Origin of the sequence: Hyalangium gracile, assembly GCF_020103725.1 — a bacterium.
GTDB lineage: Bacteria > Myxococcota > Myxococcia > Myxococcales > Myxococcaceae > Hyalangium > Hyalangium gracile.
This window is the reverse complement of record NZ_JAHXBG010000020.1, coordinates 114741-170632: the sequence shown is the minus strand read 5'-3', so window position 1 is coordinate 170632 and position 55892 is coordinate 114741. Positions and strand designations below refer to the sequence as shown.

Annotated in this window: 53 protein-coding genes (2 of these 53 cut by a window edge); 16 read left to right on the top strand and 37 right to left on the bottom strand. The window is 70.3% G+C overall.

Annotated elements, in window-relative coordinates; all coding sequences use genetic code 11:
• The 3 genes from KY572_RS33360 to KY572_RS33350 all read left to right on the top strand — a co-directional run.
• Positions 1-39: the 3' portion of a lysophospholipid acyltransferase family protein gene (locus KY572_RS33360; RefSeq protein ID WP_224247706.1), read on the top strand. 930 nt of this gene lie to the left of the window's left edge; the window shows 39 of its 969 coding nt (coding positions 931-969); its start codon lies off the left edge, out of view; its stop codon occupies positions 37-39.
• 31 nt (positions 40-70) lie between these two features.
• A complete protein-coding gene (locus KY572_RS33355; protein ID WP_224247705.1) occupies positions 71-565 on the top strand; it encodes a DUF3060 domain-containing protein in 495 nt (164 codons plus the stop codon).
• A gap of 98 nt (positions 566-663) precedes the next feature.
• On the top strand, positions 664-1443 hold the full coding sequence (locus KY572_RS33350; RefSeq protein WP_224247704.1) for a DUF4328 domain-containing protein: 780 nt from the start codon (positions 664-666) through the stop codon (positions 1441-1443).
• A gap of 16 nt (positions 1444-1459) precedes the next feature.
• Here the strand turns inward: KY572_RS33350 and alr are convergent, their stop codons facing one another.
• Entirely contained in the window at positions 1460-2656 is a 1197-nt protein-coding gene (gene alr, locus KY572_RS33345; protein ID WP_224247703.1) for an alanine racemase, read from the bottom strand.
• 245 nt (positions 2657-2901) lie between these two features.
• Between alr and KY572_RS33340 the strand changes: the two genes are divergently transcribed.
• The gene (locus KY572_RS33340; protein ID WP_224247702.1) at positions 2902-3567 is read left to right on the top strand and encodes a metallophosphoesterase; all 666 of its coding nucleotides are present in this window, start codon (positions 2902-2904) and stop codon (positions 3565-3567) included.
• A gap of 23 nt (positions 3568-3590) precedes the next feature.
• On the opposite strand, the gene KY572_RS33335 is transcribed toward KY572_RS33340, so the two are convergent.
• The gene (locus KY572_RS33335) at positions 3591-3965 is read right to left on the bottom strand and encodes a response regulator (protein ID WP_224247701.1); all 375 of its coding nucleotides are present in this window, start codon (positions 3963-3965) and stop codon (positions 3591-3593) included.
• Entirely contained in the window at positions 3962-5476 is a 1515-nt protein-coding gene (locus KY572_RS33330; RefSeq protein ID WP_224247700.1) for an ATPase domain-containing protein, read from the bottom strand. Before KY572_RS33330 ends, KY572_RS33335 begins: the two co-directional genes overlap by 4 nt.
• Positions 5477-5879: 403 nt before the next feature.
• On the opposite strand from KY572_RS33330, the gene KY572_RS33325 reads away from it, so the two are divergent.
• Positions 5880-6620 (top strand): hypothetical protein, encoded by a 741-nt coding sequence (locus KY572_RS33325; RefSeq protein ID WP_224247699.1) that lies wholly within the window; start codon positions 5880-5882, stop codon positions 6618-6620.
• A 3-nt stretch (positions 6621-6623) separates the two neighbouring features.
• Here KY572_RS33325 and KY572_RS33320 read toward each other — a convergent pair whose 3' ends face one another.
• The 7 genes from KY572_RS33320 to KY572_RS33290 all read right to left on the bottom strand — a co-directional run bounded on the left by KY572_RS33320 (position 6624) and on the right by KY572_RS33290 (position 14933).
• Positions 6624-7655: an endonuclease/exonuclease/phosphatase family protein gene (locus KY572_RS33320; protein WP_224247698.1), complete on the bottom strand. Its 1032-nt coding sequence runs from the start codon at positions 7653-7655 to the stop codon at positions 6624-6626.
• Positions 7656-7685: 30 nt separating this feature from the next.
• Positions 7686-8213, bottom strand: coding sequence for a hypothetical protein (locus tag KY572_RS33315; protein ID WP_224247697.1), 528 nt, complete (start codon positions 8211-8213; stop codon positions 7686-7688).
• A gap of 21 nt (positions 8214-8234) precedes the next feature.
• Positions 8235-9404 carry an MlaD family protein gene (locus KY572_RS33310; RefSeq protein ID WP_224247696.1) on the bottom strand — a complete coding sequence of 390 codons (1170 nt, stop codon included), beginning with the start codon at positions 9402-9404 and terminating at the stop codon, positions 8235-8237.
• Positions 9401-10219: an ABC transporter ATP-binding protein gene (locus tag KY572_RS33305; RefSeq protein ID WP_224247695.1), complete on the bottom strand. Its 819-nt coding sequence runs from the start codon at positions 10217-10219 to the stop codon at positions 9401-9403. The genes KY572_RS33310 and KY572_RS33305 overlap by 4 nt, the downstream gene beginning before the upstream one ends.
• 2 nt (positions 10220-10221) lie before the next feature.
• Positions 10222-11001, bottom strand: a complete 780-nt coding sequence (locus KY572_RS33300) for an MlaE family ABC transporter permease (RefSeq protein ID WP_224247737.1) — start codon at positions 10999-11001, stop codon at positions 10222-10224.
• A gap of 41 nt (positions 11002-11042) precedes the next feature.
• Positions 11043-11549, bottom strand: a complete 507-nt coding sequence (locus KY572_RS33295) for a hypothetical protein (RefSeq protein WP_224247694.1) — start codon at positions 11547-11549, stop codon at positions 11043-11045.
• Positions 11550-11726: 177 nt separating this feature from the next.
• The gene (locus tag KY572_RS33290) at positions 11727-14933 is read right to left on the bottom strand and encodes a sensor histidine kinase (protein WP_224247693.1); all 3207 of its coding nucleotides are present in this window, start codon (positions 14931-14933) and stop codon (positions 11727-11729) included.
• Between the two features lie 121 nt (positions 14934-15054).
• Here KY572_RS33290 and KY572_RS33285 point away from each other — a divergent pair, with 121 nt between their 5' ends.
• From KY572_RS33285 to KY572_RS33275, 3 genes are all read left to right on the top strand, one after another.
• Positions 15055-15915, top strand: a complete 861-nt coding sequence (locus tag KY572_RS33285; protein WP_224247692.1) for a DMT family transporter — start codon at positions 15055-15057, stop codon at positions 15913-15915.
• An 81-nt stretch (positions 15916-15996) separates the two neighbouring features.
• The gene (locus tag KY572_RS33280; protein ID WP_224247691.1) at positions 15997-17472 is read left to right on the top strand and encodes a hypothetical protein; all 1476 of its coding nucleotides are present in this window, start codon (positions 15997-15999) and stop codon (positions 17470-17472) included.
• A 28-nt stretch (positions 17473-17500) separates the two neighbouring features.
• Positions 17501-18193 (top strand): hypothetical protein, encoded by a 693-nt coding sequence (locus KY572_RS33275; RefSeq protein WP_224247690.1) that lies wholly within the window; start codon positions 17501-17503, stop codon positions 18191-18193.
• 15 nt (positions 18194-18208) lie between these two features.
• Here KY572_RS33275 and KY572_RS33270 read toward each other — a convergent pair whose 3' ends face one another.
• The 4 genes from KY572_RS33270 to KY572_RS33255 all read right to left on the bottom strand — a co-directional run bounded on the left by KY572_RS33270 (position 18209) and on the right by KY572_RS33255 (position 21321).
• Positions 18209-18862, bottom strand: a complete 654-nt coding sequence (locus KY572_RS33270; RefSeq protein ID WP_224247689.1) for a hypothetical protein — start codon at positions 18860-18862, stop codon at positions 18209-18211.
• Positions 18863-18899: 37 nt separating this feature from the next.
• Positions 18900-19532 (bottom strand): hypothetical protein, encoded by a 633-nt coding sequence (locus tag KY572_RS33265; RefSeq protein ID WP_224247688.1) that lies wholly within the window; start codon positions 19530-19532, stop codon positions 18900-18902.
• A 98-nt stretch (positions 19533-19630) separates the two neighbouring features.
• Complete coding sequence (locus KY572_RS33260) at positions 19631-20398, bottom strand: ABC transporter permease (protein ID WP_224247687.1); 768 nt, start codon at positions 20396-20398, stop codon at positions 19631-19633.
• Entirely contained in the window at positions 20395-21321 is a 927-nt protein-coding gene (locus KY572_RS33255) for an ABC transporter ATP-binding protein (RefSeq protein WP_224247686.1), read from the bottom strand. The genes KY572_RS33260 and KY572_RS33255 overlap by 4 nt, the downstream gene beginning before the upstream one ends.
• A gap of 272 nt (positions 21322-21593) precedes the next feature.
• On the opposite strand from KY572_RS33255, the gene KY572_RS33250 reads away from it, so the two are divergent.
• Entirely contained in the window at positions 21594-22607 is a 1014-nt protein-coding gene (locus tag KY572_RS33250) for an RICIN domain-containing protein (protein ID WP_224247685.1), read from the top strand.
• A gap of 533 nt (positions 22608-23140) precedes the next feature.
• Here KY572_RS33250 and KY572_RS33245 read toward each other — a convergent pair.
• Both KY572_RS33245 and KY572_RS33240 read right to left on the bottom strand, forming a co-directional pair.
• The gene (locus tag KY572_RS33245; protein ID WP_224247684.1) at positions 23141-24643 is read right to left on the bottom strand and encodes a phosphatidylinositol-specific phospholipase C; all 1503 of its coding nucleotides are present in this window, start codon (positions 24641-24643) and stop codon (positions 23141-23143) included.
• Positions 24644-24698: 55 nt separating this feature from the next.
• Positions 24699-24893: a hypothetical protein gene (locus KY572_RS33240; protein WP_224247683.1), complete on the bottom strand. Its 195-nt coding sequence runs from the start codon at positions 24891-24893 to the stop codon at positions 24699-24701.
• 100 nt (positions 24894-24993) lie between these two features.
• On the opposite strand from KY572_RS33240, the gene KY572_RS33235 reads away from it, so the two are divergent.
• A complete protein-coding gene (locus tag KY572_RS33235) occupies positions 24994-25377 on the top strand; it encodes a hypothetical protein (protein ID WP_224247682.1) in 384 nt (127 codons plus the stop codon).
• 33 nt (positions 25378-25410) lie between these two features.
• Here the strand turns inward: KY572_RS33235 and KY572_RS33230 are convergent, their stop codons facing one another.
• From KY572_RS33230 to KY572_RS33210, 5 genes are all read right to left on the bottom strand, one after another.
• Positions 25411-26145, bottom strand: a complete 735-nt coding sequence (locus KY572_RS33230; RefSeq protein ID WP_224247681.1) for a tetratricopeptide repeat protein — start codon at positions 26143-26145, stop codon at positions 25411-25413.
• A 42-nt stretch (positions 26146-26187) separates the two neighbouring features.
• On the bottom strand, positions 26188-27321 hold the full coding sequence (gene recF, locus KY572_RS33225) for a DNA replication/repair protein RecF (RefSeq protein ID WP_224247680.1): 1134 nt from the start codon (positions 27319-27321) through the stop codon (positions 26188-26190).
• A 75-nt stretch (positions 27322-27396) separates the two neighbouring features.
• Positions 27397-29925: a hypothetical protein gene (locus KY572_RS33220; protein ID WP_224247679.1), complete on the bottom strand. Its 2529-nt coding sequence runs from the start codon at positions 29923-29925 to the stop codon at positions 27397-27399.
• A complete protein-coding gene (locus tag KY572_RS33215) occupies positions 29922-30863 on the bottom strand; it encodes a CsgG/HfaB family protein (RefSeq protein ID WP_224247678.1) in 942 nt (313 codons plus the stop codon). The genes KY572_RS33220 and KY572_RS33215 overlap by 4 nt, the downstream gene beginning before the upstream one ends.
• Before the next feature lie 72 nt (positions 30864-30935).
• On the bottom strand, positions 30936-32126 hold the full coding sequence (locus KY572_RS33210) for a hypothetical protein (RefSeq protein WP_224247677.1): 1191 nt from the start codon (positions 32124-32126) through the stop codon (positions 30936-30938).
• A gap of 136 nt (positions 32127-32262) precedes the next feature.
• On the opposite strand from KY572_RS33210, the gene KY572_RS33205 reads away from it, so the two are divergent.
• A complete protein-coding gene (locus tag KY572_RS33205; RefSeq protein WP_224247676.1) occupies positions 32263-32964 on the top strand; it encodes a toxin-antitoxin system YwqK family antitoxin in 702 nt (233 codons plus the stop codon).
• A gap of 14 nt (positions 32965-32978) precedes the next feature.
• Here KY572_RS33205 and dnaN read toward each other — a convergent pair whose 3' ends face one another.
• The 3 genes from dnaN to KY572_RS33190 all read right to left on the bottom strand — a co-directional run bounded on the left by dnaN (position 32979) and on the right by KY572_RS33190 (position 35180).
• Positions 32979-34085 carry a DNA polymerase III subunit beta gene (gene dnaN, locus KY572_RS33200; RefSeq protein ID WP_224247675.1) on the bottom strand — a complete coding sequence of 369 codons (1107 nt, stop codon included), beginning with the start codon at positions 34083-34085 and terminating at the stop codon, positions 32979-32981.
• 265 nt (positions 34086-34350) lie between these two features.
• Positions 34351-34926 carry a hypothetical protein gene (locus KY572_RS33195; protein ID WP_224247674.1) on the bottom strand — a complete coding sequence of 192 codons (576 nt, stop codon included), beginning with the start codon at positions 34924-34926 and terminating at the stop codon, positions 34351-34353.
• The gene (locus tag KY572_RS33190; RefSeq protein WP_224247673.1) at positions 34923-35180 is read right to left on the bottom strand and encodes a hypothetical protein; all 258 of its coding nucleotides are present in this window, start codon (positions 35178-35180) and stop codon (positions 34923-34925) included. The genes KY572_RS33195 and KY572_RS33190 overlap by 4 nt, the downstream gene beginning before the upstream one ends.
• A gap of 249 nt (positions 35181-35429) precedes the next feature.
• Between KY572_RS33190 and KY572_RS33185 the strand changes: the two genes are divergently transcribed.
• Positions 35430-35876 carry a DUF6748 domain-containing protein gene (locus tag KY572_RS33185; protein ID WP_224247672.1) on the top strand — a complete coding sequence of 149 codons (447 nt, stop codon included), beginning with the start codon at positions 35430-35432 and terminating at the stop codon, positions 35874-35876.
• Positions 35877-35972: 96 nt separating this feature from the next.
• Here the strand turns inward: KY572_RS33185 and KY572_RS33180 are convergent, their stop codons facing one another.
• The 5 genes from KY572_RS33180 to KY572_RS33160 form a co-directional block, all read right to left on the bottom strand.
• Complete coding sequence (locus tag KY572_RS33180; RefSeq protein ID WP_224247671.1) at positions 35973-38255, bottom strand: caspase family protein; 2283 nt, start codon at positions 38253-38255, stop codon at positions 35973-35975.
• Positions 38252-39064 carry a DUF4384 domain-containing protein gene (locus KY572_RS33175; RefSeq protein WP_224247670.1) on the bottom strand — a complete coding sequence of 271 codons (813 nt, stop codon included), beginning with the start codon at positions 39062-39064 and terminating at the stop codon, positions 38252-38254. The genes KY572_RS33180 and KY572_RS33175 overlap by 4 nt, the downstream gene beginning before the upstream one ends.
• Positions 39061-39540 carry an RNA polymerase sigma factor gene (locus KY572_RS33170; RefSeq protein ID WP_224247669.1) on the bottom strand — a complete coding sequence of 160 codons (480 nt, stop codon included), beginning with the start codon at positions 39538-39540 and terminating at the stop codon, positions 39061-39063. The genes KY572_RS33175 and KY572_RS33170 overlap by 4 nt, the downstream gene beginning before the upstream one ends.
• A gap of 407 nt (positions 39541-39947) precedes the next feature.
• Positions 39948-41240: a universal stress protein gene (locus tag KY572_RS33165; protein ID WP_224247668.1), complete on the bottom strand. Its 1293-nt coding sequence runs from the start codon at positions 41238-41240 to the stop codon at positions 39948-39950.
• Between the two features lie 104 nt (positions 41241-41344).
• Positions 41345-42367 carry a 2-hydroxyacid dehydrogenase gene (locus KY572_RS33160; RefSeq protein ID WP_224247667.1) on the bottom strand — a complete coding sequence of 341 codons (1023 nt, stop codon included), beginning with the start codon at positions 42365-42367 and terminating at the stop codon, positions 41345-41347.
• Between the two features lie 388 nt (positions 42368-42755).
• Here KY572_RS33160 and trxA point away from each other — a divergent pair, with 388 nt between their 5' ends.
• From trxA to KY572_RS33140, 4 genes are all read left to right on the top strand, one after another.
• Positions 42756-43058, top strand: a complete 303-nt coding sequence (gene trxA / locus KY572_RS33155) for a thioredoxin (RefSeq protein ID WP_317987934.1) — start codon at positions 42756-42758, stop codon at positions 43056-43058.
• A 79-nt stretch (positions 43059-43137) separates the two neighbouring features.
• Positions 43138-44478: a nicotinate phosphoribosyltransferase gene (locus tag KY572_RS33150; protein WP_224247665.1), complete on the top strand. Its 1341-nt coding sequence runs from the start codon at positions 43138-43140 to the stop codon at positions 44476-44478.
• Positions 44479-44766: 288 nt separating this feature from the next.
• Positions 44767-46692: a bifunctional acetyl-CoA hydrolase/transferase family protein/GNAT family N-acetyltransferase gene (locus KY572_RS33145; RefSeq protein WP_224247664.1), complete on the top strand. Its 1926-nt coding sequence runs from the start codon at positions 44767-44769 to the stop codon at positions 46690-46692.
• Between the two features lie 127 nt (positions 46693-46819).
• Entirely contained in the window at positions 46820-47494 is a 675-nt protein-coding gene (locus KY572_RS33140) for a universal stress protein (RefSeq protein ID WP_224247663.1), read from the top strand.
• A gap of 29 nt (positions 47495-47523) precedes the next feature.
• Here KY572_RS33140 and KY572_RS33135 read toward each other — a convergent pair whose 3' ends face one another.
• The 8 genes from KY572_RS33135 to KY572_RS33100 all read right to left on the bottom strand — a co-directional run.
• Entirely contained in the window at positions 47524-49002 is a 1479-nt protein-coding gene (locus KY572_RS33135; RefSeq protein WP_224247662.1) for a HAMP domain-containing sensor histidine kinase, read from the bottom strand.
• 85 nt (positions 49003-49087) lie between these two features.
• Positions 49088-49882 carry a hypothetical protein gene (locus KY572_RS33130; RefSeq protein ID WP_224247661.1) on the bottom strand — a complete coding sequence of 265 codons (795 nt, stop codon included), beginning with the start codon at positions 49880-49882 and terminating at the stop codon, positions 49088-49090.
• Positions 49883-49916: 34 nt separating this feature from the next.
• Complete coding sequence (locus KY572_RS33125) at positions 49917-50981, bottom strand: cysteine hydrolase family protein (protein ID WP_224247660.1); 1065 nt, start codon at positions 50979-50981, stop codon at positions 49917-49919.
• 134 nt (positions 50982-51115) lie between these two features.
• On the bottom strand, positions 51116-52987 hold the full coding sequence (locus KY572_RS33120) for a hypothetical protein (protein WP_224247659.1): 1872 nt from the start codon (positions 52985-52987) through the stop codon (positions 51116-51118).
• A 4-nt stretch (positions 52988-52991) separates the two neighbouring features.
• Positions 52992-53801, bottom strand: coding sequence for a protein phosphatase 2C domain-containing protein (locus KY572_RS33115; protein WP_407660041.1), 810 nt, complete (start codon positions 53799-53801; stop codon positions 52992-52994).
• Positions 53802-53923: 122 nt separating this feature from the next.
• A complete protein-coding gene (locus KY572_RS33110; protein ID WP_224247657.1) occupies positions 53924-54613 on the bottom strand; it encodes an NUDIX hydrolase in 690 nt (229 codons plus the stop codon).
• A gap of 133 nt (positions 54614-54746) precedes the next feature.
• Positions 54747-55751 carry a diacylglycerol/lipid kinase family protein gene (locus KY572_RS33105; RefSeq protein ID WP_224247656.1) on the bottom strand — a complete coding sequence of 335 codons (1005 nt, stop codon included), beginning with the start codon at positions 55749-55751 and terminating at the stop codon, positions 54747-54749.
• Positions 55752-55839: 88 nt separating this feature from the next.
• Positions 55840-55892 carry the final stretch of an SDR family oxidoreductase gene (locus tag KY572_RS33100; RefSeq protein ID WP_224247655.1) on the bottom strand. 955 nt of this gene lie beyond the right edge of the window, so the window shows 53 of its 1008 coding nt (coding positions 956-1008); its start codon lies beyond the right edge, outside the window — the gene reads right to left on this strand; its stop codon occupies positions 55840-55842.

The following is a 55892-nucleotide window of genomic DNA, read 5'->3' as shown; positions in this document are numbered from 1 at the left end:
CGCCGCTGGAAGTTCACGCCGCCCGCGCCCGGAGTATAACCCCGGCTTCACTCCAAGAGGGGGTCACATCATGTCGAAGGCGATTCGTTCCGCGGTCATCGGGCTCACCGTGTGTCTGGCGATGACGGCGAGCGCGCAGAGCTCCGTCCAGGTCGGCAAGGACGGCAGCGTCAAGGTGCAGTCCGGCGGCAACAAGGTGGACGTGAAGGGTGGCAGCGTGAACGTCCAGGCGGACGATGACGACGATGACGACACGGACAGCGCCACCACCAGCACCTCGGAGTCGGAGATCGACATCGCCGACAGCGGCAGGAAGGGCACGCTCTCCTGCACGGGGAACACCGAGGTGTCGATCAGCGGCTCCTCGAACGACTTCACCATCACCGGCGACTGCAAGAGCGTGGAGGTGACGGGGAGCTCGAACAAGGTCGCGGTGGACGGCGTAGGCAAGATCGAGGTCACCGGCACCAGCAACTCCGTCACCTGGAAGCGCGCGGTGGGCGGTGCCAAGAAGCCCAAGGTGGACAACACCGGCACGGCCAACAAGGTCTCCCAGGCGAAGTAGACGCGCTCCATCGTCTCCGGGGGCCGCACGCCCGCATGCGGGCAGTGTGAACCATCTCGCCACCTGCGCCATAATCCCGGCGGAGACGTGACGCGCTGATGACTTCCGCCGCTCCCGCGATGGCGCTCCAGGTCGCCTGCCCCACGCACCCCACCTTCAAGCCGGTGGGGACGTGCTCCCGATGCGGGCGCTTCGTGTGCGCCCGCTGCGAGACGTGGGGCGACTTCTGCGCCGCCTGCGAGTACCGCCAGCTCCGGGAGCTCCCCTCGCTGCGCGGTCGCGGCAGCCTGACGCGGTGGTCGCTGGGCCTGGTGGCGCTGAGCATGACGCTCGGGGCCACGCTCAGCGGCTGGCTCATCTCCAAGCTCGATGGAGGCATGGCGCCGGTGGACGCCTTCATGACCTATGAGCGCCTCTCCCGGATGCTCACGGTGTCGGTGGGCCTGGCCACCGTGCTGTCGGCCTTCTTCTTCCTGCGGTGGCTGCACCTGGCCGTGAGGACCGCGAAGCTACTGGGCCTGGCCCCCGGGACGACGCCCGCGTGGGCCGTGGCCTGGTGGTTCATCCCCCTGGCCCACCTCTATGATCCGTACCTCGTGATGCGCGGCCTGCGCCGAAGCCTCGGAGGCTCGCCGAAGACGGGCGCGGCGGTGACGGCGTGGTGGACGGCGTGGGTGCTCGGCGTCATCACCTGGCTCATCAAGGAGTACCTCTTCCTCTCCCTCGGCGCGGAGCCGCTCCTGCTCGTCTCCGCGCTGCTCGCCAGCTTCACGTCCCAGGTGCTCCTCACCGTCGGCGCGCTGCTCTGCATGGTCGTCATCGGGCAGATCCAATCGCTGACCGACGAGTGCCTGGAGGACGTGGCCGAGGCCGCCTGAGCGAGGGGCGCCAGCGTCAGTCCACCACCACCCGCCGCAGGTGCGCGCCCAGCCGCGTCACCACCTCGTAGTGGATGGTCTGCGCCCAGCCCGCCAGCGCCTCGGCCGACACGGACTCATCCCCGTCGTGCCCCAGCAGCGTGGCCGTCACCGGCCGCTCGTCCGCCGCGGCCCGCGTCACGTCCACGATGAGGTGGTTCATCATCACGCGCCCCAGCACCGGGCACCGCCGCCCGTTCACCAGCACGTGCGCCTTGCCCGACACCAGCCGCGGGTACCCGTCGAAGTACCCCACCGGCAGCACGGCGATGCGCGTGGGCTCCGAGCACCGGTAGGTGCACCCGTAGCCCACGTAGCTGCCCGCCGGCAGCCACTTCACCACCTGGCTCCCGCAGCGCCACGAGAGCACCGGCCGCAGCGCGGGCACCTCGCCCAGCACCAGCCGCGCCGACAGCCGCGTCTCCGGCGAGGGCCACAGTCCATATAAGGAGATGCCCACCCGCAGCGCCTCGTACCGGGCGCGAGGCAGCACCAGGCTCGCGGCGCTGGCGGCGATGTGCCGCTGCGGAGGCCGCGCCGGGGAGAGCTGCGCCACCAGCCGGGCCAGCCCCGCCTCGAAGGCCTCGAGCTGCGCCAGCGCGTACGCCTGCTCCGTCACGTCCTCCGTGTTGGAGAAGTGGCTGAGCACCCCCACCAGCTCGAACACGTCCCGGTACTCGGCCAGGAACCCCGTGTCCCGGGGAATCTGCTCCAGCGTGAAGCCCTCGCGCCCCAGGCCCGTGTCGATGTGCACGTGCACCCGCAGGGGGCGCTCCAGCCGGGCCGCGCGCAGCGCCGCCCCCGCCTCCCGCCACGACAGGTCCGCCACCACCGCGTCCACGCCCTCGCGCGCCAGCGCCACCGCCTCCTCCGGCGCGATGGCGCCGATGACGAGCACCTGCCGGGGCGCCAGCCCGCGCTCCCGCTCGAAGGCCCGCACCGCCAGCCCGTCCTGGGGGGTGATGAGGTAGAGGACGTCCGCCAGCGGGTGCACCAGCGGCAGCATCTCCCGGAAGCCGTGCCCGTACGCGTTGCCCTTGAGCACCGCGCCGAACGTCCGCCGAGGCCCCCCGCCCACGGCGGCCTCCAGCGCCCGGAACACCTCCACGTTGTGCCGCAGGGCCGACGCGCTCAGCTCCAGCCAGGAAGCGCAGGCCGAGAAGCCACCTGCCATGCCGCCGTGCTCCACCACATTCACCTCCAGGGCCTGCCGTGGCCCGCTGCCCGCACCCGGCGGGCCTCCCGCTCTTACCAGCAACGCCAGTGCCAGGGCTCGAAGGCCCCGCGGCTTCCAGCTGCCCGAGTGCGCGGCAGGCAGGTAACATCTCCTCCCGGTGAGTGCACGGAGAGACGTTCCGGCATGTCGAGGGACTCACCCACGGCGAGGGGCCCTCACCTCCGCGTGACAGGAAGTGGCGGATGCGGACGCTGTTCATCGGTGACGTGCACGGCTGCGCCGACGAGCTGGATGCGCTCCTGAAGGAGTGCGGCTGGCAGCCAGGCGAGCGCGTGGTGCTGCTGGGGGACCTGGTGGCCAAGGGCCCGGACTCGGCCGGGGTGGTGGCGCGGGCGCGCGAGCGGGGCCTGCTGGCCGTGCGCGGCAACCACGACGAGCACGTGCTGCGCTGGCACCACGGGCACCAGAAGCCCGGCAAGAGGCTCAAGCCCGAGCACCAGCGCGTGCTCGACACCCTGGGCCCCGAGGACTGGAAGTACCTCGAGTCCCGCCCCCTCTACATGCGCCTGCCGGAGCTCAACGCGCTCGCCGTCCACGCCGGGCTGGTGCCGGGCGTGGCCCTGAGGGAGCAGCGCCAGGAGCACCTGCTCAACCTGCGCAGCATCTCCGCCGACGGAAAGCCCTCCAAGCGCGTGGAGGACGGGGAGCCCTGGGCCAGCAGGTGGCCCGGGCCCGAGCTCGTCCTCTTCGGGCACGATGCGGTGCGCCGGCTCCAGCGCCACCCCCACGCCTACGGGCTGGACTCGGGCTGCGTCTACGGCGGCCGGCTCACCGCCTACGTGCTGCCCGAGGGCCACTTCTACTCGGTGCCGGCGCGGCGCGCCTATATGGACATGGACGTTCCCTGAACCAGGGCCTCGGCGGCCCGGGCTCAGTGCGAGTCGTCCGAACCGGCCAGCTCGCGCAGCCGGTCGATGAGCTTCCACAAGTCGAACGGCTTCTGGAAGAAGTCGTCGCACGTGATGGGCGCGTCGCGGGTGAGGATGGCGCGGGGCACGGCGCTCATCAGCACCACGGGCACGGTGCGCCAGCGCTCATGGGCCTGCAGCTCGCGCAGCAGCTCGCGCCCGTCCATCACCGGCATCATCACGTCCACGAGCGCCACGTCCGGCCTGGCCTCTTCCATCCGGGCGAGCGCCTCGCGGCCATTGCCGGCCGTCACCACCCGGAAACCCTCGTCCTCGAGGATGCCGGACAGCGCATCGAGAATGGCATGCTCGTCGTCGACGAGGAGGACCGTCTTCACTTCCGGCTCCCTCGTTTCTTGCGCGCCGTGGGCCTGCGGGTATTGCTCCGCCGCGTCGAGGAGGACAGCCCCGAGTCGGTGAGCACGGCCCCCGTGCTGTCGAAGCGACCTCCGAGGTGCAGGCCCCGGTCGTCGATGGTGAACTCGCGCAGGGACGGGTCATGCCCGCTCTCGCGCGTCTTGAGGATGGCCAGCACCCGCCGCAGCTCGCCCCGCCACTCCACCTGGCGCAGGAAGATGTGGTTCTCCACCAGCGCGGACAGCCCCTTCACGGGCGTCTCCACCTCCGGGCCGAAGAGCACCCGCGTCTCCTCGGTGAACACCGTCGTCACGTCCAGCGCGCGCAGCTCGTTGGTGAAGGCGGCGAAGAAGCGGTTGATGCGCTCGGTGTGGACGGTGGACTCCTTGAAGCCCACCAGCCCGTCGATGAGCACCCGCGTGACGCCTCGCCGTTTGATGGCCGCGAGGATCTTCACCGCCAGCGCATCCAGCACCAGCTCCACCGGCGGCTGCCAGATCATCTCCAGCGACCCGCTGCGCACCGCGCCGAGCAGATCCAGCCCGATGGCCTGGCCCTTGCCCACCAGCCGCGGCGGCGACTCGTAGAAGCCGAAGTAGAGACAGGGCTCGCCCAGCTTCGCGCCCTGGGCCAGGAACTGCAGCCCCAGCAGCGTCTTGCCGCTGCCGGACGGCCCCATGAGGAGCGTGGCGCTGCTGCGCTGCAGCCCGCCCCGGAGCATCTCGTCCAGCGCCGGCACGCCCACCGGCACGCGCGAGGTGTACTCGCCCGGCACGGCGATGGGGTCGGCCAGCATCGCCTCCGAGCGCGGGTAGACGGTGATGCCCTGCTGGGAGATCTGGAACACGTGCCGGCCGCGCAGGTGCGCGCTGCCGCGGAACTTGCGGACGATGAGCTCGCGCACCGCGCGCACGCCGATGAGCTCGTCCGACAGCTCGATGAGGCCGTCCACCATGGTGTGCTCGGGGTGGACGTCCTCGGGGGTGTGGCTGTTGGTGAGCAGGAAGGTGGTGCAGCCGATGACGCTCACCAGCGTGTTCAGCTCGTGGACGAACTCCTTGAAGGCCAGCTCGTTGGGCGCCGACGCGCTGGCGCTCACCAGCCCGTCCAGCACCAGCATGCTGGCGCGGTGCTCGCGGATGAGCTGGCGCAAGAGCTCCAGCAGCCCCTTGAGCCCCTCCTGCGTCAGCACCCGGTAGGCGCTCACATAGTGGAGCGCGGAGGCCAGCGGCTCCTCGGTGAAGAAGGCCATGCCGCGCAGGTGCGCCAGCATCCGCCCGTGCGTCTCCGCCAGCAGCGTGACGTAGACCACCCGCCCGCCATGGGCCACGTGGTGGAAGCAGATCTGGTTGCCGAGGATGGTCTTCCCCGTACCCGGCATGCCCGCGACGATGTAGGTGCCTCCTTGCAGGAAGCCTCCATCGAGCACGGCGTCCAGACCGAGGACGCCGCTGGGGATGCGCTGAAGCAGGGGAGGGGCCACGGCCGTCATTGCGAGGAGCCTCGGTGCCCCATGGGAGAGAGGCTGAGACCCGCCAGTCCACTGGGGCGGGCCGCCGGGGGCTCGGCGGGGCGGGTCACCCAGGCACGGGAGGGCCAGGGTGCGCGCAAGCTAGCACCCGAGACATGACGCGTGGGCCACTGTAAACAGTGGGCAGGACGGCACGCGGGGGAGAGTGACCACGGAGAGGGACGAGGTGCCATCACGAAGGCTTTCCGCCTGATCAGGCAACAACTCCCCATGCGGTGCACCGGCATTTTTCAGGCGTGGGCTTAAAAATGACATGCCGGACCAGGAAGGCGTCCACCAGCAGACACCGTGCGGGCGGCGCCACCCGACGCCTGCCCTCGAGGACGCGAGCCAGGCGGCGCGAAGCATGCTTTCGTGGTGGCGCATGAGTCGCTCCCTCCTGCTGCTGCTCGCCGTCGTCCTGCCCACGGGCATCGCGCTCGGCCAGGAGGCCGGTCCACCCGGGCCGCCTCCCCCGGCCACCGAGCCCGCTCCTCCGCCCGAGCCCGTGCCGCCGCGGCCTCCCCCGGCGCCGCCCGGCGCCCAGGCGCCCGACGCTCCCCGGCGCCAGGAGCCCACGCCCGAGATGGAGACGCTCATCTCCGGCAAGGGCTCGCAAGGGGGCTATGGCGGCCCGGTGTTCACCTACAGCCGCATCCTGGACCGGGATGCCCTGCTCCTGGGCGGCCGGGGTGGGTGGATCGCCAACCATCACTTCGTCTTCGGCGCGGGCGGCTTCGCCCTGCTCACCCGCCTGCCAGCGCCCGAGGGCGCACCGGACATCGGCGAGGACCTCCGGCTGGACTTCGCGTATGGCGGCCTCTGGCTCGAGTACATCCTCCTGCCCGACAAGCTGGTGCACGCCTCCATCGGCACGCTCGTCGGAGGCGGAGTCGTGGGCTACAGCCGGCCGCGCCGCTCGTGGCGAGAGGACCGCTCCGTGGAGGATGACGTGGTCTTCGTCGCCGAGCCCACCCTCGCCATCGAGATGAACGTCCTGCGCTTCCTCCGGCTGGCGCTGGGCACAGGCTATCGCTACGTCGGCAGCGTCGACCTGTCCGGGATGCGCGAGCAGGACCTGAGCGGCTTCACCGGCTCGGTGATGTTCAAGTTCGGCCGGTTCTGAGCTTCAGCCGCGGGGCAGCTCGAAGTCGGCCTGCACGGCGGCATGGTCCGAGCCCGCCAGCCCGCCGCCGGACGCATCGCGCACCACCCGGAACGTCCCGGGGACCTCCTGACCGGAGGCCCCGGCGGCGCGGTAGAGGTGATCGATCGCCAGCGACGCGCCCTGGAACCACACCGTCCCGAGCTCCTCCAGCGGCAGGGAGCGGGAGACTCGCAGCAGCGCTCCGCCCGACTCCAGCGCCTCGAGCGGCGGCGAGCCCGGGACATCATTGAGATCGCCCCCGAGCACCACGAGCGCTCCCGGGCGCTCGGCGGCCACCGCGGAGAGGATGTCGCGGGCGGCCTGCGCCTCGGCGTAGCGGCGGCCCGGATCGTCATCCACCTTGGAGCGGAAGTGGGCGGAGAAGACGATGACCTCGGCCCCCTCCACGTCCAGGCGCACCTCGAGGAACTCGCGGGAGAACAGGGTGGTCGTCCCATCCGGGCGCGTCAGGAGGCGCTGGGCCCGGTGGCGGCGCACCTCGCGCAGGGGGTAGCGGGACAGGACGGCGACATCCACGGAGGCCGCCGTGCCCAGCTCCCCGAGCACCGCCGTGGAGAACCCCTGCGCCCGAGCCTGGAGCGCATCCAGGCTGGCCTGGGTCTCCACCTCCGAGAGCAGCACGATGCCGGCCTTCAGCGAGGTGAGGGCCTGGGCGATCCGCTCCGCGCGAGCCGCGAAGGCCTGGGACGAGGGCAGCGCCTCGTAGGCCGAGCCGCCGCAGCTCCCGGAGTCACAGACCGTGTCGAAGAGGCGATGCACGTTGAACGCCGCGATGCGGACCGTGCCCGCGGCCGGCTCGGGCGGGGTGCTCGCGTCCGGCGTCGAGCCGCCATCCTCGGAAGGCGGAGCGGGCGAGCCCGGAGGCTCATTCGCGAAGCTCCGGCCCTCGAGGCACGCGGGCAGACCTCCGAGCCCGAGCAGCAGGCTGGCGAGGAGCCACCTGCCACGAAGGAGGAGTCGCGCTGGGACACGGGGAGCACCGGGAGGCCGCACACGCGCAGCCTAGCCCGGGCTCCCGGGCGTTCAAATGTCGCCCAGGGTGACTTCCTCCGTCAGCTCGGCGCGCTGGAGCTGCTGCTGCTCGCCGAACTCCAGACGCACCTTGAGCAGGTAGGCGTCATCCATGCCCGGGTGCGAGCAGGAGACGAAGCCCCGGCGGTCCGGGAACACCAGCGCGAACTCCAGCGCGTCGTGGTCGGCCAGGTAGGGTCCGAGGTTGCGGAACCGGACGGAGAGCTGGCGGTCCTCCGTCAGCGAGACGTCGGACACCAGGTTCTGGACCTCCGTCGGCGTCTCCCCAGAGACCTTCACGGCGGCGAAGTAGTCCGAGGGAAGCTCGGAGCCGGCGTCCGTCCCCGGGTCCCAGGTGATGCGCAGCAGCGCTCCGCCCGCGATGGGCTCGAGCCCATTCACCAGGCGCGGGTCCGTCATGTTCCTTCCGGCGGTGCAGCTGTCCGAGCCCTTCTCCCGCTCCTCACCATCCCCACAACCCGGCTGGGTGAGCGCGACGAGCGCCACGGCCAGCCAGGACACGAATCTCGAACCACGCATCGATGGATCTCCCCGCCGGGCTCACTTCTTCGTGCCCGAGCCTCCAGTACCTGTCTCCTGCTGCTCCTGCTTCACCTTGCCGACCTGATCCAGCTCCTCGCGGTTGTTGACCGAGAAGCGCACCAGCGCGCGCAACAGCCGGTTGCGCTTCACGTTGCCGAGCACCTGCCGCAGGTCCTCGTACACCGTGGGGTCCGAAATCAGCCCGCCGATGGTGCCCTCCCCGTTGGCCACGGTGGAGGTGATCTTCTTCAGGTCCGCCGCCGCGCTGCCCAGGTCCGCGAACATGCCCCGGGCGTCCCCGTAGACGAGCTGGTGCACCGCGCCGTTGGGGCTCGTCTTCGCGTCCTCGATGAGCCCGGCGAGCTGCCCGGCCGCCGCGCCCAGCTCCGTCAGCGCCTGGGCGCCCTCCTTGCCGTAGATGAGCGCGTGGGCCGTGCCGTCCCCCTGGCGCACCTCCGCCAGCAGCGCCTCCACGTGCCCCACCGCCCCATCCATCCGCCTGGCCACCTGCGAGGCGTGCGCCAGCAGCCCGCGCACCTGCCGCCCCGACTCCTTGTCGTAGATGAGGGCGTGCAGCACGCCGTCGCCCTGCTCTATTTCCTCCAGGAGCTTGCGGAGGCTGCGCAGGCTGGCGGACACATCCTCGGCGAGCCGGGGGTCCGCGTACGTCTCCACCGCCACCCGCAGCGAGCGGCTGATGGCCTGCGAGTCGCTCAGCACCTGTCCGGCCGCCTGCATCAGCGCGTTGAGGTCCCCGCTGACGTCCGTGCGCAGCTCGCCCCCGTCTGGAATGAGCGGCGCCTTGGGGGTACCCAGCGAGATGTCCACGGCCTTCTCACCCAGCACGCCGAGGCTCGACAGCCGGGCCACGGAGTCCTGGCGCACGCGATCGGAGTACTTCTTGGAGACCTCGATGGTCACCTGGATGCCGCGCTCGGCCGCGTCCTCGGTGAAGGCGATGCCCACCACGTGCCCCACCTCGAGCCCGCCAATCCACACCGGAGACTTGTCGGTCAGGCCCTGCACGTTCGGGAAGAAGGCGCGGTAGGTCATCTGCGACTCGAAGGCCCGCGTCTCCTTGCCGATGAAGAAGACCACCACTCCGGCCAGGACGAGCCCCGCCGCCACGAAGACGCCCGCGCGCCAGGCCATGCGCCGCTCGCGCGGCGTGGAAGTGAAGAGGCTCATGACACCATCCCCCGTCCCTGAAGCTCCGCCCGCCGCGCATCCAGGAAGGCGCGCACCTCGGGCACGGTGGAGCGGCGCACCTCCTCGGGCGTGCCCACCTGGACGATGCGCCGGTTGGCCAGCATGGCGATGCGGTCCGCCACCTCGAAGGCGCTCATCATGTCGTGCGTCACGACGATGGAGGTGCACCCCAGCTTCTGCTTCATCGTGTTGATCATCGTGTTGATGCTCTGGGTGGTGACGGGATCCAACCCCGTGGTGGGCTCGTCCCAGAGGATGACCTCCGGGTTGGTGGCGATGGCGCGCGCCAGCCCCACTCGCTTGCGCATGCCGCCGGACAGGTCCGCGGGCATCATCTTCTCGGTGCCCGGCAGGTTGACCCAGGACAGCTTCTCGGCCACGCGGCGGGACACCTCCTCGGCGGACAGCTCCGGGAAGTGCTCGCGCAGCGGATAGGCCACGTTCTCGCCCACCGTCAGCGAGTCGAAGAGCGCCGCGCCCTGGAACACCATGGCCACGTGGCGGCGCACGGACAGGAAGTCCTCCTCGCGCAGGCGCGTCAGGTCCTGCCCCTGGAAGAGGATGCGCCCGGCGTCCGGCAAGAGCAGCCCGATGAGGCACTTGAGCAGCACGCTCTTGCCGGTGCCCGAGCCGCCGATGACGACCAGCGTCTCCCCCGCTCGCACCGACAGCTCCACGTCGTCATAGACGCGCTTGGGACCGAAGGACTTCTTCAGGTGCTCGAAGTGGATGAGCTCCTCGCCCGGGGTGGGCGGGTGGAACTCGAGGCGGGGACGTGGGGCGGACAGGCGCATGGCTAGAGGTAGAGGCTGATCTTGGTGATGAAGAAGTCGGCCAGGCACACGGAGACGGAGGTGATGGCCACCGTCTGGGTGGTGGCGCGGCCCACGCCCTCGGTGCCGCCCTCCACGGTGAGGCCCTTGAAGCAGCCCACCAGCCCGATGGTGACGCCGAAGACGGCGCCCTTGATGACGCCCGACACGAAGTCGCTCATGAACACCGTGTCCAGCGCGCCCTGGAAGAACATGTCGAAGGAGATGCCGTACTGCAGGTTGACGACGAGCGCGCCGGCCACCAGGCCGATGACGTCCGCCAGCACGGTGAGGGTGGGCAGCACCAGCAGGCACGCGAGCACCCGCGGCACCACCAGCTTGCGCAGCGGATCCGCCCCGAGCGCCCGGATGGCGTCCACCTGCTCCGTCACCGTCATCGCCCCCAGCTCGGCGGCGATGCCCGAGCCGATGCGCGCGCCCACCGTGAGCGCGGTGAGCACCGGGGCCAGCTCGCGGAACAGCGTGAGGACGACGACGCGGCCCACCGTGTACTGCACGCCGAAGCGCGCCAGGAAGAAGCCGAACTGCAGCGAGATGACGAGCCCCGCGAACGTCGAGGTGAGCAGGGCGATGGGCATGGAGCGCACGCCCAGCGACTCGGTATGGAAGACGAGCGCGCCCCAGTCATAGGGCGGGCGCACGGCGCGAGAGAAGACCTTGCCGGACATCACCACCATCGCCCCGAGCGCCTCCAGCCGCTGGCGGACGCGCGCGCCGATGGAGAGCGTGGGCTCCGCGGGCATGAGCTCCGCGCCCCCGCCCGTGCCGACCTCGACCGAGGTGCTCATGAGTCTCGCTCCGCGTGGAAGCCCTGGAGCAGGGCATCGAAGTCCGCCAGGCGCGCCTCGGCCTGCCCGGGCGGCGCGACGTAGGTGAAGTCGAAGACGCAGCCGTCCTTCTTGAGGACCACCAGCTCCAGCTCCACCGGCACGCCGTCCAGCTTCGCCGTGTGGCGCGAGCGCAGGGCCTCGCGGCCGTCCAGCTCGATGAGCTGCTGGGACACCTCCTGCCGGTCGGTGAAGCCCATCAACAGGTGGCGGGTGAGCACCGGCAGGGGCGGATCATCGTGCCCCTCGCAGGTGGAGTTGATGGAGAGCGCCCGCCCGGTGTCCGTCTCCGAGAAGGCCAGATCATTGCCCTCGACGAAGACGCGGCTCCAGTGCCGGGGCAGCTCGCCGATGCGGTAGCTCACCTGCTTCTTGGAGAACACCGAGTCCTCGAAGCGCACGCGGCGACAACCGGTGGTGGCGGCCAGGCACAGCAATGTGAGCAAGAGAGGGCTCCGAGTCATCACTCCGTCTCCGAGGAAACGGAAACTAGGCACGGACTCCCGGATGCCTAGGCCCCCCGGCCACAAGGGTTGACTCGGCGTCACGGGAAACCCGCGATGTGGCCCGCCGGGCTCGGGGAACCCCGCCTCGCGGGCTGGGAATCCGCCCACCAGCCGACAATGCCGCGGCGCAGCGACCTAGGGGGCGGCTGCTGGAGCAACCTGTAGCGGTGGGAGGAGGATCCGGAAGATGGAGCCCTGTCCCGGCTCGCTCTGCACCTCGATCTCCCCGCCCATCGACTGGATGGTGGCGTGGCAGATGGACAGGCCGAGCCCCGTGCCCTCCCCCGCCTCCTTCGTGGTGAAGAAGGGCTCGAAGATGCGGGGGAGTATCTCCGGGGAAATGCCCTTGCCGGTGTCCTGCACCTCGATGATGGCGCGGCCCGCCGGGTCGCGGCGCGTCGTGACGCGGATCTCGTTGCTCTCCGGCTGGCCCTCGGGGATGGCCTGGGCGGCGTTGAGCAGCAGGTGGAGGAAGACCTGGCCCAGGCGCCCCTCGTCGCCCATCACCGGCTGGGACAGCCCGTAGTCCTTCACCAGGCGGGCCCGGCGGCGCAACTCCTGGTCCAGCGCCTCCACGGTCCGGTCCAGCACGGCGTGGAGGTCCACGCGGCTCGGAGGCTCGGCCTGCGCGCGGGCGAGCGTCTTCAGCGCCTGGACGATCTTCCGCACCCGCTCGGCGCCGTGGAGCGCGTCGGCCAGCGCCTCCTCCACCTCCTGCCAGCGCTCCTTCTCGTCCTCGCGCCGGGGCAGGTCCCTCAGCTCCGTGGAGAGGTAGCGGAGGTTGGAGAGGATGTAGGCCAGCGGGTTGTTGATCTCGTGGCCGACGCCGGCGGCCAGCGTTCCCACCGCCACCAGCTTCTCGGCGTGGGCGAGCCGCTCCCGGGTGGCCTCGAGCTGCTGGATGCGCATGGCCAGCTCCGCGGTGCGCTCGTCCACGCGAACCTGCAGCTTGCGCTCGCGCTCGCGCGACTGACGCAGGCGGAGCCACACCGCGCCCGCCACGGCGAGCACGGCGGCCAGGCCACACGCCACGCGGAAGAGGATCGTCTCGAAGAAGCGCGGCTGCAGGTGGAACTCCAGCTGCGCTCCGCGGGGAGGCACGCCGCTGGCCGGGATGAACGCCTCGACGAGGAACCGATGGTGTCCCGGCGGAATGCGCGTGTAGTAGGCGACGCGCCGGGAGCCGGCCTCCACCCAGTCCGGGTCGATGCCCTCCAGCTTGTAGCGGAAGTGCAGCTGCTCCGAGGCGGCCAGGGCCGCCGCGGTGTACTGGATGTCGACGCGGCCCGCGCTGGGAGGGATGCGCGACCACTCGGCGCCAGGCACGGAGCGCCCGTCCACCCTGAGCTCCTCGAGGAGCACCGGAGGCAGCAAGGAGGGCGCCCTCTCATGTCGCGCGTCGTAGGCCACGGCGCCGCGGACGGTGGGGAACCAGAGCCGGCCATCGCGCGCGCGGACCCCCGAAGGCCCTCCCAGGGCGTTGCACTCCGCGACGCGCATCCCATCCTCCTTGCCGTAGGCGCGGGAGGTGACACGGGCGAGTCGCCCATCCGCGACGGCCTCCAGCTCCTGCTGGGAGACGCGGAAGATGCCCTTGTTGCAGGTCATCCACAGGTTGCCCTTCCCGTCCGGGAGGATCTCGAAGACGACGTCGTCGAAGAGCCCCTGCTCGCGGGACAGGCGGACGAAGTCGCCGTTCTTCCAGCGGAAGAGCCCTTGGGTGGTGCCGACCCAGAGCGTCTCGCCGTCCTCGAAGAGGCCTCGGACGTCACCGCTGATGGGACTGCCCCGGGAGGACAGAGTAATGATCTCCCCCTGGGAGTACGCGGCCAGGCCGCCGCCCTGGGTTCCGACCCAGAGGCCGCCCGCGGCCCGCCGCTTGAGCACCCGGATGAGGCCGCCGAGCACCTGGTCCTTCGGGGCGACGAGCGCGAACTGCCTCCCATCCCAGCGGGCGAGCCCATCCTGGGTGCTGGTCCAGAGCGTGCCCTGCTCGTCCTCGACGACGGCATACCCGATGGGATTCCTGGGCGGCTGGCCTTCCTCGGGGAGGGTGGAGAACGTGCCATCCCGCCAGCGGATGAGGCCCTTGCGCGTGGCGAACCAGAGGGTGCCATCGCGCCCCTCGGCGCTGCCGAAGACCATGTTGTCGAGGAGCCCCTCGCGCGTCGTCCACGTCGTCACGCGCCCGTCCTTCAAGCGGGAGATGCCGCCGCCCAGGAGGCTGAACCAGAGGCTGCCGTCGCGCGCCTCGAGCAGGGAGCTCACCGTCTCGTGCCCCAGCCCCTCGGGGGTACCGTAGGGCGTGAAGGGGGCGTCCTTGAGACGGTACAGGCCGTGGCTGCCCATGCCCAGCCAGAGGTTGCCCTCGGCATCCTCCAGCAGGGACATGATGGAGTCGATCCCCAGCCCGCTCTCGGGGCCGAGCACGGAGCGCCGCCCATTCACCAGGCGCAGCAGCCCCTGGCCCCGGCTCGCCGCCCACAGCGCGCCGTGACGATCCATGAGCAGCACGGAGATGGGACTGCCGAGCAGGCTCGCTTCCGGGTGGGGGAGCATCATCGCGCCCTGCTGCCGGTACACGATGCCCGCCTGATCTCCCGCCCAGAGGACGCCTTGCGGGTCCAGCATCAGCGCCGTCACCAGGGTGGGAGGCCCCTGGAACTCGGGGCCAGGGAGGAAGGCCGTGCCGTCCCAGCGCTGCACTCCTTCGGGCGTGGCCACCCAGAGGCTGCCGTCCTCCCCTTCGGCCATCGCCAGCACCCGCTCACTGGCGAGCCCATGCTCGGACGTCAAGACGTCGAAGGTGCCCTTGAAGAGCCGGATCAACCCGTTGCGCGCGGTGGCGAGCCACAGGCCTCCGTCCCGAGCCGGCAGCAGCTGGTGCACGCCGCGGGGGATGATGCCCTCGGGGAGGGGCATGGAGAAGAACTTCCCCGCTCGCATGCCCGCCAGCCCGCTGTTCGTGTTGATCCACAGCGTCCCGTCCCGGTCGACGGCCAGGGAGGTGATGGAGCGATCTGGCAGGGCGGGGGTGTTGCCGGGATCGAAGACGGTGAAGCGCACGCCGTCGAAGCGCACCAGGCCCTCATAGGTGCCGGCCCACAGGTAGCCGTCCGAAGTCTGCGCGAGGGCCACCGTGGTGCTCTGGGGCAGCCCGTCCTCCGTCTGCCAGACGCGGTGGGGGAACTGGTTGAGGGCCTTGGTCGGCTCCAGGGCCCAGGCGTTTCCCGTCGCGAGCAGTCCCGCAAGCAGGCACGCCGCCAGCAGGCGGGCATGAACCTGGGTGGAGGCAGAGGGGGGCCTGCGCTCCCTGGGGGGACTTCGGGAGATACGGCACATAAGGTGATGGGGTGTCAGTCTACGCCGAGTCGGGGCCGCCACGCGCGCCTGCCTCCGCGTGGTGCCGCGCGGCAGTGGCGTTCCACCGCCAGCCGGCATATGCCCCCGGTCCAGCCACGCCATGCTCCGCCCCCGTCTCTACATCCTGATCGCCGCCGTGCTCTGGTCCACGGCGGGAGCGGCCGTCAAGCTGTCTACTTTGAGCGCCTACCAGATCGCCTCCGGGCGCTCGCTGGTCGCGGCGCTGGTGCTGTGGCTGGCCTTCCCGGCCGGGCGCAAGCGGCCCTCGCTGAAGGCGCTCGGGGTGGCGGTGGCCTACGCGGCCACGGTGGTGCTGTTCATCATCGCCAACAAGCTCACCACCGCCGCCAACGCCATCTTCCTGCAGGACACCGCGCCGCTGTACGTGCTGCTGCTGTCTCCCCTGCTGCTGCGCGAGAAGCCCTCGCGCGGCGAGCTGATGGCGGCCCCCATCTTCCTGGTGGGCCTGAGCCTCTTCTTCCTGGATCAGCTCCAGCCGGGGCAGCTGATGGGCAACGCAATCGCATTGGCCTCGGGCGTGGCGTTCTCGCTCACCATCATGGGGCTGCGGGCGGTGACGGAGGGGCAGGTGGTGCTGGTGTGGGGCAACCTGCTCGCGGGCCTGAGCGTGCTGGTGCCGGCGCTCGGTGGCCCGGCGCCCACGCCGCTGGATGGAGGCATCCTGCTCTTCCTGGGTGTCTTCCAGCTGGGCCTGGCGTACACGCTCTTCAACCTGGGCATCCGGCAGACGCCCGCGGTGGAGGCCTCGCTGCTCATCCTGCTGGAGCCGGTGCTCAACCCGGTGTGGACCTTCATCTTCGCTGGAGAGCGGCCCGGCCCCTGGGCCCTGCTGGGCGGCGGCATCATCCTGCTGGCCACGGCGTGGCGCACGGTGCTGGGGGCGCGGGGCGCGGGAGCCACCCCACCGAAGTCCATCGCCCAGGCGAGCGAATCGCCCTGAGCGGCCCGCGCTGATCATTCGCTGATCACCGCTCGGGGAAGCCCTGTTGCCGACACTGGCACTTTGACCGACACTGCGCGCATGTCTCCATTCCCGGTCCGAGGCATCTCCTGCCTCCTTCTCTCCGCCAGCCTGACGCTGGTCGGCTGCGCACGCTCCCGCCCCCGCCCCGTGGTGCCCCCTCGCGCGGAGACGGCCCCCGCCCCGGCTCCCTCCACTCCTGGGACACCCGCTCCCGCCCAGCCGGCCGCCACCGCGCAGGCTCCCGCTCCGCCTGAGCCGAAGCCGGCCGAGCCGCCAGCCGAGGAGCTCCCGCCGGGGGTGCGCTTCACGCCTCCTGGAGGCATGTACAGCGTCGAGTTCCCCGCCACTCCCCAGTGCAGCCAGCAGCGGGATCAAACGGTCTGCAGCTACACGGATGCGGCCCGAGGCTGGACCTTCAGCTCGAGGCACTGGAAGGACAACGTCGTCCTGACGGATGAGCTCGAGAAGAACCCCTCCGCGCACCTCCAGGGCCGCCTCAACGCCATCGCGAGCAACGAGGGCCTGGAGGTCCTCCAGAACGACGCGATCGTCGTCGACGGCTTCCCCGCGGCCGAGTATCGCCTGAGCCCCAGGAGTGACACGTCACCACCGGTGCACTCGGCGGGGCAGTACATCAACCTGGGGGAGAAGATCGTCCAGGTCGTCCACCTCCACATCGAGGGAAAGGAAGCCCCTCCCGAGAACGTGCTCCAGCACTTCGTGAAGTCCTTCCGCACCGAAGGCGGGGGCCAGGGCCTGGCGCCCCTCCCGCCCTCCAGCGCCGCCCTCATCCAGGCGCCGCTCCTGAAGCCGGGGGTGTTCCAGTATCGGACCGTCGTGCAGACGGCTGCGTGGGGGAAGGGCGCGGACCGCGAGCCTCTCTCCTACGCCCTCCAGACGATGCGGCGCAGCATCCAGCGAAAGCGCGACAAGAAGCGGGAGGCGATCCTCGTCACCGACACCGGCCGCACCCAGGACGGGAAGTTCGACTACCGCTACTGGCTCGATGCGAAGACGCTGGTCCCCTACAAGATGGTGACCACGCAGACGAAGCTCGTCGGCATGACGAACAAGAACGAGACCAACACGTTCCGGATGGAGAACATCGACGGCGTGATGAAGATGGAGCTCGGGGGCTCGTTCAAGGGGAAGCTCGACCACCCCGTGGGGAACGTGCCGCTCTTCATGCCGAATGCGTCCCTCGAGCTGGCCGTCGCCGCGCTCCCCCTGGAGGAGGGGTTCCTCGGAAGCCTTCGCGTGTTCGAGCTGACTGGCATCTTCGACAAGAACTTCCACTCGGACTGGCGCGTCCTGGTGCAGCACGTGACGGATCTCCAGTCCATCGGCGATCTCCAGGCAGGCAAGACCGGGCCAATCAAGGTCTTCAAGGTCGAGCTGTTCGAGCACAAGGCCAAGGACCCGCGGAAGTACACGATGTGGATCGAGAACGCGCCCACGCGCCGCATCCTGCAGGTGGAGGCGTTCTCGAAGCCCCGCACCACCACGGTGCAGATGATCCAGACCCGGCGTTGAGCCATCACCGCGGGCCCCGGAGAGCTCCATGAAGAAGCGGCTGAGCACACTGGCGATTTTCGGTTCGATGGTCCTGTTCACCGGCTGCATGCTCGGCAAGCGGGCGGACGTTGCGGGGGCTTCCGGGGAGGAGCCGGGGAGCGCGCACCGGACCGGGTGGGTGAGGGCCCTGGCCACCGGGGACTCGTGCGTTCCGGACAAGCCCTCCAACTTCAAGGGGGTGTGCCTGGCGGCCGCGGCCTGGCCGGAGGCGCGGCTCACCGCTCCGCTCTCCGCTCCGACGCGCTTCTGGGGGATGACCTTCCGGGAGCGCTACCAGGGAGCGCAGCGGCGGGGGCAGGAGTTCCACCCGGCGGCGCTCGAGCTGTCCCCGGCAGCGGAAGGGGGCGTGTCCATGGCGCTCTTCGAGCTGTTGCCGGAGAGCGAGGCGGACCTCGACTACCTGGGCAGCGCGTGCGAGCGGTTCGACGACCACTTCTTCCGGGGAGCGGAGTCGCTGCCGGAGGAGAACCTGATGCTGCGGCTGCGTCATGAGCTGGACGAGGGAAGGCGGCTTCGCCAGGAGCAGCTCCAGCCCACGCCTCAGGGGTACCGCGTCGGCGCGCGGGGGATGGAGCTGCGCCCCTTCAAGCAGGGATGGATGCTCGTCACCGAGAAGACGGATCCCAGCGATGACGAGGAGACGCGGGTGCTCGGCGTGTTCGTCCCCTTGTCGCCCTGAAGCGAGCCTCGGGGCTCAGAAGCGACCCATGAGCCCCGCGATGACGCCTCCCGAGGGATGCACGCTCACGGACGGGAGCACCGCCACGCTCGGGCCGGCTGCCATGCGCTCGAGCTCCTCCGTGTGAGACAGCTCGTAGCCGATGACGGCGCCGATGAGGGGGCCGATGATCAGGGGCACGGCCCAGCCTCCCTCCGTCTCGATCAGCGGAATCATGGTCAGGAGGCCTCCGCCGAACCCCAGCGCGGAGCCCAGGAGCGTCTTCAGAAAGCGCCCCTCGCCCCAGAACAGGCTCCCGATGAGCTTGACCCCGAGCGCGGTGCCCGCCGTGAAGCCCACGAGGCTGACCAGGCCGCCGCCGATGATCTCCGAGTCGTTCGCGCAGGTGCTGCAGGAGAACGAGTCCCCCATGAGAACGAGTCCAGGCGTGGCCGCCAGGAGGCCCAGCACGAGCCCCGTCAGCGGTCCGAGGATGACACGCCCGGCCCTGCCCCTTCCGCTGTCGGGCGTCACGCTGGAGCGGGGGATGAGCTCGCCCTCGGGTTGCACCGCCTCCGCCGGAGGAGCCGCGGGCGCGGGGACCATGGGCGGCGGCGACGGAGCCTGGGCGGCCCCCGAGAGCGGGAGCACGACACAGAGCAGCAGGAGCAGAACGTGAACGCGGGACATGGTCCTCATGGTACGCGACCCTGTCGGCACCTCGTGTCTAGTTGATCTTCCGGCTGCTGCTCCTTGCCTCCATCTTGGTGAAGTCCCGAGGGGCGGTGAAGCGGGCGGGAGAGACGGCCTGGGCGTAGGCATCCGTGTAGTTGACGAGCGTCAGGGTGAGCAGCGTCGCCATCTCGCCGAGCGGGCGCGCCTGGAGACTCTCGGGGAAGTCGATGAAGAACCCCTCCTCGAGCGAGCCCTCGCAGTCGCGCTTGCCCGAGAAGCCTCCCTCCACGCGGCTCATGTAGTAGGCGCACGCGCCGGCTCGAGCCACGAGGACGTCCTGCTTGACGAGGAGCGCCACGGTGACGCCGCCAAAGCTGCCGGAGGCGCGCAGGTCATCCCCCTCGGACAGCTCCAGCTGCGCGGGCCGGGTGCCAAACTGCCCCCTCACCTGCTGGTAGTCCCACTCCAGCTCCAGGGGCTGGTTGCGGAAGCGGCCACGCATCCCGTTCTGCCTCAGGCTGAGTGACGAGGAGGGACCGGTGATGTGTGCGCCCTTCACCAGCAGGGGCTCCGCGGAGCGCTGCCCCATGCGGCCTCCCTCGCTCTCGGCGCGCACCTGACTCCCGCTACCCGCGCACCCCACCCCCAGGAAGAGAAGAACCGACAGCACCAGCGAGCCCTTCATGGCGTCCTCCGTTCATTCCATTCGATGACGTGTGGAAGAACGTGGAGCCCGGCAGGACATATCGCCCCACCTTTGCCGGGTCCGAGTCCCCGCGTGGCTCAGGTCTTCAGCCGGTAGCCGGTCTTGAACATCCACGCGACGACGGACAGGCAGGCGAGGAAGAAGGCCATCGTCGCGCCCAGGCTGATGCCGACGTCCACATCCGCCGTGCCGTAGAAGCTCCAGCGGAAGCCGCTGATCAGGTAGACCACCGGGTTGAACAGCGTCACCGTGCGCCAGGCCGGCGGCAGCATGTCGATGGAGTAGAAGGCTCCTCCCAGGAAGGTCAGCGGCGTGATGACCAGCATGGGGATGAACTGGAGCTGCTCGAAGCCGTTGGCCCAGATGCCGATGATGAAGCCGAACAGGCTGAAGCTCACCGCCGTCATCACCAGGAAGGCGATCATCCACAGCGGGTGCTGGATCTGCAGCGGCACGAACACGGCCGCGGTGGCCAGGATGATGAGCCCCAGGAGGATCGACTTGCTGGCCGCGGCCCCGACGTAGGCGATGACGATCTCGACGAAGGAGACCGGCGCCGAGAGGACCTCGTAGATGGTGCCGGTGAACTTCGGGAAGTAGATGCCGAACGAGGCGTTCGCCGTGCTCTGGGTGAAGAGCGACAGCATGATGAGCCCCGGCACGATGAAGGCGCCGTAGGTCACCCCGTCGATCTGCGTCATCCGCGAGCCGATGGCCGAGCCGAAGACCACGAAATAGAGCGACGTCGAGATGACAGGCGAGACGATGCTCTGCCACAGGGTTCTGAAGGCGCGAGCCATCTCGAACTTGTAGATGGCGCTGATGGCGTAGACGTTGAGGCTCATGTCCGCTCCTTGACCAGGCTGACGAAGATCTCCTCCAGCGAGCTCTGGCGCGTCTGGAGGTCCTTGAAGGCGATGCCCTGCTCCGTCACCCGCCGCAGCAGGGTGGGAATGTCCGTGCGCTCGTCGTTGGAGTCGAAGGTGTGGATCAGCTCCGTCCCCGACGGTGACAGCTCCAGCTTGAGGTCGGCGAGCGCGGGCGGCAGGGCGGAGAGCCGCTCCTGGAGGTTCAGGGTGAGCTGCTTCTTGCCCAGCTTGGTCATCAGCTCGGCCTTGTCCTGCACGAGGATGAGCTCGCCCTTGGAGATGACGCCGATGCGGTCGGCCATCTTCTCGGCCTCTTCGATGTAGTGCGTGGTCAGGATGATCGTCACGCCGCTGGAGCGCAGGCTCCGCACCACCTCCCACATGTCGCGCCGCAGCTCCACGTCGACGCCAGCGGTCGGCTCGTCGAGGAAGAGGATCTGCGGCTCGTGGGAGAGGGCCTTGGCGATCATCACCCGCCGCTTCATGCCTCCCGACAGGGTCATGATCTTGGAGTCCTTCTTGTTCCAGAGGGACAGGTCCTTGAGCACCTTCTCGATGTGGGCCGGGTTGGGCGCCTTGCCGAACAGGCCCCGGCTGAAGGACACCGTGGCCCACACCGTCTCGAAGGCGTCGGTGGTCAGCTCCTGGGGCACCAGCCCTATCTTCGTCCGCGCCGCCCGGTAGTCGCGGACGATGTCGTGCCCGTCGGCCAGCACCACGCCGGTGCTCGGGTTCACGATGCCGCAGATGATGCTGATGAGGGTCGTCTTGCCCGCGCCGTTGGGTCCCAGCAGGGCGAAGATTTCTCCGCGGCGAATCTCCAGATTGATGTTCTTGAGCGCCTGCAGTCCCGAGGCGTACGTCTTCGTCAGCCCCCGGACGGAAATAATCGGTTCCATGGGCGGGAGATATAGTCCGGGCCAGCGCAGCGTCGAGGGAAGTTGACCGGGTTCTCATGTCCCGAGAGAACTTCAACCACCGCGCTCGACCGGGACGCGCCTGCGTTCCGTTGGGACGCAGGCGGACGCCGGGGCGAGGTCCAGGCTCGCTGGCTTCAGAGGGAAGTCCGGCCCACCGTGACTTCTCCGCGAGTTGGCGCGCGGCGTGCAGACGCCGGGGCCCGCCGGAGCCACTCGTCATCCCGACGGACGCTCGGCCCAGGAAAGCCCTCATGCGCGCTCTTCATCCTCTGCGTACCGCTGTCTTCATCGGGTTCAGCGTCCTGTCCCTGTTCGGCTGTGGAGTCGAGGCCGAGGCCGAGCTCTCCGAGTCCGAGGAGGGCGCGGCCCCTACGCTGGGCGTGGCGGCGCAGGGGCTCGAGGCAGGCACCGTCGTCACCTGGTCGGCGGGCCACAGCGGGATGTGTCTCGACCTCGCCAACGGGGCGCAGGGCACGACGCTCTACCAGTGGCCCTGCCACGGAGGAATCAACCAGCAGTTCACTCCGGTGGCCATGGGAGATGGGACGTACAGCCTGGTGTCGAAGGTCAGCGGGCTGTGCGTGGACGTGCCCAACGGGAACTGGGGCGTGACGCTCTACCAGTGGCCCTGCCATGGGGGAGACAACCAGCGGTTCTGGCTGCGGGAGCGGGGCACCGGCTCCTATGAAATCGTGGCGAAGCACACCGGGCTGTGTCTGGACGTGTCCGGGGCTGGCTACGGGGCGGGCACGAACATCATCCAGTGGGGGTGCCATGGCCTGCCCAACCAGAGCTTCCGCCTGGGGCTGTCCGGGCGTCCGCAGGGGGAGAAGAACGCGTGCGCCTCGGGGCTGGGGGATGGGAAGAACTGCTCGCCGGACGTGCAGGTGAGCGGCATCGTCCCCTACGCCAACTGCGTGTACGGCTTCCATGTCGGCGCGGGCTGGGGCTCGGGCACGGCGGCCGTCTATGACGAGGTGGACCGGTGCGCCTTCTGGCATGACAGCGGCTGCTGGAACGTGAACCACGCCACGTGGGTGAACGAGGGCAACGGCGGGTGCTCGCAGACGGTCAACTTCATCGCCTGCGTGGAGCGCATCATCCCCAGCACCCAGGAGGAGGCGGCGGCGCGCTCGTGCATCCTGAACAGCCTGCTGGCGGTGGGGGCCAACATCTGCGAGCCCTTCGGCCGCGGCACGTTCTACCCGCTCTACGACGCGGCGACGACGGGTGGGCGCTGCGCCGGCGCCTGGTCCTACCCCTGAGTGATTCCCAGGCCACAGCTAGCCCTCCACACGCCAGGGCCCCACGAGGTTCCCAGGTCTGAGCGAGTCGGGGGTCTGCCCGTCATCGCGTCCTCGGCTCACGGGAGGCGGTTGGCTCCGCCCTCATCCAGCCTGCCTGATGAGTCATTGCCCGTCATGCCGCTCTGTTGGATAGGAGTCCGTGAGCCGGGGGAGAGCGGGACGGCCGGTGCGGGAGGACCCGTCAGCGACGGGGGGACCCGCACCGAGACGAGGGGCCCGCGACCTGTGCTCCCAGGACAGTGGGCCCAGGTGACCAGGCAGGTCCGAAGAAGTCTTTCACGACTCTCGAAGAGGCTTCGCCACTTGCAACGGACACCGGGCCCGAGTCCGCCCCGCGTCCGGTCCGCCCTCCTGCCGGTCGCACTTTGTCCGAACTGGTCTGCTTGTCATACCAGTTCACTGCCGGTCCACGCACAGGGCGCATCCCTGGTTGGGCAGCTCCCCTGGAACAAGTGCCTCTCTCCAGGGTGCAAGAACTCCTTCGGACCTGCCTAGCGCGGATCGTAGCCCCAGACGGCGTACAGGTAGTCCCCCACCTGGATCTTGTAGACGGGGTTGGAGCCGTAGGTGGCATAGGCCCAGTTGTCCAGGCCACCCGGCTCCCGCTTGACGACCACGGTCCAGGACTGGTTCGGGTAGGTCATCACCAGCTGCGTGTACAGCTGAATCGAGCGGATCGGCTCATCTCCCGTCAGCAAGGGGATGCGCGTGAGGACGAAGGCCTGCAGGGCGCTCTGGCTCACCGCCGTGTTCAGCGTCCGGACGGTGTAGGCGGCATGCATGTAGCCGTCGATCTCGCTCGAGTGCGAGGACAGGCCCTCGGTGTGCTTCGCGAGGCTCGCCCGACTCTTGAGCGCCATCCACTGCCACATGCGTCCCGGCAGCACGTTGTAGAGGAACGTCCGCATCTGGTTCCAGCGCTCCTGGGCGTTGCCCACGAACGAGTAGGAGACGTTCTTGAAGATGAAGTCGAAGTCGCTCTGGGGCAGCACGCTCACGGGCACCAGGCGGAAGTTGTGCGCGATGATGGCGTCGATCAGCCCCGCCCCCGGGAAGTCCATCATCACCATGCCCGTGCGCTGCATGTTGCCCGCCATCAGGTACTCGAGCGCCTGATCATTCATGCCCCGGTACACGGACCCCTCGCCGCTGGCCACCGTGTACGGGTGAACCCCGCCCGTCGAGGACGAGCCGCTCAGGAAGTTCACGTACATCACCGACGCCGAGCCGCTCTTCGTCTTCTCGAACTGCGCCAGGATCCGCTCCCACTTGGTGGGGATGTCCCAGAGCCAGGTCACCTCCCACTCATCCTGGACGTCGAAGCTGGCATTCGACCCATCCGAGGGCCACCTCACCCCGTACGAACCCCCGCCAAAGGCCTGCACGATGACGATCTTCCCCCGCACCTGCTCGAGCGTGGGAAGCGTGGTGCCCGTCCAGATGAAGTTCTTGTAGGCCGTCTGAGACTGGTACCACGCGAAGGTCTCCTCGAACGAGCGCGTGTTCCCCTCCGCGTCGTACTCCTCCTTCACCTTCATCAGCACGGTCTCGGAGGGGTGGTCCTTCAGGAACTGGATGGTGGTCCGCAGCACGTCATCGAAGTTGGCGTGCTGGTACACCGAGCCATGGTGGATGGCGAACCGGTCGCCGATGTGGCGGCACCGGATGTCCAGCGCCCGGATGCCCGCGTCGAGCTGCGTGCGCAGCGGCAGCGACTGGGTCTGCACCAGGCTGCCGCCATGGAACGACATCGTGTCGTGAGTGCCCGGAATGGAGAGGGCCGCGAGGTTCGTCGCGTTGGGAATCCAGCTCATCCACTCGGTGTGCTGGGTCTCGATGGTGTCCGAGTCGCTGTAGTAGCGCCCATCCGCCGCGGCCTCCCCAGGGCCCACGAGGAACAGCGCCATCAGCAACCACGCCAGCACATGCGGGCGGGCGATCGCGGAGCCCCATTCCACTGCGAGCCACCGCGGGTTCTTCGAGGTGTCGTGCACGGCTTCCTCCCATGGGCCCTCGGCCCAGCGCATGGATTTCAGCGCTTCCTATTTTTCATGGAATGGGATGGGAAGCTTGAAAATCAGGTTGATTGGCCCTACGAGACAGCGACGGCGCGGGTGGAGACAGCTCTTTCAGCCGGCACCCCGCGGACTCGGCGAGCAGGGAGTCCGGGTGCGCTTGGAGGAAGTCCTTCAGGGCCTGGGCCTCGCGCACCGGATCGCCCAGCGCCCGCCACGCCTCGGCCACGCCGCTCCCCAGGCAGGCGGCGGCATGCGCTCGCCCGCGCCGTGCCCCGGCCTCGGGCAGTGCCGATGTTCCAGGGTGGACGCTTCAGGAGGAAAATCCCATGGACGGAGCATTGGCCCTCTTCGGCTTTGGCCTCTTCTTGCTGTCGATCGCAGGCTTGTATGTCCGTTCGGCGTTCGGACTGGCGTGGTTCCTGCTCGCCCTGGCCCTGGTCTCCATGGGCATGGCCTTCAGCGAGTCGAAGCGTCTGCGCGACGTGTCGCTCATCCTCGGAGCGCTGCTCCTGGTGGCCGCCGTGGGGGGCCTCATCGCCGGGGTGATGTGGTGGATGGTGCTGGGCACCTTCCTCTTCTCGGTCGCCTACGTGGTGCTCTGGGCCGAGTTCCGCTTCGCCTACTTCGGTCACGTCACCCCGGAGCAGCTGCCCCACCACCAGCGCGGCCGGTGGCGCCTGCACTGGCCTCGGCGCGCGCACCGGACGTAGCCCCCGCGCGCGGGCCCGTGGAGGAGCGGGGCTTCACGGTCCCTTGAGCAGCAGGTCCAGGTTGTGCCGGCAGCCGACGTGCTCCGGCTGAAGGGTGAGGCAGGAGCGGAAGTCCTCCTTGGCCTCGTCGAGCCGGCCCGCCTTCGCGTAGGCCACCCCGCGGTTGAAGTGGTAGTCCGGGTGGTCGGGCACCAGGAGCACGGCGGCATCGAAGCGGGTGAGGGCCTCGTCCATGTCCCCCGCCTCCAGCCGCAGGATGCCCAGCAGGTTCTGGGCGTCCGCGATGGCCGGGCTCGTCGCGAGCAGCTGCCGCAGGTGCTTCTCCGCGTCCTCCGCCTTGCCCAGGGCCTGGTAGGTGCGCGCCAGGTTGAAGCGCGCCTCGAGGTAGTCCGGGTTCACCTCCAGCGCGCGGAGGAAGCGCTTGGCCGCGGAGGCGTACTCCTTCTCCTCCATCTCGAGCACGCCGAGGTTGTTGTAGGCCTGGGCGAGGTTGTTCTCCAGGCGCAGCGCGCGGATGAAGTACTCGCGCGCGGCCTTCGTGTCGTGGTCGCACTTCCAGGCGATGAGCCCCTTGTTGGCGATGGCCTCGGGGTAGTCCGGGTTGAACTCGAGCGCGTGGTCGCAGTGGGCCGTGGCCGCCTTGCAGTCCCCGGCATCCAGGGCCAGCGTGCACGCGTCATTGTGCTGGCTGGCCACGGGGGAGATGGTGGAGCGCGGCAGACACGAGCTGCCGAGGAGCACGGCGGAGAGCAGGAGCAGGCGGCGCATGGCGCGCGACTGTAGAACGGTTCCGTGCTTCCTGGCATCCGCTCAGCCGGCGGCCTCCACGGGCCGGGGTGTCACCTGGCCCCCGTGCACGTCCATCCACAGCGTGTCCGCCGCCGCCGCGCCGCGCACCAGCGAGGCATCCGTGGTGGTGAGGAACACCTGCGCGCCACTCTGGGCCAGGTAGCTCATGAGGTACGCGTTGCGCTCCGGATCCAGCTCGCTGGACACGTCATCCAAGAGCAGCAGCGGCAGGAAGCCCATCGCGCCGTGCAGGTTCTCGATCTCGGCGATCTTCCACCCGAGCACCAGCGCGCGCTGCTGGCCCTGGCTCGCGTAGGCGCGGGCGCTGCGCCCGCCCAGCGTCACCGTCACGTCATCCACGTGCGGCCCCACCGAGGTGAAGCCTCGCTCCAGGTCCCTCCGCCGCCGCCCCGCCAGCGCCTCCAGCAGCGCGTCGGCCAGTCGCGGCTCGTCCGCCTCGGCGAAGTCCTGCCCCAGGTGCGAGGGGTGGTAGCCGTACGCGGCCGGATCCGGCGTGCGGCCGATGGAGGCGAAGGTGGCCTGGGCCCGAGGCGCCAGCTCCGCCATCAGCGCCCGGCGCCGCACGTACACCCGGGCCCCGGCGCGCGCGAGCGTCTCGTCGTACGCGTCCAGGTACGCGGGGTCGGCCGCGGGCCCCTCGCGCAGCAGCCGGTTGCGGTTCTTCAGCGCGCGCGAGTAGTCCCGGCTCTCCTTGAGGAAGGCGGGGAAGCGGTTGAACACCGCCCGGTCCAGGAAGGTACGCCGCGCGTCCGGCCCGCCCTTCACCACCTCCAGGTCATCCGGCGTGAAGGCCACCACGGAGACGCCGCCGAAGTACTCCTCCAGGCTGGCGGCCTTCTTTCCGTCCACGAAGGACTGCCGCACGCCGCCGGACACCTCGACGGAGATCTCCCGCTCCGCGCCCTTGAGGAGGAAGCGGCCCGTCACCCGAGCCCCCTGCGTGCCCCAGCGCACCAGCTCCGCGAGCCGTCCGGCGCGCAGCGGCTTGAGCGTGGCGAGGAAGTACAGGGCCTCCAGCAGGTTCGTCTTCCCCTGGCCGTTCTGCCCCACCGCGATGGTGGCGTGGGGGCTCGGCGCCAGGGAGACCTGGGGCAGGTTGCGGAAGTCTTGGACTTGGAGCGCGAGCAGGCGCACGGTGTGAGGCTCAAACTCCCTGGCGAGGATGGAAGAACCTCCACACCCTAACGCCCTCGGGGTGGCGGCGGGGGCTCAACCTGCTCCCCTGCCCAGCTGATAGACGAACCCGGTCCGCGTGAACAGGTAGAGCACCGAGCGGTTGTTCTCCCTCACGACGAAGATGCGGGCCCCCTTCAGCGCCTGGCTGTCGAGCTCCGGGGGCAGCGTCAGGGCCTGCCACCCTGGCAGCCCCGTCTCTCCCGCCGCCAGCGGGACGACCCGGTACACCGCCTGCTCTCCCAGCGCGATGGGCCAGCCGTCCAGGGTGGCGTAGTCCACCACCCGGTCCACCTGGGGCAGGGCCTGAGTGAGCGGGACGCCCTGGGGCAGCCGCAGCACCTGGCCGTCCCGGAGGCCCAGCCGCCCGTAGCCGTTGCCGCCGGCCTCGCGGCTCCAGACCTCCACCGGCTCGCGGCCACTGAGCTCCAGCGCCTTCAGCTTCCACGCGAGCGTGTCCGCCTCCTGCCAGAACTCGAAGGCGCTCCGGCTGGTGACGGCCCACCCGCGTACCCGCTGGGCTCCCGCCTGCGTGGCCTCCAGGCTCACGGTCCGGTCCCGCGCCAGCGAGAGCACCGGGAAGTTCGACTCGGGCGTGAGCCGGGGACTGAGCGTCTCGGCCAGCTCCGGCTCCGCGACGAGGTCCACCTCACCCAGCTCCGTGTAGTAGAGCTGATCGTCCGCGGCGAGCACGAGGGAGACGCCCGCGTCGCTCGGCATGCGCACCCCCGTGCCCCGGAAGGGCCCCTGCGCGCTCTCACCCGAGGGGCTCAGCAGCCGCGGCCCATAGGCGGTGCTCAGCGAGGGCGTCAGCTGGGTGTCATCCTGGCTCACCTGGGCGAGCTGCCCCGCCTCGAGCAGGAACCAGCCCGGCGTTCCCTCCACCACGCCGCCCAGGACTTCCTGCTGCACCAGCTCCCCGGACCCGCCATCCTCCGCTCGCCTCATGGGCATCACCACCGACAGCCCCGTGCTGTCCGCCTGCTGGGGCGGCGTCGGCGGCTGGATCGCGAAGAGGCCCGGCGTGAAGGTGATGAGCGACGTCGGGTGCTGCCGCGTGGCGGGGAGCACCTCCACCGCCAGGGGCGTGCGATCCAGGAACATCGGCCGGAGCTGGCTCAGGGAGGTGCCCCGCCAGACCTGGCCGTGCTTGCCTCCCAGCGTGAGCCGATAGCCGATGGACTGATCGGCCACCACCTCCCGGCTGGCGGGGGTGGTGGACACACCCGGTACGCTGGCCACCTCCGACAGCTCCAGCGGTGCCTCCAGCGCCTGGCGCAGGCACGTGTCGGTGGGCGAGACGACGGACGCGCCCACGATGCGGAACAGGCTCCGCGCGCCGTTGCCGGACTCGCACAGCACCTCGACCCCCAGCGCGCCATCGGCCACGGGCGTGAAGGCCACCAGGGAGTCCCGGGCGCACGGGCTGCAGTCATCCCAGAGGCGCTCCAGGCGCGGCTCCTGCGGGCGCTGCGGCGAGCGCGAGAGCACCCAGGTGCTCAGCACCGCCTGGCCCTGGACGAAGCGCCGCAAGGCCCAGACTCCCAGCTTGTCGCTGTGGCGCAGCACCCAGCGTGCCGCGGCCTCGACGTTGCCGCTCGGATCCGGCTGCGCGATGGGATCGTCCGGGTTGAGGATCTGCCACCGCTCCCCGGGCGGCGCGGCCTCCGGCGGCTGCGAGCGCCAGAGGAAGTACTGCGAGGTGGCCACCACGGGCACCAGCTGCGGCGATGCCGCCGGAGCGCCGCCATCCCTCGGGGGCGAGACCAGGAACATGCTGGGAACCGGACGCGCCTCCAGGTAGGCGCCGCGCACGTCTCCGCACGGCCCGGCGTTGCAGGGGATGAGGCCCCCATCTCCCAGGGAGGAGAACTGCTTGGGGAAGGGCCTGAAGACCGCCGTGCTCGGATCCACCTCCCCCGCATTGTCCGCGCCTTGCAGCAACAGCAGCATGTCCTGGGTGTCGCCAGGCCTGGTGGACAGCTTCACGGAGGCCGCTCTCATCGCTCGGACTCCGGTGAGGTTCTGCCCCTGCTCCATGATGGGCCGAGGAGAGGTGAATGAGGCGGCGTTGGACACGGGATCCCGCTGGATCCGGAACAGCGTCACCGGGCTGGAGGCCGTGACAGGCGCCTCCATCATCGCGACGGAGTTGCCGGCCCACGTGGTGGCGCCGCCCCGAGCCAGCACCGGAAGGGCCTGCGCGAACGCGTTGCTGGCGACGACCACTCCCCCGTCCGTGTACTTCGTCAGGGCAATCGGCCCTTGCTCCTCCGCCGAGACGTAGCGCGCCTCGCCCGAGAGCAGCTTCGGGAAGCGACGCTCGGGCGCGAAGGTGGGCACCGCCACGTCCGAGGTCTGCTCGGGCAGCGTCTCGTGACACAGGCCGTCGATGCCGCACCGCCAGTCCTGGGGGCACTGCGCGTCGCGAAGCTCGTCAGCCACCTGGAACCTGCAGGGGAAGGCATTGCCCTCCTCCAGCTTCAGGCCCCCCGAGCACGCAGCCCAGACGCCCAGCGCCACCACGGCCGAGCCCAGCGCCACCACTCCCCGGCGCGCGCTCATGGCAGCACTCCCACCACGGCCATGCCCTGGCCCGTGGGCACCAGCGCCACCCGGGGGCCGCCCTCGGGCGGGGGCATGCGCCACAGCCCCAGGCCGACGAGCGCCGCCCCCACGCCCATCAGCGCCAGCGACACCGTCTTGTCCCGGCCCAGCTTGTCGTTCTGCTGCTGGTAGTAGGAGAGCTCGCGCAGGTGGGTGGGCGTGCACTGGCCCGCCTCGTCCCGGGCCGGGCACAGCTCGTCGTTGAGCACCTTCTGCCGGGACAGGGCGATCAGCCCGTAGACGCCGCCGCCCACCAACGCCGCGCCGCCTCCGGCCAGCAGCGAGTAGGGCAGCACCCGCGAGGCGGGCGGTGGAAGCGGAGAGCCGCTCGCTTCCGCCGCGGCCCATGGCACCAGCTCGCGCAGCGTCTCCACCTTCTTCGCCAGGCGCGTGCTGCGCCCCACGGGCCGGGCCTTCACCGTGTCCAGCATCTGCAGCGCCAGCTCGTAGGTGGAGCCCAGCCGCGACAGCGAGCCCGTCATCACGTAGCGCACCTGCAGCAGCGTGCCCACGTCCGTCGCGCAGCGGGTCGGATCCTCGTCACAGGCGCCCAGCATCTGCCGCTGTCGCTCGGTGCTCAGCACCGTCTGCACGTCCCTGCGGGAGATGACCTGGAAGAGCCCGCGCTGACTGAGCGTCTGCACGAGCGCGTCGGTGAGCGCCGCGGCCTCCTCCGCGGAGACGCCCTGCGCGGCGAGGTCCGCCACCAGCAGCCGCGGCTTCTCGTCCGGGTGGATGGCAGTGGCTGAGGCGCTCGTCGGAGACGCGGGCGCGGGCGGAGCAGCTTCAGCGGAGGGAGGCTGCGTGGCAGCGACCGGAGGCTCGGATGGGCCTGCCTCGCCCGCAAGGGCGGAGAGGGCCCACAGCCCCACCAGGAGTCCCACAGTCGCGTGCATGCCCCTCCCTCCATGCCTGACGGAGGAGAGAACCCGTGTCGGCACGTCCAGTGGCGGACACTGTAGGCGGAATCACGCGCCCGAGCGAGCCACGGCACGGGCCGCTTGGACGAGCTCCGGCAGCTCCGTCACGTCCGCGCCCACCTCTCGGGAGGGCAGGGCCGCGCGCTCCGGAGAGAACAGCCGCGCGGGGGTGCGCGCCTGGCCTCGGAGGCGGATGAACAGGCGCAGCGCCTCGCGCACGCGCTCCACGTCGGGGCCTGTCTCCTTCCGAGCCCGAAGCGCCGCGTCCCACAGCCGCGCCCAGGCGGCCTCCTCGTTCCACACGCCGACGGGACGTGCTCGGGACAGTCGGGCCAGCTCGGCGGCCAGCTCGAAGAGCGCTGCCCGGCCCGCGCTGAAGGCTCCTTGCGCCGCCAGCCGCGCGTCCGGAGCGCTCTCGCTCGTCGCCAGCCACACCAGCAGCTCCGGCACCTCCGCCTCGAGGGCCACCACGGGAGCCAGCCGCGCCTCCAGCAGCTCCCCGAGCCGCTCGCGCGCCACGTCGTGCCAGAAGGCCGCGTGCAGCAGCAGCTCCGGGCCGCTGCGAGGGGCTCGCACGGGCGCGCGCCGCACCCGGCCCTGGAGGAAGGCCCGCACGCGGCCGCTCGGGTCGAAGTGCTCCAGCCGCTCCCACAGCGCCCGGAGCGCCGCCTCCCCCAGGGGCAGCGCGCGGCAGAGCTCCTCCGCCTCGGTGGCAGTGAAGGGCAGCGCTGCCTCGGGCGCGGGGCGCTTGAAGACGCGCTCGAACACCTCGGCGGCGACACACGCGGCGCGCAGCTCCGGCAGGTTGCGCGGCAGCACCTCGACGGCGCGCGCCCACGTGCGCCGGCCCAGCAGCGGCCCGGTGTTGAGGACCTCCTCCTCCAGCCGCACCAGCGCCGCGCTCAGGTTGTCCGGCGGCGTGCCGGGCGCCAGCCGCCGCTCCACCGCGCGAGCCACCTCCTCGCGCAGGTGTCGCACCTCCTCCAGCAGCTTCATCGGCGCCAGGTGGCGGGGCCAGCCCTCGGCGGCGGCGCGCCGGCTCACGGCGGCCAGCGTGGCATCCACCTCCGCCTGGACCAGGGCCACCTCGCGCAGCAGCTCCAGGTTGGCCCGGACCCTGTCCCTCCAGAAGAAGGCATTCAGGAGCCCCCGCAGGACGCGGTAGCGCAGACGCGTAGCTTCCAGGAGGTCCGCCCGGTCCTCCAACCTTGCCCGTAGGGTGTCCGGGTGAGTCGCCACGATACCTCCACTATAAGGAGGAGCCCGGCTGGTGGCAGGCCTGGCATCCGGGGCATGGGGCTGGTGAACGGTCCGTGGCCCCTTGGCAGGAGCCTGTCGCTCCGGCGATGTTGACTGTCTCGAAACGAGGCCCCCCATGAAGCTTGTGTCGCCCTCCCTCGCCGCACTCGCCGTCGCGCTGCTGGCCGCGCCACCGGCCCTCGCCATGGACCAGCGACAGGCGGATGCGGCCTGCGCCGCGTGGACGCTGGAGTGTCCGAAAGGCGCCACGGTGCCGGGCGGCCTGCCGAAGAAGACGGGTGCGCTGGAGTGCAAGAAGGCGGGCGCGAAGGAAGGCCCGGCGGTGGTGTGCAAGGAGAAGAAGGCGGAGAGCTGGGGGGACTGGAAGGCGGGCAAGAAGCACGGCCTGCAGGTGACGCTGCGCCCCAACGGCTCGTGGACGGAGGAGCTCTTCACGGACGGCAAACCGAACGGGCGCACGGTGGAGTACAGCGCCGACGGTCAGCTCCTGAAGGAGACGCACTTCCAGGCCGGGAAGAAGCACGGCCCCGAGCGCACCTTCAAGACGGACGGGCAGCTGGCCACCGAGGAGTTCTGGGACAAGGGGGCGAAGAGCAAGAAGCCGGTGCCCGCGGCCACCACGGCGCGCACGGCCGAGCCCCCGAGCGAGGCGAAGTCGAAGCCCGCGGCCAAGGCGAAGGCGGACAAGGGTGCCGCGGAGAGCGAGGAGGGCGGCTCCTCCGAGCAAGCCCCGGCCCCCGCGGAGGAGAGCCAGCCCGCGGAGGCGGAGGCGCCCGCCGCGCAGGAAGAGTCACAGGCCGAGACTCCGCAGCCGTAGCGCCGCGGAGCGCGTCAGACGCGCATGGGCATGACGACGGCGGTGAAGCTGCGGTCGCCCGGGGCGTGGATGACGCCGGGGCTGTGCTCGTCGCCCAGCTCGAAGGACACCTCATCGGTCTCCAGCACGGAGAGCACGTCGGTGAGGTAGCGGGCGTTGAAGCCGATGGTGATGTCGCCGCCGCGGTAGGCCACGTCGAGCACGTCGCGGGCCTCGCCCAGGTCCGGGTTGTTGGAGGTGATGAGGAGCTTGTTCTCCTCCAGGCCGATGCGCACCGCGTAGCTCTTGTCCGCCGAGAGCAGCGCGATGCGCTTGAGGCTCTCGAGGAAGCTCGTCTTGGGCACCATCACCACCTTCTCGCCTTCCTTCGGGATGACGCGCTGGTACTCGGGGAACTGGCCGTCGATGAGGCGCATCACCATGGTGAGGCCAGGCTTCTTGAAGAGGGCCGAGTTCTCGGCGAAGCCCAGGTGGCACTCGGCCTCGGGGGCCTCGTCCAGCAGGCGCTTGAGCTCCATGAGGCCCTTGCGGGGGATGATGACGCCGCCCTTGAGCTTGAAGTCGCCGGTGAGCTCGCGCTCGATGAGCGAGAGGCGGTGGCCGTCGGTGGCGACCATGCGCACCTTGCCGCCGGCCTGGGGCTCGAAGAAGACACCGTTGAGGATGTAGCGCGTCTCGTCGGAGGAGATGGCGAACTGGGTCTTCTTGATCATCTCCAGCAGGGTGTTGCCGGCAATCTGGACGAGCGGAGCGTTCTCCTCCTTGGGGAGCTTGGGATACTCCTCGGCGGCCATGCCGACGATCTTGAAGTGGGCCGAGCCGCTGGAGATGTCGACGTAGTTGTTGGCGAGCCGCTTGAGCGTCACCTGGGCGTCCGGGAGGTTCTGGACGATGTCGAAGACATACTTGGCGCTGAGGGTGACGGCGCCGGGCTTGGAGACTTCGGCGGGGTGCTCGGAGACGACGCCGATGTCCAGGTCGAAGGCGGTGACGGTGACGCCGCTCTTGGTGGCGTTGACGAGGACGTTGGCGAGGATGGGCATCGTCGTCTTGCGCTCCACGATGCCCTGGGCGCGGTAGAGGGCCTTCTTCAGCTCATCGGTGGCGATGCGGAATTCCATCGGGGGGCTTCCTCGGTCCTCGAAAGACGGCTCTTTACGGGGGTGTAGCCTGGGGGAAGGGGTGCGTCAACGAACCGGCTCACGGCGGTGTGCGCCATTGGCCGAGGCTGACCGGGCAGCGAGGCGGCACGGCCCACACCTGCTCGGACATTCAGGTAGGACAGCACGGGACGTGAAGGCGGATCCACGGTGCTCTCTTACGGGTTCCAACCCGCCCAGTCACCTGATTTCTGCACCTCCTGGCGGGTAGGGAGCCAGGAAGTGCTCAACCCGCCGCCTCACGGGCCTTGGCGAGGAGCGAGGCGACTTCCAGCCTCGCCGCCCACTCCGCCAGGTAGGCCTGGTCCAGCTGGGCACCGGCGAGCCGAAGAATCTGGACGATGTCTCGCCACTGCGTGGTGGAGCTGCCTCCGCCATCGCGGAACCACAGCAACTTGCGCAGCACCGAGTCCTCGGGACTCTTGATGTAGAGACCGCGCTGCTCTGGGGGTAGCACCACACGACGACGGCGAGCGAACTCGCTCTTGTCGAAGGGCTCCTGGCGCAGGATGAAGAGGTCCACCTTCGTCACGGTGGGGATGTGGAAGATGTTCCACGAGCTACGCCGCGATACAGCCTCACGGAGCGCCTCCTCATCCACGTCGAAGTCCTCCCCCAGGGCGTCGATCAGAGGCCGGACCTGCTCCGGTCGGAGGTCCACGACGAAATCGATGTCGTTGGTGGCTCGAGGCTCACCTTGCAGCGAGCTCGCCAGGCTCCCTCCCAGGAAATAAGGCACCTGGGCTCGCTCCATCGCCTCCGCGCACTGGAAGGCGATACCGAGAATGTCGGGCTCGATCACGTCAGTGCCGGGTGCGGACCAAACAGGCGGAGAGCAACGGACCGGCCATAGAGGCGCTCGGCGAGCCGCACGCGGACCTCGAGCTCATCCGCGTGTGGGAAGTACTCGCGGATGCCCGCCACAGCGAGCTGGCGCACGGCCCGAGTCAGGGCAGCCGCCTTGCGAAGGCGATCCGCGGGAGCCTGCGCCCGGAGTAGCTCGATGTATCGCGCCTGCTGGCGCGGATGGGTGTCCTGCTCCATGGGTTGGAACATAGCGCCTCGCCAGGAGGCTGCCACGAGTCAGATACCACCTGCCCCCCTGTCGCATGACATTCCATCTCCGCAAGAAGGGGACCGAGCGGGCGTTCACGGGGGCGTACTGGGACCCCCACGAGGCGAGGACGTAGCGGTGCGCGGGCCGAGCTTCTGGGCTCCCGTGGAGAGGAGCCACGTGGCCGAGCACTCGGACTGGCCTCCGAACCGGAGAGGACCGAGACTGGGGCCCCCTTTTCGAGGGCCCCTATGACTGTTCGTCCCTTCTTGCTGTCCGTGCTGTGCCTCGGCCTGATGGTCGGGTGCTCCAAGCCTGTGACTCCCGACGCCATGCCCAATGAACCGAAGACGCCCACGCAGCCGGAGAACCCCTCGGGCGGTACGCCCTCCACCGGAACTGGCCAGCAGGCCCAGCCGGCGGCCTATGTCGTGAAGAACAGCGGCATCCGCTGCATCGCGCCGCCCTGCCCCACGCACATCGCGACGCCCGTGGGAGTCGCGAACGCCGAGGGCATCCAGATCCACGAGATCGACTTCCAGGACATCAACCCCTCGCAGGAGAAGCGCGAGGAGCTCATGAACGTGGCGGATACCTCTCCGGACGGGCTGAAGGTGGAGGCCGTGCTGGAGAAGAAGCTCAAGGCCGGCCCGGCGGGAGACGCCACGGTGCTGCGCGTGAAGAAGGTCGTCCAGTAGCTCGCTCGAACCCGAGTGACATCAAGGCCCGGGAGCCTCACGGCCTCCGGGCTTTGTCGTCTGCGAGGATGCGCTCCCCGGAGGCGACCCGTCGTCTCAGAGCCGCACGCCGAGCTGCACGCCGGGCCAGTACTGCACCGACACCTCGTCGTCGATGAAGTCCTCGCCCACCGGCATCGTCGTCAGCTTGTTCCGCTGCCCATCGAAGAGGAAGTAGGTGTTGTACGTGGGCCCGGCGAACACCGCGAAGCGCGGCGCCACCTGGAAGCCAAACATCACCCGGCCCTGCGCCAGCAGGTTGCTGCCGCGGAACGGCTGCTTCACCGCGTGCACGCCGCTGCCGCCCAGGTCCATGTCCAGCCAGAAGCGCGTGCCCAGCGGGATGTGGACGCCCAGGCCCAACCCCAGCGTGAAGCGCTGCAGCCGATCGTCCGGGCCGATGCCCGCCATCAGCGTCGTGTACACGTACTTGCCGCCGAACTTCACCGCCGCGTTCACCAGCTGGATGTCGCTCGACCACACCTCCAGGTGCAGCTGCCCCTTCTCCTCGAAGGTCAGCAGGCCCAGCGGCACGCCGCGCACCTCCTCGGCCACGTTGATGAGCCCCAGCTGCATGCCGTTGACCACCTTGCCCACGTTGATGATGCCCACCTGCGCGCCCGTCACGTCCCCGCTCACGTTGAGCACCGACAGCTGCAGGCCCCGGACGCTCTCCGCGCGGTTGAAGCCCACCGTCGCCTGCACGCCCGACGCCGCCCCGCCCACCCAGTTCACCGCCGTCGAGGCCTGGATGCCTCGGAAGCTCGCGCCCGCCACGTTCACGCCCGCCGACGCCTGCACGCCCCGCATGTCCTCGCCCGCCACGTTCAGCGCCGCGGACAGCTGCGTCCCCGACACCCGCCCTCCCGCGATGTTCAGGCCCACGCCAATCTGCCCCACGCGCACGTTCCCGCCCGCGACGTTCACGCCCGTGGTCAGCTGGAAGCCGTCGAGGTCCTCGTTCGCCACGTTGAGGGCCAGCGACACCTGCGAGCCGCGCACGTTGCCGCCCGCGGTGTTCACCGCCAGGGCCATCGACAGGCCGCGCGCCTCCTCCTCGTACATGTTGGACACCAGCGCCAGCGCCGCGCCTCCCGCCAGCGCCGTGCCGTCATTCATCAGCCCCAGCGCGAACCGGTTCTCCACCGGCCCGCTGGTCGACACCGAGTTCAGGCTCACCCCCGGCAGCAGCCCCATGTTGAAGGGCACCAGCTTGCGCGGCCCGCTGCTCGCCGCCATCTCCGCCGCGGGCGCCATCATCCGCACGTCCTGGCGCACCTCGGCCCCGCCGCGAGACACCGTCGCCTCGCGCAGCACCGAGGTGAAGTCCGTGGGCGCCAGCGGCGTGCGCTTGCCCTCGGCCAGCGCGAACTGGGCCTCGGACACCACGCCGTCCAGCTCGCGCCGCACCTTGTAGTTGCCCGGCGCCAGCCCCAGCTCCGTGGGCCGCCCCGGCAGCTTCATCAGCTCCACCACCAGCACGCCCGCCTCGTCGCGCACGAAGAAGCGGCCCTCGAGCCGCTCGGAGAGCACCAGCCCCGCGGAGGTGGCGCGCAGGTCCGTCATCACCAGGTCCCCCGTGCCCGCCAGCTCGATGTCATAGGCCGGGTGCTGGGGGCCGCTCTGGGTGCGCTCGGTGCGGGCCAGCGTCTCGTGGAAGGCGAACTGGTAGGCCTCGTTGAGCGTCACCCGCCCATCCCGCGTCACGTCCGCCGCCCCGCGCAGCCCGGACACCAGGTGGTGCGTGAAGAAGGAGCCGCCCAGCCTGTCGCTCTCCTGGGAGGACTCGTCCTCGCTGGAGGAGGTGAGGATGGCCTGCCCCTTCACCTGGCTGCCCGTGTCCACCAGGAACGCGGGGCGCGAGGCGCCACCCTTGCGGCGCGCGAACGCCCCCGAGGCGCACGAGTCCAGCACGGCGATGCGCACGTCCGCCGGCAGCCCCATCAGGTTGCGGCGCAGCTCGCCATAGTCCATGCGCTCGCCCTGGAGCAGCAGGCCCTCGTCGTCCGAGTGCCCCGAGTAATAGAGGAGCACCTCCACCCGCTTCATCCCCGAGGCGCGCGCCGACTCGACCAGCGTCTTCACCCGGGCGAAGCCGTCCAGCAGCCCCGAGCGCCCCGTGTCCAGCAGCATCACCCGGTCCGCCGGCGCCACTCCGCCCAGCTCGCTCAGCACCTTGCCGAAGGCCTGCGCATCCGTGACGGCGTAGCGCAGGCGCTCGCGCCCCGGGCCCCCGTCATTCACGCCCACCAGCAGCGCCAGCCGGCGCACCGTCATGGGAGTCTCCGCGGCGGCCACTCCCGCCACCAGCAGCGTCAGCAGCACGAACACTCGAGTCATGGGGAGACCTTCTCCAAGGTAAGGGACACCTGCGTGAAGCCCTCGGGGAGCGGGACCGGCGCGGTGCGCGCGTCGGCCGAAGCCGCCAGCGCCCGAGCCGCGGCCAGCACCTCGTCGAGGGCGAACGGCGTGTCCGAGGTGATGAGGATGAAGCGTTCGAAGGCGGGGGCGTCGTCCAGCTCGTAGGCGCGGGGCAGCGCGTGGGTGCCCGAGGCGGCCAGCGGCACGGCCTGCGCGCCCGTCTCCGGCGCGTGCAGCGTGACGGAGCCTCGCCCGTCCACCGAGAGGATGACGCCGTAGGCGCTGCCCGCGGCGTTATAGGAGACCTGCACCACGTCACCGGCGGCGGCGGGCATGCCATCGCGGAGGCGCTCGGGAGCGGTGACGCCCTGGCGATGGACGACGAGCTGCGGCAGCAGGCCCTTGGTGCGCGTCTTCTCGGGCACCTCGGTGCCGAAGTCTCCTCCAGGAGAGGACTTTCCCGGCTGGGCCACCACGAAGAGGGCCGCGGCGGCCAGTGCCGGCACCAGCACGGCGGCCGGGGCGAAGCGGCTCAAAGGGCGCGCGTCCTCGCGAGCCGCCTCCACGCGGCGGGCCAGGGCGGCGCGACCCTCCACCTCGCGAGCCACGGCGGACGGCGGCAGCTTCTCCAGGGTGGCCTTGTTGTCCGCCTCGAGCGCGGCCAGGCGGGCCTCGCCATCCGGCTCCTGGGCCAGGCGGGCGCGGGCGGCGGCCAGCTCGTCCGGAGGCAGCTCGCCCAGGGCGATGCGCTCCAGCAACCAGTCCGGGGTGCGGTGTGGGGAACTCATGCGGCCTCCAGCTCTTGCAGGGCGGAAGACAGGGCCCGAAGGCGCTTGCGCACTCCGGAGACGGACAGGCCCACCTGGCGGGCCGTCTCCTCCAGCGTCATCCCGTCCACCAGGTGGAGGACGGCGATGTCCCGGCTGGAGGAGGGCACGCGGCCGAACAGCCTGTCGAGCAGTCCTCGCGCCGCGGTGCGCGCCTCGGTGTCTCCGGCGGCGGCGATGCGCAGCACCAGCTCATCCTCCCGGTCCTCGGGGCGACGGCGGGCGCCGCGCAGCCGGTTGAGACAGACCCGCGTGGCGATATGGTGCAGCAGGCTGGAGGGCGCCGAGTCCTTCAGGGCCCCCTGGTAGCGCAACAGCTGCACGAAGACATCGTGCATGGCATCCACGGCCTTCTCCTCATCTCGGAGGAGGAAGCGGCAGCGGCGAAGTACCTGAGGCCCGTAACGGCGATAGTAGGCCTCCACGTCGATTGCCACCGGCTCGCTCCTCCCTCGTTCGCCCGCTTGGAACACCCGCGCCGAAAGGAACTGTCACCCGGCTCGCGCTTTTTTCCGGAGCGTTCCCTATCAGCTTCCAGAGCGGGGCTCGCAGCCCCTCGAGCGCAGTCATCTCGCGGACTTGGGCGAGGCCTCACGAAGGGGCGGCAAGGTTTCCCCCACCTCCACCTACTCGAAGAGAAGTGGATGAAGCTGCTGCCGGGGGCATTGGGGACGAACCTGTCGGACCAGCCTACCAGTTCGCCAGGAGCGAGCCTGGAGTGCCCTGAGTACGTAGGAGGCCGTGGTCCGAGAGAGAGCGGGACGCCGGGGCGGGCGGACCCGTCAGCGACGGGGGGACCCGCCCCGCAGCGAGGGACCCGCGACCTGTGTCCCTGGGCTGTGGCTCAGGCCGTGGGCTTGCGCACCAGCACCACGGGCCGGTCGCAGCGAGCCATGACGGCCTGCGCCACCGAGCCCATCACGGCCCGCACCACCCCGGTCCGGCCATGGGTGCCCATGCAGATGATGTCCACGCAGAGCCGCTCGGCGGCCTGGGTGATGACGCCCGCCACGTCGTGGCCGGTCGCCACCGCCAGCTCCACCTTGCGCCCGCCCTGGGACGCGGCGCGAGGCACCCGCTGCTCGAGCTGCTGCTTCAGCGCCGCCTGCTGCTCCGCGGTCGCCTGGGGCGTGACATGCAGCAGGTGCACGGTTCCGCCGGGAGGCGTCAGCGAGCACGCGTAGGCAATGGCCCGGTCCGCCAGCTCGGAGAAGTCCGTGGTCACCAGCACCGTGCGCACGGGCGGCAGCTCCACGTCCGTCCCCTGCACCGCGGCCTGCACCGGCACGGACACCACCGACATCTTCGCCAGCCGCAGGCAGTGGTGCGACACGCTCCACAGCTTGCCCAGCGCCCGCCGCTGGTGCGTGCCCACCACCAGCAGGTCCACCTTCTCCTCGGCCGCCAGCGAGACCAGATGGTCGGCGATGCGGCCCATGCCCACCTCCACCCGCACGCGCGCCGGCTTGCCGCCCTCCGACAGCGGCTCCATCAGCGCCGCCGCCTCCTTCTCCAGCGCCTGGCGCAGCGCGGGCGTCTCATCTCCGAAGCCCAGCGGGTGCTCCAGGCCCAGCCGCACGGCCTCCTCCTGGGCCCAGAAGACGCGGCCGCCCACCACCTCCACCGGCCCCAGCTTGCGCAGGCCCTTCACCCAGTTGCGCGCCGCCTCGAAGGGCAGCGAGCGGCTCACGCCCAGCATCACCCGCAGCGGCCGCTCTCCCCGCGCCCACGGCTCCAGCGCCGGCACATCCCGGGCAACGAGCAGCGGCACCTCCAGCGACTGCGCCAGCCGATCCATCGTGCCGCCCAGGCCCAGGAAGGGGGTGTCGTGGCTCGGCTCGGCTGTCACCACCAGCGTGGCCTTCTGCTTCTTGGCGAACTCCTGGAGCGCGGCGGCCGGCTCTCCCGTCAGCAGGGTGCGCTGCACCTGGGCGCCCGTCTTCTCCAGTCGCCTGGCCTCGTCCCCCAGCGCCGCCTCGGCCGCCTCCGTCAGCGGCTTGCCAAAGGCCCTCACCGAGTCCGGCAGCAGCACGTGCACGAGCCACAGCGGCTCGCCCGCCTTCCGGGCAAGCAGGGCCGCGGCGTCACAGGCCCTCTGGGCGGCATCGGAGAAGTTGGTGGCGCAGACGATGGGCATGGTGCCTCCGCGAGAAGCGGCCCCGAGGGCCGAAGGAAAGGTCTGGCGCCTCTCGATGGGCGCCCGTGGACTCTTCTACTCCGTTCACGTCCCGTGCCAGAGCACTATCGAACCGCGGGGCGCAGCACCTGTTCGGCCTTCACCTCATGGACGAGCGGCTCGCCCCGCTCGAAGGCCGAGACGCTCGCCAGGGTGGTCTCGGCGATGTTGCCCAGGGCCTCGCGGGTGAGGAAGGCCTGGTGGGAGGTGACGAGCACGTTCGGGAAGGTGAGCAGCCGCGCCAGCACATCGTCCTGCAGCACCTTCCCGCTCAGGTCCTGGAAGAAGACGCCCTCCTCCTCCTCATACACATCCAGCCCCGCCGCGCCGATGTGGCCCTTCTTGAGTGCTTCGATGAGCGCCCGGCTGTCGATGAGCGCGCCGCGGCCGGTGTTGATGATCATCACCCCCCGCTTCATCTTCTCCAGCGCCCCGGCATCCACCAGGTGGTGCGTGCCGGGCGTCAGCGGCACGTGCAGGGTGATGATGTCCGCCTCGCGGTAGAGCGTCTCCAGCGTCACGTAGCGCGCGCCCAGCTCCTGCTCCAGCGAGGCATCCGGCGCCGCGTCGAAGCACACCAGCCGGCACCCGAACCCGTGGAAGATGCGCGCCGCGGCCCGGCCGATGCGGCCCGTGCCCACCACGCCCACGGTCTTCCCGTGCAGGTCGAACCCCACCAGCCCATCCAGTGAGAAGTTCCAGTCCCGCACCCGCGCGTACGCCTGATGGATGCGGCGGTTGAGCGCCAGCACCAGCGCCACGGCATGCTCGGCCACGGCATAGGGCGAGTACTCGGGCACGCGGACCACCTTGATGCCCAGCCGTCCGGCGGCCACGAGATCGACGTGGTTGTACCCGGCCGAGCGCAGCGCCACCAGCCGCGTGCCCCCGGCGTACAACGCCTCGAGCGCCGCCGCGTCCACCTTGTCATTGACGAACGAGCACACTCCCATGAAGCCCTGGGCCAGCTGGGCCGTCTGCGCCGTGAGCCGGGGCTCGAAGAAGACGAGCGTGTGGCCGTACCGGGCGTTGACGCCCTCCAGGGCCTCTCGATCGAATCGGTGGGTATCGAAGACTGCCAGCCGCATGTTCGCTCCCGCCTCCAAGGTGGGGGTGTGCCTGGGGCATGGCCTCCAGTGCAATGCACGGTCCCACGGACGGCAGCCATCCGAGCACGAAAATCCTGCGGGGGCGCGTGCATGCGCGCGGAATTTGCGCGGCCGTGTCCTGAATCCGGCGGCTTGCACCGGGCTGTCGCCGGATCTTTCGACCGGGCAGACGGGCGTCTTCCGCTCGCCGCTTTATCTTCAAGAAAGGCACGGAGGGTCTCCCATGTTTCGCTGTCCATCCTGTGGTGCTTTCAATCGCGTACCCCAGCCTGCTCCAGCGGGAACTCCATCCTGTGGCCGCTGCCACGGGACGCTCGACACCTCGGGCCGACCTCAGGAAGTCGACGGGGAAGGGCTCGCGCGGACGGTGGCGTCATCCCCGCTGCCCGTGCTGGTGGATCTCTGGGCGCCCTGGTGCGGGCCGTGTCGCGCCGCCGCGCCGGTGCTCGAAGCCGTGGGCCGGGCCCAGGCCGGCCGGCTCGTCGTCCTCAAGCTGAACACGGACGAGAACCCGGAGGCGGCCTCTTCCCTGGGCGTACAGGGCATCCCTACCTTCGTCCTCTACGCTCGAGGGCGCGAGGTGGCGCGCCGCAGCGGCGCCATGCCGCGCGCCGAGCTGGAGCGCTGGGTCACGGAGGCCCAGGGAGGCTCGGCGAGCATGCGCATGTAGCGCGGGAAGAGCGCTGGAGTGGCGGAGGTGCGGGCGGGCGCCTCGGTCTGGCGGGAACCTGAGGCGGAAGGAGGGAATCATGCACAATGGGCTCGCGCTGCTCACGGACCTGTACGAGTTCACGATGGTGGACGCCTACCTCGACGAGGATCTGCACGACGAGGCGGTGTTCAGCCTCTTCGTCCGCCGTCTCCCCTCGCGCCGTAACTTCCTGATCGCCTGCGGGCTGGACGACGTCCTGCGCTACCTGGAGACGGTGCGCTTCCAGCCCGAGGAGCTCGACTACCTGGCGTCGCTCAACCTCTTCTCGGACCGGCTGCTGCGCTATCTCGAACGCTTCCGCTTCTCGGGAGAGGTGTGCGCCGTGCCCGAGGGCACGCCCCTGTTCGGCGAGGAGCCGCTGCTGGAGGTGGTGGCCCCGCTGCCCGAGGCGCAGCTGGTGGAGTCCTACCTCCTCAACCAGGTCCACCTGCAGACGATGGCGGCCTCCAAGGCGACGCGGGTGGTGGAGGCGGCGGCGGGCCGGCCGGTGATGGAGTTCGGCCTGCGCCGCATGCATGGGACGGATGCGGGAGTGAAGGTGGCGCGCGCGGCCTTCATCGCCGGCATCGACTCCACCTCGAACGTGCTGGCCGGGAAGCGCTACGGCGTGCCCGTGGCCGGCACCATGGCGCACAGCTTCGTGCAGGCGCATGACGACGAGCTGGAGGCCTTCCGCGCCTTCGCGCGCTGCTTCCCGGAGAGCACGCTGCTGGTGGACACCTACGACACGCTGCGCGGCGTGCAGCACGTCATCCGCCTGGCCCGCGAGCTCGGCGAGAGCTTCCGGGTGCGCGCGGTGCGGCTGGACTCGGGGGACATGCTGGCGCTGTCCAAGGCGGCGAGGCAGATGCTGGACGAGGCGGGCCTGCGGGACGTGAAGATTGTCGCCAGCGGCAACCTGGACGAGGACTCCATGGCGCGGCTGCTCGCCCAGGGGGCGCCCGTGGACGGGTTCGGCGTGGGCACGGCGCTGGGCGTGTCCTCGGACGCGCCATGCCTCGACATGGTCTACAAGCTGGTCGCCTACGCGGGAAAGGACCGCATCAAGCTGTCCGCCTCCAAGGTCCTCCTTCCCGGGCGCAAGCAGGTGTTCCGGGTGGAGGAGGACGGGGTGGCGCGCAGGGACGTGCTCGCCCGCCACGGAGAGCAGCTGCGGGGCCGCCCGCTGCTGCGGCCGGTGATGCGCGATGGGAAGCGGCTGGAAGGCACCTCCCCCTCGCTGCCGGAGATCCGCGAGTACGCACGTGGCGAACTGCAACGGCTGCCCGCGGCACTGCGCCGCCTGGAGCCCTCTACGCCTCCCTACCGCGTGGAGGCGAGCCCCGTGCTGGCCTGGACGCGCGAGCAGCTCATGGAGGCCTGGGAAGCCAGCCCCTGAGGGCGAGGCCCCCGCGCGCGACACACCTCACGGGTCAGGCCTCCGCGCGCAACCCCTTACGCGCGGAGGCCTCCTCCAGACTTCGAGCCAGAGTGGACCGTCGCGGACAACCCCCCGGCGGTCCTGGCGGCCCACTCTCGACCTACGGCCGAGGAGACAGCAACTCGCATGCCGGCCGGCTCTCCCTCGGGCGTGCTGGCCTGGCCGCGCAAGGGCTGCGGCGGGGTGTGCCGTTCAGCGCAAAGCATGCGGGGCACGGGAGCCTTCCCTCTCGGGAAGACCTCTGGAATGAAGCGTGCTTGGGGGAACAATCTCAACGGAGGTTTCTGGCACGTGCGGGATTGGAGCGAGCGGTACGCGGACAAGGTGGTGACGGCGGAGGAGGCCATCCTGAGCATTCCGGCGGGGCGGCGCATCCTCATCGGCTCAGGGGCGGCGGAGCCCGTGTCGCTCGTGAAGGCGATGGTGGAGAAGGGAGCGCACCTGGCGGACAACGAGGTGGTGCACCTGCTGACGCTGGGGCCGGCGCCCTATGTGGAGCCGGAGCATGCCGAGCGCTTCCGTCACATCGCCTTCTTCATCGGCGCCAACGTGCGCAGGGCGGTGCAGGAGGGCCGCGCGGACTTCATGCCGGTGTTCCTGTCGGAGATCCCCGAGCTCATCCGCAACCGGCGCGTCCGCATCGACGTGGCGCTGATCCAGGTGAGCCCTCCGGACGCGCACGGCTACGTGAGCCTGGGAGTGTCGGTGGACATCGTGCGCAGCGCGGTGGACTCGGCCACCCTGGTCATCGCGGAGGTGAACCCGCGCATGCCGCGCACGCACGGGGACTCGTTCTTCCACGTCAGCCGGTTCGACAAGCTGGTGCCGGTGGACGCCCCGCTGCTCGAGCACCGGGCGGAGCCGCTGGACGAGGTGGCCAGGCAGATCGGCCAGCACATCGCGCGCCTGATTCCGGACGGAGCCACGCTGCAGACGGGCATCGGGAAGATCCCGGATGCGGTGATGGCGCAGCTCGGACAGCACAATGACCTGGGCGTGCACACGGAGATGTTCTCCGACGGGGTGATGCGGCTGGTGGAGGCGGGCGTCATCACCGGCCGGAGGAAGACGCTGCTCCAGGGCAAGGTGGTGACCTCCTTCATCATGGGCAGCCAGGAGCTGTACGAGTGGGCGCACGAGCACCCGGCCATCGAGATGCGGCCGAGCAACTTCACCAATGATCCGGGAGTCATCGCGCGCAACGAGCGGATGATCGCCATCAACGGCGCGCTGGCGGTGGACCTCACGGGCCAGGTGGCCTCGGACACGCTGGGCGGCCACTTCTTCTCGGGCATCGGCGGGCAGGTGGACTTCATCCGCGGGGCGCGGCGCAGCCTGGGCGGCAAGCCCATCATCGCCCTGCCCTCCACGGCCAGGGGAGGCACGGTCAGCCGCATCCAGACGTCACTGGAGCCGGGCACGGGCGTGGTCACCAGCCGGGGAGACGTGCACTACGTGGTGACGGAGTACGGGGTGGCGGACCTGTGGGGGAAGAACATCCGCGAGCGGGCGCTGGCGCTGATCAACATCGCCCACCCGGACTTCAGAGCCGACCTGCTGGCGGCGGCGAAGGGGCGGCGCTTCGTGCTGCCGGACCAGGTGGTGCCTCGGGCGCGCTACCCGTGGACGGAGGAGCGGCGCGAGCAGACCCGCGCGGGAGCGGAGCTGCTCATCCGCCCCGCGCGCATCACCGACGAGCGCGCCTTGCAGGAGCTCATGTACGGGCTGAGCGACGACAGCTGCTACCGGCGCTTCATGATGTACAAGAAGACGCACCCCCACGAGGAGATGCAGGACCTGGTGGACCTGGACTACGAGCAGAACATGGCGCTGGTGGCCTGCATGCCGGGGACGGAGGAGATCATCGGCGTGGTGCGCTACGACGTGGAGCCCGCCACGCGACTGGCCGACGTGGCCTTCGTGGTGCGCGATGACTGGCAGGGCAAGGGCGTGGGCACGCTGCTGATGCGGCGGATCCGCGAGGCGGCCGTGGCGCGCGGCATCCCTGGCTTCCAGGCGGACGTGCTGACGACGAACAAGCCCATGCTGGACGTGTTCCACGAGAGCGGGCTGAGCGTGCAGGCGACCCTGGAGGGCAACACGTACCACCTCAAGATGCCCTTCCCCGAGGCGCAGCCGGTGGCGCCCTCGCGTCCCACCAGTCGGGCGTAGCCTCTGAGCCACCCTCTCCTGCCCACCCTGTAGGCCCCCCGCCGCGGACGCACGCGGCGGCGCGGCTCCGCGCACGGATTGCGCGCCTCCCAGGCGCGAGACGCAGCCCGTGCATGCCCTGGAGGCCATGGCCGATGGATCATGGCTGGCACGGATCGTGGAGTGCTGGAGGGTCATGGCGCACCTGCCTCCCAGCGCTTTCGGCTTCCTGCCCTGCGGCCGAGCGGACGACGGCTTCGTCCCTCCGGCGTGCCGAGGGGCGGGGCCGGGCTCCGGCTGCGTGGGGAGGAGCCAGTGTCTGCTGGCCAGCAAGGAGAACGTGATGCGACGCATCCTCGTAGCAGTCGATGGGACGCCCGCCTCGAGAGAGGCGGCGAGAACGGCGCTGGAGTTCGCCGAGCACCTCTGCCAGCGGGTGACGTTCGTCCACGTGCTGCCGGCGCGGATGGCGGAGAAGCCGGGCGAGGCTCCGGAGTTCGCCGCCTTCGAGAACGCCTGCGAGGAGTACGCCGAGGAGCTCCTGAAGGAAGCCTGCGTCAGTGCCGGCAAGCGCGCCTGGAGCGTCAACAGCCAGATCGCGCACGGAGAGCCGGCAGCGGTGATCAGCGCGCTGGCGGCGGACGAGGATGTGGACCTGGTCATCGTCGGTGCGAGGGAGCGCGGCTCCCTGGTGCGCACGCTGCTCGGCAGCGTCTCGGGGGAGCTGGTGAGCCGCTGCCCCAAGCCCGTGATGGTGGTGCCCGAGCGCTCCAGCACCACCAAGGCCCAGCCCGCGCTCGCGGCGGCGGGCGCGGACCAATGACCCTCCGTCCGAGGTGAAGTGACAGGGTGTCAGTGCACCGCGCCACCGGGCGCCCACGGAGGCGGGGCCACCGAGGCGTCCGGGACGGGAGCAACGGCGCGCAGGCGTGGCAGCCGGACACGGAACACGGAGCCCTGGCCGGGCTGGCTGTCCACCTCGATGGTGCCTCCATGAGCCTCGACGATGCGTCGGGCCACGGAGAGCCCCAGGCCAGCGCCGGTGGCGCGCTTGCGGGCCCCATGGGCGCGATGGAAGGGGACGAAGAGGTGAGGCTGCTCCTCGGCGGAGATGCCGATGCCCTGATCCGCGACGGAGAGGAGGACCTCTTCATCCTCCTGGGCCACGGACACGGACACCTGGGTGCCAGCGGGCGAGTACTTCAGCGCATTGCTCACCAGGTTGTTGAGCACCTGCTCGATGCGAGCACCGTCGCACCGCAGGAGCACGGCGGACTCCGGCAGGGAGAGGTTGAGCTCGTGCCCCGCGCCGGTGGACTGGTACAGCTCCACCACGCCGCGAGCCAGCTCCCGCGCGTCGCGCTCCTCGAGCTGCAGCTCCAGCTGGCCGGCCTCGATGCGGGTGGCATCGAGCAGGTCGCCCACCATCCGGTCCAGCCGCGCCACCTGCCGACGCACGAGCGTGAGCATCTTCTGGAGGCGCGCGGGTGAGATGTCCGGGCGCTCCGGATCGACGAGCGCGGTGGACATCTTCAGGGCGGAGAGCGGGTTGCGCAGCTCGTGGGCCACACCGGCCAGGAAGGTGAGCTGATCCTCCTGCTGACGAGCCAGGGAGGTGGCCATCTCGTTGAAGGTCCTCGCCATCTCACGCAGCTCGGTGGGGCCCGTCTCGGGAGCGCGGGTGCGCTTGCTGCCCGAGCCGAAGCGGCGCATGGCGTGGCTCATCTGCATGACCGGCCGGAGGACGGAGCGCCGGAGCCAGAAGAAGACCACGGTCATGCCCACCAGTAGCAGCACGGCCAGCGTGGTGCCCACCAGCTCGGCCACCGTATCCCAGCGGTTGGCCTGGGCCTGGGCGTAATGCGCCTCCTGGACGTTGAACTCGACGAGCTGCTCCAGGGCGTTCATGGCATCCTCCAGCTCGGGGCTCACCCTCGCGCTCACCGGGGCGCGAGAACCTTCGGGGGCCTGCTCGCGCGCGAGGAGATAGGCGTCCACCTTCCGGCGGATGTCGCGCATCAGCTCCTGCTCCTCGGAGGAGGAGGCCAGGGGTTCCATCTGATCGAGCAGCGACCTGAGCCCGGCCTCGTTGATGCCGAGCGAGAGGGAGCGGGCGCTGGCGTCAGCGAGCGGCTGCACCTCCGCCTGATGGGAGTGTCTGAGCAGCTCCACCTCCATCTCCTCGGCGAGACGAACCCCCTCCACCGAGCTGCCCAGACTGTTGGTCACCCGGTGCAGATAGCTCGTGAGCAGCCCGAGTGAGGCGGCAGCCGCCAGCACGAGCACCCCGAGCGCACTCAGGGCGGCGGTCATCATGGCCTTGAGGCTCATGGAATCTCCCTCCCCTCCTGGAGGGAGCAACAGGCGCGCGTCGGGCATTCCATTCGCGCGCCTGCCTGGACGCGAGCCGAGGGGTTCAGCGCCCGAAGCCGCCCAGGGCGGTGCGGCTGAAGCTGGCCGCGCCCTGGCTCACGCGCACCGCGGACTGGCTGAAGACCTGGAAGGCCTGACGGATCTCCTGCGCGCTCTGCCCCGGCGTGAGGATCCACTTGTCGTCGATGCCCATGTCCCGGAACACCTTGCGGAAGTCCGTGGTGCCGTCGCTGATGCCCATGGCGGCGACGATGTGGTTCTCCGCCCGCTGCAGATCCTTCACCAGCGCGGCCACGTCCCTGGCGCGAGCGTTCTGCGAGTGGCAGTCGCCGCCGTCGGTGATGATGAGCGTGACGGTGCGAGCGGACACGCCGTTGCGGGTGAACTCCTGCGACTTGGCCAGGACGGTGCCCAGCAGCACCACGGTCTGGTCATACAGCGGTGTGCCGAGGCTGGGGTTGTAGTTCTTGTCATGCATCCGCACGACGTCCTCGAGCGGCCGGTACGGGTTGAGGACGAAGCCGTTGAGGTAGCGGGTGTGGAACAGGACGGTGTCGCTCTGCTTGCTGCCCAGCAGCGAGTCGAGGACCTGGTTGTGTCCGTCGCAGACGAGCCGGGCGTTGTTGGCGTGCTGGATGCTGCCGGAGTCATCCGGCATGACGGTGACGAGGACGACCTCGCTGGCCTGGACGTCGTCCACGCTGACGCCGAGGCCGGCCTGGATCTGCGCGCCCAGGTCCACGACGGTGAGGGCCTGGAGGCCGGCGGGGCTGAGGACGCCCTCGGCGTGGGCGTTCTGGAAGAGCTGCGACACCTGGGTGCCATTGCTGGTGCTCATGGAAGTTCTCCTGAAGAGGTTTCAGTTCGGGTGATCAGCCGATGCGGAGGTCCGGCCAGCTGGCGAGCGCGTCCGTGGACTTCACCAGGTGCATGCCGGCGTCGGCGAAGCGCTTGAGGGCGGCCTCGGCCTGCGGGGTGAAGTCGGCGGCGAAGCCCCCCTTGCCGTCCGGCACGGTGACGGCCGACATGCAGTCGGTGAGCAGGTACACCTTGCGAGCGAGCGCGGCGTCCTGGGCGACGATCTCGCTGAGCAGGTCATCGATGGAGCTCTTCACGCAGTGGCTGGCGGCCTGGCCGGCGATGACGACGGCGTCGGCGGTGAGCAGCGTCTTGAGGAACTGGGTGTTGCGCTGGGCCAGGGGCTGGCCGTCGTGGCGGCTGAGCACCTCGGGGCGCAGCACCGAGTAGTTCTCCGTGAGCGGGTTGCCGCCCTTCACCTCGCACCACGACTGGGCGCCGCGGGCGAACGCGTGGAAGAGGCGGGCCTCCTGCACCACGCCGGCCAGGGCGTGCCCGTCACCACCGAGCAGGCAGTGCGGGGGCCACAGGTAGAGCGTGTACTTGCCGGCGCGCTCCAGCTCCTCGCAGTAGTACTTCACCTGCTTGAGCAGCCAGGGGTAGTTGCCGCCGCACAGCCACCTGGCCACGGCGGGGTTGGGGCGCACCTGGCCGCGCTCGATCTGCTCGCGCGTCACCTCGCGGTACGGGGTGAGGGGCTGGTCGTTCTGGTCCACCCAGAACGACGGGAAGAAGATCTGGTAGGCGAAGTGCGTGTCGAGCGTCGTGGTGACGTTCGTGAGGGCGCCGAGGTTGCGGTACATGAACTCGGCGATGCGGCGGCTGTCGTCGATGGCGCCCTTGCCGCTGCGGCCAGCCACGTAGAGCGAGCCCTCGGGGAAGCAGAAGTCCTTCTGCACGTCGATGAGCAGCAGGTGCAGGTTGAACTTGTCGGTGGCGGAGGGGGTGAGGTTGTTCGCGGCGCGCCACGTCGCGGCCTCCGTCTGGAGCTTCCCGGCGTTCGGGCCGTAGCCGTAGGAGCCCGCGTTGTCGGGACGGTAGAACGACGGAAGCGGAAGCTCCTTCACCTGGGTCTTCATGGCCTTCTCCTCTCCTGGGTGCGCCTCCTTGGCGCCCCTCCGTGTTTCTTCCACACCAACATAGTGTCCAATCTACACTATGTCAAGGCGACCTGATTTCCGGGGGAGATGGCCCCCGCACCTACCTTGGAGCCTCACGCCATGCGCAGGCCGGAGATGTCCTGGCGGCGGACGACGGTGAGGCCGCTGCGGGTCATGAAGAGCCGGCAGTCGGCATCGACGAAGGGCTCGGCGTCGGGGAACTCGCGGAGCGCCTCGAGCCGTCCCTGTCGGAGCTCCACGCGGGTGAGCCCCGTCTCCGTGGCGGCGAAGAGCACGTCGCCCACGGCGCACTTGCCGCGCAGCGAGCCGAGCCACGAGCCATCCCCGGCCTCCGCATGGGTGCTGGCGCGAACCGTGCCGTCGGCGCCCACCACGACGCAGTGGTGCACGGTGCGCCCCTGGGTCTCCTCCGCGAGGAAGAGCCAGGCGTTCGAGCCCTCGAAGAGACACTCCACGTCCACGAGCCTGCCCGAGGGCCACGGCAGCGCCAGGCCATCCTTGATGCCCGGGCGCGTGGCGTCGAAGACGAAGGCGCCCCGCAGGTTGCCCGCCCGGTGAAAGCCCAGCCCGAACCGGGGGCCGACGAAGAGCCGCGTCTGACCCTCCAGCACGTCACCGATGCGCTCGGGCCCGAAGGCACCATCCCGCCACAGCCCACCCGCCTGGGCCCAGTAGCGGTGCCGGGCGTTGGCGGCGAAGGCGGGACGGCCCTCGGGAGCATCCACCCCGAGCCGCTCGGGCGGGCGGCCCGTCGAGAGCACCGCCAGCTCCCCGCCACGGCCCACCAGCGTGGTGTCACCTTGGATGGCCCAGTGGAGTGACGGATCCAGCGGTCCATGGAGCACGGCGCGTCCATCCTCTCGCCGGTAGGCACCCTCCTCATGGTAGAGCCAGCGCAGCACGCCATCCTCGGCGCACGCGTGGACGAGCACGCCCCTCGTGGAGAACAGCCGCGTCGCGGACACCTGGCCTCGGGCGGAGGAGACGGGCGTGGCGGCGGCAGCGGCGTGAGGGCTGCACGTGGGGCACGCGAGCCGAGCGTGCTCCAAGCCGCACGATGGACAGGAGGTGAAGCGCAGCGCCTCCAGCAGGCGCGGAGGGAAGGCGCCCCGGCTGTCCTCCACGAAGATGCGGTGGAACTGGTGCAGCACCTCGTCCGGGAGCGTGGCCAGCGGAAGCGCGGGCTTCGGGTACTGCACGTCCGGGTGGAAGACGGTGAGGCGCTGGTGGACACGCGCCGCGGGCGTCGCGCGCGGCGTGGGAGGCTGAGGCCGGTGGACGCCGCCGTAGGGCCCCACGCACAGCAGGCTCTGCATCAGCGCCACGGCGAAGGCATACCAGTCGCTGTCCGGAGAGGCCGGGCGGCCCGGACTGAGCGAGGTGGCCGTGGTGCCGGTGAGGCGCAGCGGATCCAGGAAGCGCTCCGTGAAGACGGCGGAGAGGAACGCGCCGAACTGGAAGCTGTCCGCGTCGATGAGGTACGCGTCCGCGCCCGACACGAGGATGTTGAGGTCGTTGAAGTCCCCCACCACGACGCCCGAGCCATGGACGGCCTCGAGCGTGGTGTGCAGGCCTCGCAGCACCTCGACGACACGCGCGGAGGTGGCTCCGGCACGGCGGAAGGCCGGATCGCTGAAGCGGCGCAGCGGCTCGACGCTGTCCAGCTTGCGCATGGCGTAGCCCAGCACGGTGCGGCCGCTCCGGTCCGTGGCGAGCGTCTGCGGCATGACGACGCGAGCCGGCAGCACCGTCGGGAAGGCGCGGAGCTTGCGCTGGTGCTCATCCAGTCGAGCGCGAGCGGCGGTCTGCTCCTCGGGCAGGCCCTGGTAGTCGGGATGCTCGGGGGGCTTGAAGACCTTGAGAGCGCGTCCGTCGCCCAGGTCGAACACGTCCGCCTCGCCGCCCTTGCCGAGCGCGCGCGTGGGATTCAGCCGTACCTTCTTTCCCTCGAGATAGACGTCCATGGTGTCAGGCCCTCCCCATGCGACGGCGCAGGACGATGAGCGTGGTGTCGTCGGCGAGCAGGCTCGGCGTGCGCACCAGGCGGTGAGCGGTGAAGTCGGCGCGCACGGACTCGCGGCCCAGCAGCGCGAGCCGGCGTCGGAGCGCGTCCGGGTTCTGGAAGTAGCGCTCGTCCGTCCAGTACTGCGAGAGCGGTCCCACGGGCTCGTCTCGCTCGGGCACGCGGGCCTCGGCGAGCTTCGCCAGGTCCGCCGCGCCATCCGTGCCGAGCATCAGCGCCATCACCTCGTCCGTGGCAACGAGGGCCTGGCGCTCCAGCGGCACGGCGCCGGGAGACAGCAGGCCATAGGCGAGGTACGGCGGCGCGTTGTTGGGAAAGGGCCCCAGCGGGTGGACCTCGCCGTTGAGGGCCCAGACGCCGTCCCCCGCGGAGAAGACGAGCGTGCGCGAGGGAGTGATGACGGCGCCCACGACAGTGAAGAGCAGGTGCTCGCCCACCAGTGAGCTTCCGAGCTGCTCGGTGAGGCTGGTCAGGAACTTCAGCACCCGGGCGCGCACGGCCTCGAGGAAGCCAGGCGCCTCCAGGGAAATTCCCTCGCCCACCGCCGCGAGCACGGCCTGCGCCACGGCGCGCGCGCCGAGCTGTGCTCCCACCTCGCTGTGGGCTCCGCTGCCGCACCCATCCGCGACCACGGCGGCGAGCACCTCTCCCTGCGCGAGCAGGCTGAGCGCATCCTGGTTGTTGCGGCCCGCGCGCGCGTGCTCTCGGCCGATGACGGAGGCGGCGGCGATGTCGAAGGAGGGAAGCATGGGCACACCTCTCCCGAGCCCGGTGCGCGGGCTGCGGTGGAACGGGTGGAAACAGCGCACGGCGGACACACCGCTCCCGTGGCCCTGGGCAGGGCGTCACGGCGGCGCGGCGGGGACTTCAGGGCGGGCTACAGCTCGAAGTTGAAGCCCGCCTTCTCGAGCTGCTTGTACTTCTTGTGATCGAACCGATAGAGGCGCGCGGCGCGGTGGGAGACGTCCTGCTCCACCTCGTCGAGCTCCTCGAGCAGATCCATGGAGAGGATCTTCTTGCGGAAGTTCCGCTTGTCGAGCTGGCGCTCCAGGATGATCTCGTAGAGCCGCTGGAGCTGGGTGAGGGTGAACTTGGGCGGCAGCAGCTCGAAGCCGATGGGCTGGTAGCGCACCTTGCCCTTGAGCCGCTGGAGCGCGGTGCCGAGGATGTCCGCGTGGTCGAACGCCAGCTTGGGCGCGTCCCACACGGAGAACCAGGCCGCCTCGCGAGCGTCCGTGGAGGCGTGGACCCGGTGATCGCTCAGCTTCACCAGGGCGAAGTAGGCCACGGTGACGACGCGCCCGCGTGGATCTCGTCCCGGCGCTCCGAAGGAGTAGAGCTGCTCCAGGTGGCTGGGGCGGATGCCGGCCTCCTCCTCCAGCTCGCGGCGGGCCGCGTCGTCCAGGGACTCGTCCATCCGGACGAAGCCGCCGGGCAGCGCCCACTTCCCCAGGAAGGGCTCCAGCCCACGCTTGATGAGGAGCACCTTCAGGTCCTCCTCATCCATCCCGAACACCACGCAGTCCACCGTCAAGGCGGGCCGTGGGTACTCGTAGGTGTAGCTCACGCTCGCTCTCCTCCGTGTCCCTTCGACACCAACATAGTGTCGAAATAACACCAAGTCAAGCAACCCCGCATGGCTTCGGTCGCCCTGGCGAAGGGACGGGCGGACCATACTCTGGAGCGAGCGTTCTGTGGACTCAGGCCGTCACGAGGCTCGACAGGCGGTGCCAGTCGACGAGCTGGACGCTCTCCTCGGCCAGCTCGAAGGTGATGGAGCGGCGCATGCCGATGACGTCCCCGGCCATCTGGAACGGCACCTCGCGATCGAAGTCCATGCGCACGCGCTCCACGAGGAAGTCGTGCATCTTGGGCAGGGGGTGCTCGCCGCGCCACAGCTTGAACATGTTGCGCGTGGCCTCGAGCACTCCCGCGCCGTAGACGCGCACCGAGAGCCGGTGCGGCATGGCCTGGGCGAAGGGGAAGGCCTTGAAGCCGAAGCCCCACTCGGGGGTGGTGGCGGCGCCGGCGACGCTGGCGGGGCCGCGGTACAGCAGGGCGCCCGTGTCGCCACCGGGAAGGGGACGGATGGCCCGGTTCGCATCCACGGTGAGGGCCGGTGCTCCGAGGTTGTAGACGGAGACGTTGGCGCTGCCCGAGCCGAACAGGTGGCGCGGGATGGTGCGGGTGAACATGGCGCCGAGGTAGCCGCGGAGCCCGGACTGGGCGCCGAGCAGCGGGCCGGTGGCGGCGAGCTGGTTCTTGAAGTCCTGGACCATCTCCGCGTCCCAGCCGGTGCCGGCGAAGGGGGCCAGGCGGCCTTCGACTCGGACGAGGGAGAAGGGCCGCAAGGGAGGCAGGCGCTCGCCATAGGCGGCGAGCTGCTTGAGGGCCACGGCGGGCCGGGGCGCGCCGGTGACGTGGGCCCAGGCATTGCCGGTGCCCATCGGGAGGACGCCGATGGCTGGGAGCGCCAGGCCCTGGGCACGTATCTCGTTGAGCAGGCCGGTGATGGTGCCGTCGCCTCCTCCCGCGAGCAGGAGCGAGGGTGGGTTGGGCCGCAGCTGCTGATCGATCCAGGTCCGAGCCTCATCCACCGAGCGGGTGAGGGCCACGCGAGCCCGAGGGAGGAAGCGCTGCACGAGGCCTCCCATTCCTTCGGAGCCCCGGCGTGCGCGGAGGTTGACGAGGACGGCGATGTTCATAGGCGGCGGACTCTCTCCACGTCATGTCATGGCACTGTCACGACAGGCAGGAAGGGGGGAGGCATTCCCCCCGGGTGTCAGAAGGGCGTCACTGTGTCCCGAGGGCTTCGATGACGCGGAGGCCAAAGCGCCGTCCTGCCG

Bases quoted from the DNA above. Each gene is read 5' to 3' on its own strand.
- KY572_RS33355 (WP_224247705.1), top strand. From the start codon at position 71: ATGTCGAAGGCGATTCGTTCCGCGGTCATCGGGCTCACCGTGTGTCTG.
- KY572_RS33350 (WP_224247704.1), top strand. From the start codon at position 664: ATGACTTCCGCCGCTCCCGCGATGGCGCTCCAGGTCGCCTGCCCCACG.
- alr (WP_224247703.1), bottom strand. From the start codon at position 2,656: ATGGCAGGTGGCTTCTCGGCCTGCGCTTCCTGGCTGGAGCTGAGCGCG.
- KY572_RS33340 (WP_224247702.1), top strand. From the start codon at position 2,902: ATGCGGACGCTGTTCATCGGTGACGTGCACGGCTGCGCCGACGAGCTG.
- KY572_RS33330 (WP_224247700.1), bottom strand. From the start codon at position 5,476: ATGACGGCCGTGGCCCCTCCCCTGCTTCAGCGCATCCCCAGCGGCGTC.
- KY572_RS33325 (WP_224247699.1), top strand. From the start codon at position 5,880: ATGAGTCGCTCCCTCCTGCTGCTGCTCGCCGTCGTCCTGCCCACGGGC.
- KY572_RS33315 (WP_224247697.1), bottom strand. From the start codon at position 8,213: ATGCGTGGTTCGAGATTCGTGTCCTGGCTGGCCGTGGCGCTCGTCGCG.
- KY572_RS33310 (WP_224247696.1), bottom strand. From the start codon at position 9,404: ATGAGCCTCTTCACTTCCACGCCGCGCGAGCGGCGCATGGCCTGGCGC.
- KY572_RS33305 (WP_224247695.1), bottom strand. From the start codon at position 10,219: ATGCGCCTGTCCGCCCCACGTCCCCGCCTCGAGTTCCACCCGCCCACC.
- KY572_RS33300 (WP_224247737.1), bottom strand. From the start codon at position 11,001: ATGCCCGCGGAGCCCACGCTCTCCATCGGCGCGCGCGTCCGCCAGCGG.
- KY572_RS33295 (WP_224247694.1), bottom strand. From the start codon at position 11,549: ATGACTCGGAGCCCTCTCTTGCTCACATTGCTGTGCCTGGCCGCCACC.
- KY572_RS33290 (WP_224247693.1), bottom strand. From the start codon at position 14,933: ATGTGCCGTATCTCCCGAAGTCCCCCCAGGGAGCGCAGGCCCCCCTCT.
- KY572_RS33285 (WP_224247692.1), top strand. From the start codon at position 15,055: ATGCTCCGCCCCCGTCTCTACATCCTGATCGCCGCCGTGCTCTGGTCC.
- KY572_RS33280 (WP_224247691.1), top strand. From the start codon at position 15,997: ATGTCTCCATTCCCGGTCCGAGGCATCTCCTGCCTCCTTCTCTCCGCC.
- KY572_RS33275 (WP_224247690.1), top strand. From the start codon at position 17,501: ATGAAGAAGCGGCTGAGCACACTGGCGATTTTCGGTTCGATGGTCCTG.
- KY572_RS33270 (WP_224247689.1), bottom strand. From the start codon at position 18,862: ATGTCCCGCGTTCACGTTCTGCTCCTGCTGCTCTGTGTCGTGCTCCCG.
- KY572_RS33265 (WP_224247688.1), bottom strand. From the start codon at position 19,532: ATGAAGGGCTCGCTGGTGCTGTCGGTTCTTCTCTTCCTGGGGGTGGGG.
- KY572_RS33260 (WP_224247687.1), bottom strand. From the start codon at position 20,398: ATGAGCCTCAACGTCTACGCCATCAGCGCCATCTACAAGTTCGAGATG.
- KY572_RS33255 (WP_224247686.1), bottom strand. From the start codon at position 21,321: ATGGAACCGATTATTTCCGTCCGGGGGCTGACGAAGACGTACGCCTCG.
- KY572_RS33250 (WP_224247685.1), top strand. From the start codon at position 21,594: ATGCGCGCTCTTCATCCTCTGCGTACCGCTGTCTTCATCGGGTTCAGC.
- KY572_RS33235 (WP_224247682.1), top strand. From the start codon at position 24,994: ATGGACGGAGCATTGGCCCTCTTCGGCTTTGGCCTCTTCTTGCTGTCG.
- KY572_RS33230 (WP_224247681.1), bottom strand. From the start codon at position 26,145: ATGCGCCGCCTGCTCCTGCTCTCCGCCGTGCTCCTCGGCAGCTCGTGT.
- KY572_RS33220 (WP_224247679.1), bottom strand. From the start codon at position 29,925: ATGAGCGCGCGCCGGGGAGTGGTGGCGCTGGGCTCGGCCGTGGTGGCG.
- KY572_RS33215 (WP_224247678.1), bottom strand. From the start codon at position 30,863: ATGCACGCGACTGTGGGACTCCTGGTGGGGCTGTGGGCCCTCTCCGCC.
- KY572_RS33205 (WP_224247676.1), top strand. From the start codon at position 32,263: ATGAAGCTTGTGTCGCCCTCCCTCGCCGCACTCGCCGTCGCGCTGCTG.
- dnaN (WP_224247675.1), bottom strand. From the start codon at position 34,085: ATGGAATTCCGCATCGCCACCGATGAGCTGAAGAAGGCCCTCTACCGC.
- KY572_RS33190 (WP_224247673.1), bottom strand. From the start codon at position 35,180: ATGTTCCAACCCATGGAGCAGGACACCCATCCGCGCCAGCAGGCGCGA.
- KY572_RS33185 (WP_224247672.1), top strand. From the start codon at position 35,430: ATGACTGTTCGTCCCTTCTTGCTGTCCGTGCTGTGCCTCGGCCTGATG.
- KY572_RS33180 (WP_224247671.1), bottom strand. From the start codon at position 38,255: ATGACTCGAGTGTTCGTGCTGCTGACGCTGCTGGTGGCGGGAGTGGCC.
- KY572_RS33175 (WP_224247670.1), bottom strand. From the start codon at position 39,064: ATGAGTTCCCCACACCGCACCCCGGACTGGTTGCTGGAGCGCATCGCC.
- KY572_RS33165 (WP_224247668.1), bottom strand. From the start codon at position 41,240: ATGCCCATCGTCTGCGCCACCAACTTCTCCGATGCCGCCCAGAGGGCC.
- KY572_RS33160 (WP_224247667.1), bottom strand. From the start codon at position 42,367: ATGCGGCTGGCAGTCTTCGATACCCACCGATTCGATCGAGAGGCCCTG.
- KY572_RS33150 (WP_224247665.1), top strand. From the start codon at position 43,138: ATGCACAATGGGCTCGCGCTGCTCACGGACCTGTACGAGTTCACGATG.
- KY572_RS33145 (WP_224247664.1), top strand. From the start codon at position 44,767: ATGAAGCGTGCTTGGGGGAACAATCTCAACGGAGGTTTCTGGCACGTG.
- KY572_RS33140 (WP_224247663.1), top strand. From the start codon at position 46,820: ATGGCCGATGGATCATGGCTGGCACGGATCGTGGAGTGCTGGAGGGTC.
- KY572_RS33135 (WP_224247662.1), bottom strand. From the start codon at position 49,002: ATGAGCCTCAAGGCCATGATGACCGCCGCCCTGAGTGCGCTCGGGGTG.
- KY572_RS33130 (WP_224247661.1), bottom strand. From the start codon at position 49,882: ATGAGCACCAGCAATGGCACCCAGGTGTCGCAGCTCTTCCAGAACGCC.
- KY572_RS33125 (WP_224247660.1), bottom strand. From the start codon at position 50,981: ATGAAGACCCAGGTGAAGGAGCTTCCGCTTCCGTCGTTCTACCGTCCC.
- KY572_RS33120 (WP_224247659.1), bottom strand. From the start codon at position 52,987: ATGGACGTCTATCTCGAGGGAAAGAAGGTACGGCTGAATCCCACGCGC.
- KY572_RS33105 (WP_224247656.1), bottom strand. From the start codon at position 55,751: ATGAACATCGCCGTCCTCGTCAACCTCCGCGCACGCCGGGGCTCCGAA.